Genomic DNA, 57671 nt, shown 5'->3' with positions numbered 1-57671 from the left:
TCACACCCAACCCTTGAAGACCTATCATACCCAATCCTTCGTCTGTCACGTGGAGTGCCACATAACCGACATATTCGTCGAACACGGTCGTGGTACGCGTTTCGGTATTGAAAAAGGCCGGATAATTGACCTGCGTCACCGTATTGCTCTCCGCATTGAACTCTTCCGTGCGGTAGGTACCTGCTATCCACGTACCGTCGGGGCTTATCTGCGTCTGGTTCGCCCAGCATATCATCCCGTCTACGAGATTGTAATCCACCGGATTTCCGAGCGCATCTTCCCGCTGAACGGTGGTCACCTTGCGCAGGTCGCTGCCTACCCAGTCCACATTGCCGTCGCGGTCCCACCAGACCATGCCGTAATCGTAATTCTCCCACGAACTGCCATACGCCACCGAACCGTCGGCCGACATGCCGCGTACCATCACGCCGGCCCACCACTCCTCATCGCGAAAACTCTTTTCAGGCAGTGGAAGCGCCGTTCCCACACCATCCACATACTTGACAGGAGCATACATACATCCCGTAACGGGGTCGCCCTCAGCATAACCGACGAAAACGGAACCGTCGGCGGAAACGCTCTGCATGACCGTCGGACCGTATCCGCCCGGAACGGCTTCCGGCCGGTAATAGGTACCGTCCAATTCAAAGGCCACGCACCCTCCGTTCACGTAATCGCTTATATAAAGGGTCCCCTGGTCGGTCATCACCTCGGCCTCTTCCAGTCCCATCAGCGATTCCGGATATGGGCCTATCTCTACCCGCTCGTCGCTCTCAAGGTCGATAATGACAGCAGTAAACGTAAAATCGTTCTCTCCTTCCAGACCGGTTATGAAACCGCCCACATAGTTGCCGCTGGGCGACATGACCGCATGATTAAGGTCTTCCAGATAGCGGTATCGGGCATTCATCCGGTCGAAACCGAGCTGATAGACCCGGATGGATGCGGTCGCCTCGCCTGCCTGCAGCGTGATTTCCGCACTGCGCTCCCCGTCGGTATTGGGGTCTGCGGAGACCACCAGCGTGCTTCCTTCGCCTTCGGAGACCTTCAGCCACGATGCACCGCTCTCGAAACTCCATTCCGGATTGGCCCTGACGTCAATAACCTGCGTCTCCCCGCCGTCCTCGGTAAAAGTGCACACCGCATCGCTCAGCTTGATGTAATGCTCCTCGGTTCCTTCCGGCCCGGTCGTACAGCCGGCAAACAGAGCCGACCCCACCAGCAAGGCGAGGACTCCAAATAAATCTTTTCTCATAACGATTAGTTCCTTTTAACTTGTTAGCACAACACTCACTCGCCGTCCGTCCGACCGGTTCTGCGAAGTGAGAACATGCAATAATAAGAAACTTCAAATAATAATACAACAACATATATTATTGTATTATTTTCAATTCCCTTTATGACAGGAACAGAGATTGTGACGCGCTGCGGGACTTTGTCCGGGCATACGGAAAAAGAACGGCGGCAAACCGGAATGAGAAACGGGGAAACGATGACGACGAAAGACCGAGCAGCGAATCCGAACCCCCGGAGAAGGCTCTGCGCCCGAGAACAGGACGCGCAGACAAAACCGGGCGAGGGAGTCCGGACCGGAAAACACCCGGCAACTGCCGGAGAACGGTCACACAGCACCCGACACCGCGCAGGGAGGAGGGAAACGTCACTCCTCGGTGATTTCGATGAGCTGCTGGCGATAGGCTTCGAGAATGCTCGACTTGGAGACGAAACCGAGGTACCGGTTGTTCTTGTCCACCACGGGCAGGTTCCACGCCCTGGACTCTTCGAACTTCTCCACCACTTCGGATATCATCTCGTTCTTGAAGATGATGTCCGGGGGCTGTACGACATACTTGGAGACGGGGGTCCGGTACTTGGCCTGGTCGAACATGTCCGTGCGTATATCATCGAGCAGGATGATGCCGGCGAACTCGCCGCCCTCCTTTATCACCGGGAAGACGTTGCGTTTGGAGGAGGAGATGATGTGTACGAGGTCGCCGAGGGTAGCCTCCTTGCTGACGGGCGAAAAGTTCGTCTCTATCAGCTTGTCGAGGTCGAGGAAGACCATCACCGCCCGGTCCTTGTTGTGCGTGACGAGTTCGCCCTTGGCCCGCAGCTTCTTGGTGTATATCGAATCGGGTTCGAGGTAGTAGGATATGGCGAAAGAGAGCGACGCCACGAGCATCAGCGGAACGAAGAGCCCGTAACCGTTGGAGAGCTCCGCGATAAGGAACACCGACGTCAGGGGCGCCTTCATGACACCCGTCATGACACCCGCCATGCCCACGAGCGAGAAATTGACCACCGACATCTCCATACCGAAAAAGGTATTGCAGATGTAGGCGAGCGTCCCGCCGACGAAGGCTCCGGTGAAGAGCGACGGCGCGAACGAACCGCCCACCCCTCCGGCGGCGTTCGTCACGGCCATGGCGACCACCTTGAGGAAAAGCGTCCCCAGCAGGAAGAGCACCACCACCCACGGAATGTCCCGGTACTGATAGAAAAGCGAGTTATTGAAAAGCGGCTCCACCTGTCCGTGCATGAGGTCGATGAAGGATTCGTACCCCTCGCCGTAAAGGGGCGGGAAGAGGAAGATGAGCAGCCCTATCGCCACCCCGCCGACAATCCAGCGGGTGGACTGCTTGCGCATGTTTCCGAAAAATTTCTGCACCTTGCCGTTCACGGTCAGGAAGTAGAACGACACGAGCCCGCACAGCACGGCGAGCACGACGTACATATGGAGGTGCTGGAGGTTGAAGGTTCCCCCCACGCTTACGTTCAGCATGGGGTCGAATCCCTTGAGAAAGAGCACGAGCGTGGTCGATACGACCGAGGAGATGAGCAGCGGTACGATGGCCCGCATGGAGATGTCGAGCATCAGCACCTCCAGCACGAAGATGAGCCCCGTAACGGGAGCCTTGAAGATGGCCGCCAGGGCGCCCGCGGCACCGCACCCCAGCAGCAGCGTCGTATCACGGTAATTGAGCCGGAAGACCTGCGCGATATTGGAGCCGATGGCCGACCCCGTCAGTACGATGGGAGCCTCGGGCCCCACCGAGCCGCCGAATCCGATGGTCACGGCTCCGCCCACCATCGAGGTATAGCAGTTGTGTCCCCGGATACGCGACCCCGTCTTGCTGATGGCGTACAGCACGCGGGTGACACCCTCCGAGATATTGTCCTTCACGATATGCTTCACGAACAGCGAAGCGAGGATGATGCCCACAGCCGGATAGACGAGAAAGAGATAACCGGCCGTATCGGCGGGTATCCAGCTCACGAGGGAGTGGCGGATAAGATGCAGGAGCCATTCGAACGCATAGGCGGCGAAACCGGACACAAGACCGACGACGATGGCCAGGACTATCATCAGTTGCTGTCCCGACAGGCGCCGCGTTATCTTCATCAACAGGACGTAAGCCCTGTTAAGTATCTTTTTCGAGCTCTCCATATCACCCCGTAAGCGCTGCCCGGAGCAGCGTCGCTAAGGCATGCAAGGTATCAGAACGGGCGGATACCCATGATTTCACGCACGTCGGCAACGGTCTGCGAAGCACTCGCCCGCGCCTTCTCAGCCCCTTCCGACACCACCCTGCGCAGGTACGCCTCATCGCCCTTGATGGCCTCTATCCGCTCCCGTATGGGGGCTATGGCCTTGATAATGTCCTCGGCGAGCTGCTTCTTCAGGTCGCCGTAACGTATCTCGCACCGGGCGTACTGCTCCCTGAAAAAGGCCACGGTATCGGGCGCGGACACCGCCTGCATGATGGTGAAGATGTTGGCGACACCCTCGCTCAGGGGAGAATCCGGCTCCGTGGGACCGGAGTCGGTCACGGCCCGCATCACCTTTTTGCGTATCGCCTCGTCGGAATCGGCCAGGAAGATGCCGTTGTTTTCGCTCTTGCCCATCTTGCCCGTACCGTCCAGCCCCGGTATCTTCACCAAATCAGCCCCGAAATTGTAGGGCTGGCTCTCCGGAAAATACTCCACGCCGTACATGTTGTTGAAACGGCGGGCGAATACGCGCGTCAGTTCGAGGTGCTGCTCCTGGTCCTTGCCCACGGGCACATGCGTGGCGCGGTGGAGGAGAATGTCCGCCGCCATCAGCACGGGATAGGTGAGCAGGCCGGCATTGACGTTCGAGGGATTCTTGCGCACCTTGTCCTTGAAAGAGGCCGTACGCTCCAGCTCGCCCACATAGGCGTGCATGCCGAGCAGCAGCGACAGTTCGGTCACCTGCGGCACGTCGCTCTGCACGTAGACGGTAGCCACGTCGGGGTCGATGCCCGCGGCGAGGTACTCGGCAAGCACCGTCCGGACGTTCTCGTGCAGGCGCGTCGGGTCGTCATGCGTAGTCAGCGCATGGTAATCCGCGATGAAAAAGTAGCATTTCGCATCGTGCTGCATTCTGACGAAATTGCGCAGCGCCCCGAAATAGTTTCCCAAATGGAGCTGTCCGGTGGGTCTGATGCCACTGAGTACTATATCCATGTCTTCTCCGTTACTGTCTTGGCGACGTTCTACAACCGAACAAAAGTAAGGTAAAAAAACCATATATTAGCCATTTTTACCTACTTTTGCTCCGTTCAGGAGATTAAGGAAGAGATGAAGACATACTGGAGACTGCTCGGCTTCGCGAAACCGATAGAGAAATACGCCATACCCTATTTTTTCTGCACGCTGCTGTACGCATTCTTCAATGTCTGTACCTTCACGCTGATAATGCCCATCGTCAATTCGCTGTTCTCCCCCGACGGAGCGCTGCAGGCCGTTACCGAGATGCCCGTTTTCAGCATACGTCATCTGACCGACTACATCAGCGCCCTGCTCTCCTATCTCCTCTACCGCCTGTTCGGCAGCGACTACGACATCATGGACGTGCTGATAATGCTCGCCTGCGTGGTCGTCACCGCCTCGCTGCTGAGTAACCTTTTCCGCTACCTCGCCCAACGAATTATCGAGAACATGCGCGTGCGGACGCTCTGTCGCCTGCGCGACCGGGTATACGAACACGTCCTGAGCATGAACCTCGGTTTTTTCAGCAACGAACGCAAGGGCGACATCATGGCCCGCATCACCTCCGACGTACAGGTCGTGCAGTTCTGCATCACCAACACGCTGCAGGTGGTCTTCCGCGACCCCTTCCTCATTCTGTTCTACGTGGTCGCCATGCTGGCCATCTCCGTCCAGCTCTCCCTCTTCTCGGTCATCTACCTGCCCGTCGTGGCGCTGCTGATTGGGACGATAGTGAAACGCCTGCGCCGTTCGGCCAAGGAGGTACAGGAGTCGTTCGGCGAACTGACTTCGGTACTCGACGAATCGCTCTCGGGAATGAAAGTGATAAAGGGATACAATGCGGAAACCTTTTTCGGCCGCCGCTTCAACGACATCAACCGCAAATTCTCCGACATCTCGCGGCGCATCGCCTACCGTCAGCAACTGGCCTCGCCCATGAGCGAATTCCTCGGCATCGCGGCGGCAGCCGGACTGCTCATCTTCGGCGGCATCCTCGTCACGGGCGGCAAGCTCGATGCGGGCGGTTTCCTTACCTACCTCGCCATATTCACCCAGATAACCCGCCCCATGCGCTCCTTCACGGATGCCTTCGCCACCATCAATCAGGGCATCGCCGCCGGCGACCGCGTCCTGCGTCTGCTCGACACGGAGACCTCCGTCCGGAACGCGCCCGACGCCGTACAGCTCGACCACTTCCGCGAACGTATCGAATTCCGCGACGTCCGTTTCGCCTACGAGGAGCGGGAAGTCATTTGCGGCATCAGCTTCACGGTAGAGAAAGGACAGACCGTCGCGCTCGTCGGCCCTTCGGGAGGCGGCAAATCGACGATTTCAGACCTCATTCCGCGCTTTTACGACGTGACGGCAGGCGAAATCCGCATCGACGGCCGCGACATCCGACAGTACGACCTGCACTCCCTGCGCGAGCGGATGGGCATCGTGGCGCAGGATACCGTACTCTTTAACGACACCATCGAGAATAACATCCGCCTGGGCAACTCCGAAGCCACGCGCGAAGAGGTCATGGATGCGGCACGCATCGCCAACGCCGAACAGTTCATCGCAGAGACTCCCTACGGCCTGGAGACGAACATCGGCGACCGCGGCGCGAAACTCTCCGGCGGGCAGCGTCAGCGCCTCAGCATCGCCCGCGCCGTTCTCAAAAACCCCGAAATCCTCATCCTCGACGAGGCGACATCCGCCCTCGACACCGAGAGCGAAAAACTCGTACAGGAGGCCCTCAACACACTGCTCGAAGGGCGCACATCCATCGTCATCGCCCACCGTCTGAGCACGATACGCAACGCGGATAAAATCATCGTCATCGAACAGGGCCGCATCACCGAGGAAGGAACGCACACAGAACTCATCAGCCGCAAGGGCACCTACGCCAAACTCATCGAAATGCAGCAACTTTCCTGACAACCGCCATGCGGCGTTCCGAAAGCAACAGTCCTGCGCCGATGGAGGGACTACCGGGAACTCCTCATCGGAACAGGCGCCGCGGGAACACAATCCCACCACCATTCCACCTCTTCCGACCGACAAGCAAGCGTTTCCCGTCCCGAAAACCCCGGTCAGCCCGAATGTCCTGCATGAAATACCGCCCCATAACCCGCATTCTTTCCTTGGCCGCCGCACTCTTCATCCTGACGGCATGCACTCCGCACAACCTGCCGGACGGCTGGTACACGACCTCCGGCGAAGGCCCGGATACACGCATCGGCCCCTCCATCGTTACATGCAGCGACTTCGCCGCACTGCATCTCGACTCGCTACCCTCCGGCGAGGGTACGTTCATCTATCAGATAACGGGTACCGTCAAACCGGAAAAGCAGAAGCGATGGACAGCCGCCACCCGCAAGGCCGTCGGACGGCACATCGTCTTCCTTTACGAAGGCAACGTGCTGGCAGTACCCCGCATCAACATGCCGATAGACAGGGGAACCTTCGCCATCTCCGCCCCCGCCATCTCCGGCGACGCCGACCGGATGCGGGAAATCTTCCATAGCCTCGAGGCACAGATGCGGTGACCGGACGAGCATCGACACATGTTTGCGCAGCGGTACCGTCTTCCCCGCCATGGAACGAACCGACACCAAAAGCGGCGGGCAGGAGTTACTCCTGCCCGCCGGCCAGTATTTCACAAGCCGCCCGGAACCTTGCTTTTCCGAACGGACCGAATACACTACGCTATTCGACCTCCCACGTTTCCCCGCTGTTCAGCAGGTCGTCCACGTTCTTAATCTTCGCCGTAGCCTGAACCTCGGCAATCTGCCGGGCCACTTCGCGTTCGTAAGTGGGTTCCGCCACGTCACGGATGATACCCAGCGCGACAGGAAAATCGGGATACTTCATGCTGGCCAGCATCACGTGCACCATCGTATCCTTCTCGTGGGCGTCATGCACGAGGATGTCGTCGAGCGTCACGCCGTTTTCGCCGACGGTCACCACCTTCAGCTTCATGTTGTCGAGCATCAGCCCCTTGTCCATGTTCTTGCCGAAGAGCATCTTTTCGCCCTGACGGAGGGTGATGGTGTGTTCCGCCCGCACCTCCTTGTCGCCGGCGAACGCCTTGTGGGTACCGTTATTGAATATCATGCAGTTCACCAGCACCTCGATGACCGACAGGCCGTCGTGCTTCGAAGCGGCCACCATGCACTCCGTGGTCAGGTTCACCTCGGCGTCTATCGAACGGGCGAAGAAAGTGCCGTGGGCACCTATCACCAGTTCGCCGGGATTGAACGGACGCTCCACCGTACCGTAGGGCGACGTCTTGGTAATCTTGCCGAGCTTCGACGTCGGCGAGTACTGTCCTTTGGTGAGACCGTAAATCTCGTTATTGAACAGCACCACGTTCAGGTCGATGTTACGGCGGATGGAGTGGATGAAATGGTTGCCGCCGATGGCGAGCGAGTCGCCGTCGCCCGTCATCACAAAGACGCTCAGGTCGGGGTTGGCCGTCTTGAGACCCGTAGCGATGGCGTTGGCACGGCCGTGTATGCCGTGGAAACCGTATGTGCTCACGTAATAGGGGAAACGCGACGAACAGCCGATACCGGAGACCACCGCAAAACGCGAATGGTCCACATCGGCATTGGCGGCTATCTGCGGCATGGCCTTCTGAATGGCGCTCAGCACGGCATAGTCGCCACAGCCGGGACACCACTTAACTTCCTGGTCGCTCTTGAAGTCCGCAACCGTATATTTGAGTTCGCTCATGACTACTTTTCCAATAATTCGTTAAACTTATCGACCAGCTCCTCCTTGGTGAACGGAAGCCCCTGAACCTTGTTGAACTGTTCATACCCAAACTGCGGGAACGACATGCGCATGTAGTTGGCGAACTGTCCTTCATTCAGCTCGCATACCACGATTTTCCTGAATCCGGAGAAGATTTCGTACACGCCGTGCGGCAGCGGGTTGATGTAGTTGAAGTGGCAGAGGGAAACCTTCTTCCCTGCCGCCCGCATCTCCTTCACGGCCGATTCGAGATGGCCGCGGGTACCGCCCCAGCCGACGACGAGCAGGTCGCCTTCCCGGTCGCCCAGCACCTCCTGTTCGGGAATGAAGTCCGCCACGCGGGCCACTTTTTCGGCACGCAGCTCCACCATCCGCTGGTGATTCTGCGGGTTGTGCGACGGAGACCCCTTCAAGATATCCTTCTCCAGACCGCCGATGCGGTGCTCCAAACCGGGCGTACCGGGGAATGCCCAACGGCGAGCCAGCCGCAGTCCGTCGCGCTTGTAGGGCAGGAAAGTCTTTTCGTCCTCCGGCAGCTCCCTGATTACCGGCGGATGTATTTCGGGATAATCCTTCATGGAGGGTATCTTCCAAGGCTGGCTGCCGTTGGCGATGAATCCGTCGGAAAGCAGCACGACCGGCGTCATGTGTTCCATGGCGAGCTTGCCGGCCATGAAAGCGTAATGGAAACAGTCGGACGGAGTACTTGCCGCAATGACTATCATCGGACACTCTCCGTTACGGCCCCAGAGCGCCTGCAGCAGGTCACCCTGTTCGGTCTTGGTCGGAAGGCCGGTGGAAGGCCCGCCGCGCTGTACGTCCACGACGACAATCGGAAGCTCAGTCATTACCGCCAGACCCATGGCCTCGGACTTCAGCGAAAGGCCGGGACCGGAGGTGGTGGTCACGGCGAAGTGGCCCGCATACGAAGCCCCGATGGTCGTACAAATGCCGGCGATTTCATCCTCGCACTGTACGGTCTTCACGCCGAGGTCCTTGCGCTTGGCGAGTTCTTCGAGAATGACGGTCGCGGGGGTGATGGGATACGAACCGCAGTAGAGCGGCCGGCCGCTCTTTTCGGAAGCGGCGATGAATCCCCATGCCGTCGCCTGGTTGCCGTTGATGCTGCGGTAACGACCCTTGGGCAGGTCGGCAGGCTGCACGTCGTACGTATTGGCGAACGCATGCGTATTGTGGGCATAGTTATGACCGGCCTTGAGCGCGAGGACATTCGCCTCGGCAACGACCGGATTGCGTTTGCCGAACTTGTTGTTGATATATTCCACGGCATGCTCAAGCGGCTTGTTGAACATGAAGAGGCACATGCCCAGCGCAAACATGTTCTTGCACTTCACGACGCTCTTCACATCCAGGTCGAGCCCCGCGAGGGCCTCTTTAGTCATGGTCGTGATGTCGGCGACGATGATGTTGTAATCCTCTATTCCCAGCTCGGCGAACGGGTCACCCGTCGTGAATCCCGCACGGGCCACGCTCTTCTCGTCGAGCGTATCGCCGTCGATGATTACCGTGGCGCCTTTCCTCAGCCAGCAGGCGTTAGCCCTCAGGGCGGCCGGATTCATGGTCACCAGCACGTCGCAATAGTCACCCGGTGTCTGTACCGGATGGTCGCCGAAATGTACCTGAAATCCCGATACACCGGCCACAGTTCCCTGCGGTGCGCGAATTTCGGCAGGATAATCCGGGAAAGTCGAAATGCCGTTGCCCTGCAGGGCCGCGGTGTCGGAGAACAGAGTGCCCGTCAGCTGCATTCCGTCCCCGGAGTCCCCGGAGAACCGGATAACCACGTCATCCCTCTCCGTAATGCTTGTGTTTTCCATAATGCCTTCAAAGCAACGGGAACCTTCAGCGTACGCCCACGTACCTTAAGTTCCCTGGTTTTTTAAATATTAGTAGTTGATTTATATATCAAATTCACTTAACTTGCGTCATACGTGACAATACGCGGAACACGGCTTCAAGCACCATGTCCCGGCATCCGGTAAATAAGCCCAATATTCATCCGCAAATGTAATGAATTCTAATGTAGGAGCAACCCATAAGGAAAAAAATATTTATCTTTGGCTGACGAAGTTTACAAATCGTAACAAAAAGCCGGAAAAAACCTTCTGCGGCACAGAAAGCCGCAGCCTCCGCACCCCTTCGACCGATACAACAAAACATATTGCAACCATGAACCATCCCATCAGATTCACGACACCCGAAGAGGCGGTGAAAGTCATCAAATCCGGTGACCACGTCCACCTGAGCAGCGTCGCCAGCGTACCGCAGATACTCGTCCGTGCGATGACGGCACGGGGCGAGGCCGGGGAGTTGCAGCACGTCCATATCCATCACCTCCACACCGAGGGCGAGGCCCTCTACGCCGTCCCCGAAATGGAAGGGATTTTCCAGCTCGACTCGTTCTTCGTGGGAGGGAATGTCCGGAACATCACCCAACAGGGTTTCGCCGACTACATACCGGTCTTCCTGAGCGAGACGCAGCGCCTCTATCGGGACGGCATCCTGCCGTGCAACGTGGCCATGATACAGGTCTCGACTCCCGACAGACACGGCTACGTCTCCCTCGGCACCTCGGTAGACGCCACGCTGGCGGCCGTGGAGTGCGCCGACACGGTCATCGCGGTCGTGAACCGGCATGTCCCGCGGTCGTTCGGCGATTCGTTCATCCACACCTCGCAGATAGACCTCTTCGTCGAGGACGACACGCCGCTCATCGAGGAGCACTTCGCCGAACCGAACGACCTGGAGTGCGCCATAGGCCGCAACTGCGCAGCGCTCATCGAAGACGGAGCGTGCCTCCAGATGGGCATCGGGGCCATCCCCAATGCGGTGCTGTCGCAGCTGGGCAGCCACAAGAACCTCGGCGTACACACCGAAATGTTCGCCGACGGCGTACTGCCCCTCGTGGAATCGGGCGTGATAAACGGTGCCAACAAGAAGATAGACAAAGGGAAGATGGTCTCCACCTTCCTGATGGGCTCGCACCGCGTTTATGACTTCATTGACAACAATCCCGGCGTACTGATGAAAGACGTCGGATACACCAACGACCCCTTCATCATCGCCCAGAATCCCAAGGTGACGGCCATCAACTCGGCACTGCAAATCGACCTTACGGGACAGATATGCGCCGATTCGCTCGGTACGCGTTTCTACTCCGGCGTCGGCGGACAGGTGGATTTCATCTACGGCGCCTCCCGTTCGGAAGGCGGCAAAGCCATCGTGGCCATGCCGTCGGTCACGAACAAGGGCATCAGCAAGATTGTTCCCGTTCTGGCCGAAGGGGCGGGCGTGGTGACCACCCGTGCGCACGTACACTGGATAGTGACTGAACACGGAGCGGTAAACCTCTACGGCAAGAGCCTCCAGGAACGCGCCCGTCTGCTGATAAGCATCGCCGACCCGGCGAGCCGCGAAGAACTCGACCGTGCCGCTTTCGAACGTTTCGGCCCGCACCACCACTATATCAAGTCGCGCTGCGGCATCTGACACAACGGCCGGCATACTCCCCCACGATGAAAGGCCGTACCGAATTGCATGAATGCAATTCGGTACGGCCTTCAACATACGCGAACCGGCCCAGACACCGAAGTGCGGGACAAAGAAGCAGCCTCCCGACCGATTCGCATCTCCTGTTCCGGTCCCTCCATCTCGCCAAAATACAGGTTCCGCCGCCGCATACCGGCCAGCCGACCGACCCGTACCATGCTTTTCAGCGAATATATTACTATATTTGCGGATGCCGTAGGCGGCCTTACTCAGAAAACGAAACATACCATGCGCTGCAAACCATCCACGAACACGAAGCTCACCCTGTTCATCGTCCTGCTGCTCGTCATAGACCAGGCGGTCAAATTCACCGTCAAACTGAACATGGAACTCTATCAGAGCATTCCGGTCTTCGGCAACTGGTTCATCATCCACTTCATCGAAAATCCCGGGGCGGCATTCGGCATGCAGCTCGGCGGAACCTGGGGTAAGCTGCTGTTGAGCCTCATACGCATCGCGGCCATCGTGCTCATCGCATGGTATCTGCACCGGCTCGTCAAAAAGGCGGCTCCCACGGGAGTACTCGTCGGCGGGGCCCTGATACTCGCCGGGGCGATAGGCAACATGATAGACAGTGCTTTTTACGGCCTTATCTTCTCCGAATCAACACCTTATGCGGCCGCCACACTTTTTCCGGAAGGAGGGGGATACGCACCGTTCCTGCACGGCAAAGTAGTGGATATGCTCTATTTCCCCATCATCAACTCCACCTGGCCCGACTGGATGCCGCTGATAGGCGGCAGGGAGTTCACCTTTTTCAGTCCCGTATTCAACATAGCCGACAGCTACATCACGGTAGCGGTATTCTATATCATTCTCTTTCAACGCAAATTTTTCCTTAAATAAGGACAGGAGCCCGCTCCGGAGCTTCTCTTCGCAGAAACACGTCACAATACAGCCATGAACAGGTTCATCACAATGCTTCTGCTCGCTACGGCAGTATGCACCACAACCGGAAGCGTTTCGGCACAGGAGGCCGACAGAATTCTCGGTATCTACAAAGTGGAGGGAGAGACCACGCACGAACTCTCCAAGGTACGGATATACAAGACGGGCGACACCTACGAGGCACGCATCATCTGGCTCGAACATCCCAACGACGAAGCGGGGAATCCCCGGCTCGACCTGCTCAATCCCGACCCGGCATTGCGGAGCGGCCGTGCCGACGCCATTGTACTCGTGCGCGGTCTGCGTTACGATGCGAAAAAGGAGCGATGGACGGGCGGTACGATATACAACCCCGTCGATGGCAAAGTGTACGACGTACAGGCGGAATTCGATGGTCCGCAGGAGCTCCGGGTCAGGGGGTATATCGGAAAGCCCATGTTCGGCAGAGACCTCGTCTGGGAAAAGCTGGAGTAACGCATACCGGCCGACGAACGGAAAGAGAAGGGGCACCGCACGCGGTACCCCTTCTCTTATTTTCCCTGCCGAGTCCACCGCATCATCACCGGGACACGACACCCTTACGGCACACGCCCACGCCGCATGGGAGCAGCAACGGACGGAATGTGCCGAACCGAACGCCAAGGAGACGGCAACAAAAAGCACCGTGCATTCCGGGCCCTCCCTACTGCACCGGCAATACCGTCCGGACCCGCGGCAGGCACATCCATTCCGTCCGACTCCAGCCTGAGACACGTACCCGACCCGGCATACGGCTCCGTTCCCGCCATTTCGCTCCGGTGGGCCGGAGCAATCCCACCCGACCGCATCCGGAACCCGCAAGCCGGCCATTGCAAATACGGCCCCCGAAACGACTGCGGCGGCCCCGAAAAGGGCCGCCGCACACTTACCGATACCGAAAGATTACTTCAGATAGGCTTCGGTCGTACCTATCATGTAACCGTCCATATAGACCTCAACCCGATAAGTGCCGCTGGTAATTCCGGCACCGTTATAATAGAGGCCTACTTCAAGGTCTTTGTTCTGGTAATCTATCTCGCGTACCGCCGAATAGGTCAGTTTGTCGCCTTCGTAGTCGAAGAGCGAGGAGATGTCGCTCGCAAGGACATAGCCGTCCGGGCCGGTGATGCGCACATAGACATTCCGTTCGCCCGGTGTAGCCAGGTCATTAGCGGTCAGGATGAAATCCACCCGGAGCCGTTCGGCGCGGGAAGCACGCGGTACGACCCGGTCATTGGAGTTCAGCGCGGTCAGGACGATATCCCTCGCCCGAACGATGGCTCCTACCTTCACCCGGTTGGAGAGTTCCGAAGCACGTTCTTCGGCCGCCTGCGCACGGATGCGCTCGTCGTTCACCTGCTGACGGAACGCCACGTTCTCCTGCGTCAGGCTCCGGTTAAGCTGGTTGAGCGAATCTATCTGCTTGACGTAATGGCGCATGATGTCGCGCATCGTACCGAGCTCCTTCTCGTACTTGCGGATGGTAGCGCGGTTGATGTTGCGTTCGTTCTGGAGACGCTCCATCAACGAATCAGCCCGCTGCCGTTCTACACCGAGATTATAGCTTATCGAATCGTTATCGACCTTGAGATTGTCCAGGTCCACGATGAGGTCATTGATATTCTCCTCAAGTATCGCCTTCTCGGCCTTCGCTTCGGCCTTCAGGCTCTTCACCTGTCGGAAATAGATGAATGCCAATACACCCAACACTACCACAAGGAGGATAATCACTATCTGGTATCCCCTGATGGACTTGGAGGTACGCTCGGGCGCATTGTCTCCCTGACTGTTATATTCTTCTGCCATAAGATAAAATATTTAAGATTAATATTCGCAGTTCCAGGTTTTCCGGGCGCCGCGCTTCCGCACAAATATAACGATTATTCGATTGGAAAAGCCCAACCCGCAGCGGCAAAGCCGATTTTCCGAAACAAAAATAAATATATTCGCCGAAAACCAAAAGCGGTTGCGGGACGGTAACCCGGCCCACAGTTCCGGCGCGCCTCAGCGGCGCCAACCAAAAACATCAAAGCGCCCCCGAATCGTACATCAGTCCCCCGTATTCTACCAGACGGGCCCGGACACTTCCCACCCTCAGCGGCGATTCGAGGAAAACCGGAACCTTGTTGCCGTCGTCCGATATCCATACGAAGAACTCGCTGCCCTCCTCGAAACTGTCGGCCACATCGTTCACAAGCTGGCAGGAGAATTTCAGCGTATTGACCCTGCCGAGCCCCCGTACTTCCCTGACCTCCCGGCCATGATAGGTATATTTGATGAATCGTACGGTATCTTTCAGCAGCAGGGCGAGCGTTTTCGACTGCCCCGGTTCGTACGCCGCTATATCGTGCATCCGGAGCGTATAAAAGAGCGATATGCCGTCCATCGCCTCGCCCGCGAGCTCCACGGCGACCTCTGTAGCCTCCGGGTTCCGGTGGTCGCGGAAAGCATTGTAGGAGACACCTTCGTCCCAATCATAGACGAAAGCGCTCGAAAAGCGGTAATCCCCCTCCAACAGTTCAGCCTCGGCCTTCACCGGCCGCATATCCGAACTGCGCAGCCAACTGTGGTAACGGTCGTCGAGCTTATAGAACCAACTGAACATGCCCTTGACGGTGGCTCGGGCACTTATCCGCAAAGCGGGTACACCGTCCGCCTCATCCTCGTCCACGGTCAATACGACGGTACCCATATCCGTATTCGGCCACATGGCGGCCCGGTAACTCACCGTATAGACCAACCGCTCCCCGCCGCCGAAGGCGGGAGTCGTCCGGTCATCCTGCGCCCGGCCGGTCATCCAGCAGAAGACGACCGCCGCAAACATCGCTATTTTCCCTATCATTCCGGTAATCATAAATCAATCTGCCGTTTACGCAGGAAAGGTTCCGCCGGACAAACCGCCGCGGCCATCCGCCCTCTCGCGCAACAGGCTTCAATCGAAACACAAGATAGCGTTTTCCCGCATATATCCGTACCGTCGGAAGCGACAAATCACGAAATCATCCCGAAATCCGTCTCTCCCCGGTTCACGTACCGCCCCTTCAGCCTGGCCAGCAGGGCATTCTCCGGCAGGGTCAGCGAAGGGTCGGCAGCCAATATCTCTTCCGCCGCACGCCGCGCATACTCCACCACCGCCGCATCTTTGGCCAGCGATGCGATTTTGAGTTCAAAAGCCGTGCCGCTCTGCTGGGTCCCCCCTATGTCACCCGCACCGCGGAGTTTGAGGTCAAGCTCGGACAGACGAAAACCGTCGTTCGTCTCCACCATGGCGTCGAGCCGTGCCCGCGCCTCGCGCGAGAGCCGGTCATCGCTCATCAGGATGCAATAGGACTGCTCTCCGCCGCGCCCGACACGACCGCGAAGCTGGTGCAACTGGGAGAGTCCGAAACGCTCGGCACTCTCTATCACCATCACCGTGGCGTTCGGCACATCCACGCCGACCTCAATGACCGACGTGGCGACCATTATCTGCGTCGTCCCTTCGCGAAACGCCCTCATGCCCTCCTCCTTCTCCTCGGCCGGCAGTTTGCCGTGAACGACCGACAGCCGGTACTGCGGCAGGGGAAACTCCCGCGACATCGTCTCGAACCCGTCGTACAAATCCTTGTAATCCATCTTCTCGGACTCCTTAATGAGCGGATAGACCACATAGACCTGCCGACCGCGGGCTATCTCACTGCGCAAGAAACCGAAAAGCTTCATGCGCTGGGAATCGTACAGGTGCCGGGTAAGGATGGGCTTACGGCCGGGCGGAAGCTCGTCTATCACCGAAACGTCGAGGTCGCCATAGAGTGTCATCGCCAGCGTGCGCGGAATGGGTGTTGCCGTCATCACGAGTACGTGGGGCGGTCGGCTGTTCTTCGTCCACATCCGTGCCCGCTGCTCCACGCCGAAACGGTGCTGTTCGTCTATGACCACCAACCCGAGGTTGTCGAACTTCACGCGCTCCTCGATAAGCGCATGGGTACCGATAAGAATGTGGAGTCCTCCGGAAGCGAGCTCTTCGAGTATCCCGTCGCGCTCCCGTTTCTTCGTCGAACCGGTCAGCACCGCCACCCGCACGCCCACCCCCTCGACCATCTTCGTTATCGAGGCGAAATGCTGGCGGGCCAGTATCTCCGTGGGTACCATCATGCAGGCCTGAAAACCGTTGTCGGCAGCCAACAGCATGGCCATAAGCGCCACCAGCGTCTTGCCGCTCCCCACGTCGCCCTGCAGGAGACGGTTCATCTGGTGCCCCGTGACCGTATCGGCCCGTATCTCCTTTACCACCCGTTTCTGGGCTCCGGTCAGCTCGAAGGGGAGCTTCGTCCGGTAAAACCCATTAAAAAACTCCCCCACGCGGGGAAAAAAGAAGCCATCGGCTGCAGTGGTACGGGTGACGCGCCGCGACAAAATAGCGAGCTGGATACCCAGCAGCTCCTCGAACTTGAGGCGGTACTCCGCCTGCCGGAGCAGCTCCTGCGACTGCGGAAAATGGATATTGCGGAGCGCCTCCCCCAGCGGCAGCAGACCGTGGGCGGCGACTACCGACGGCGGCAGCGTCTCGGTAATATGCCCCTGCACCTGTTCCCACAGATTGCAGACGAGCTTGTAAATCCCCTTGGAACCGAGCTGGACACCGGAGAGCTTCTCGGTAGTGCTGTACACTCCCTGCAGCCCGCCGCCCGGCCGGTTCACCAATGCTTCGACGAGGTCGATTTCCGGATGGACGAAGGAGAGTTCGCCGCGGAACAGTGCTGGCCGCCCGAAAACGATGTATTCGCGCCCCGCCTCGATGCGTTTCTCTATCCACTTCGTACCGCTGAACCACACCAAATCGGCCGTGCCCGAACCGTCCGAAACGAAGACGCGCAACCGCCGTTTGCGCCCCTCCCCTTCGTAAGCCATCCCGGTCACACGGGCCCGCACCTGAATATAGGCGGGCGCATCGGGCCCGATATCGCCTATGCGGAAAAGTTTCGTGCGGTCGACGTACCGGAACGGGAAATAGTAGAGCAGGTCGCCGAACGTACGGATACCCAGCTCGCGTGCGAGCACCCCCGCGCGCTTCTCCCCCACGCCGGGCAGGAATTTTATATCGTAATCGAGTACGGTAGCCATCTGCCTGCAACCTGTTTCCGATACCAAAAGTAGTAAGAATTTCCGGCAAAACGCACCCCCGTTCCGCCGGGAGGCCGGCAGCGGCGGAACGCACCGGCCAATCCGCCCTCCTGCGACCGCCGGCACCGGGGCATGAGAGCGCCGTCCCAGTCTCCTGTCCGCCCGTTATGTCGCGAAAAAGAGAGCACATCTGCGGCTTTTACACTATTTTTGCAGGTGCGGGCCGCAGGCCCCGATACTATCGAGAAAAATGGACGACGAAAAGAAAGAGAGGCTTAGGCGGGCCTGGGCGGAAGCGACAGCAGGAAACAGGCGCCGGAGCCGGGAGGTAAAGATAGGCAGCGTCGCCATCGGCGCCGGCCATCCGGTGGCCGTACAGTCGATGACCGACCGCAATACGAACGATACCGAAGCCTGCATCGCGCAGACCGGACGTATCCGGCAGGCCGGAGGCCGTATCGTGCGGCTCACCACGCAGGGGCTCCGGGAAGCGGAGAGCATGCGTATCATTGCAGCCGAGGTACGCCGCCGGTGGCCCGATACCGCACTGGTGGCCGACGTGCACTTCGTTCCCCAGGTGGCCGACGCCGTAGCAGCGTTCGCGGACAAAGTGCGGATAAATCCCGGCAACTACAACGACCGCGGCGGCAGCTTCGAGGCGCTGTTGGAGAAGTGCCGCCGAAGCGGTGCCGCCCTGCGCATCGGCGTGAACCACGGTTCGCTCTCGCCCAAGATGGTAGGACTCTACGGCGATACGCCGGAAGGCATGGTGGAGTCGGCCATGGAGTACCTGCGCATATGCCGGCGGGAGGGGTTCGACCGGGGGGTCATCTCCATGAAGTCGAGCAACACCCGCGTCATGGTACACGCCTACCGGATGCTCGTGGCCGCAATGCACCTCGAAGGGATGGACTATCCCCTCCACCTCGGGGTGACGGAAGCGGGCAGCGGACTGGAAGGACGCATCAAATCGGCCGTCGGCATCGGGGCGCTGCTGGCCGACGGCGTGGGCGACACGATACGCGTTTCGCTGACCGAACCGCCTGAAAACGAGATTCCCGCCGCACAGGCCATTACGGCCCACTTCGCGGCCGCAACGGCTTCCGAAGGCACGTTCCGCAGGGGACAGGAGGCCCTGCGGGAACCGTTCGCCTATTCGCGCCGCCTTACCGCATCCGTCGGCCGGATAGGCGGGGACAATCCCCCCCTGCTCCGGTCGGAACTGCTGGCCGACGAAGCCGACGCCCTGCACGACGGACGCATTGCCGTCATCGAGGCCGTGGGACCGCATCCCGTCGAGGAGTGGCGCGAGGCGATAGTCCGCATGGACGCCGCCGGCGACCGCCGTCCGGTCATCCTCAAGCGTACCTATCCGTCCTGCGACCGGACGGAACTCGCCATGCAGGCCGCAGCGGACTTCGGCGTTATGTTCATCGACGGACTGGCCGACGGCATCTGGATAGAAAGCGCGGCAGGAACGCCGCAGGCCGACACCGACAGCATAGCCCTCGACATTCTCCAGGCTTCGCGGGCCCGGATGAGCAAAACGGAATTTATCTCGTGCCCCGGGTGCGGCCGGACGCTCTATGCCCTGCAGGATACGCTCGCCGTCGTCAAAGAGCGCCTTTCGCATCTGAAGGGGCTGAAAATCGCCGTCATGGGCTGCATCGTGAACGGTCCCGGCGAGATGGCCGACGCGGATTACGGTTACGTGGGAGCCGCACCGGGCCGGATAACCCTCTACCGCGGCAAGGAGCCCGTCCGGCGCAACATTCCGCAGGAGGATGCGCTCGACGCGCTCATCGCGCTGCTCCGGTCGGACGGCCGCTGGACGGAACCGGAATAGGAGCGCAGACGCGGGCCGCAGCCGAGACCGCCGCCCGGCTCCCTTCTCGAAGGGACGATACGGCCCGTCCCGGACGAAACACATGCAACCGACAAGCCCATGCAGGAATGAAGACGATATTGCCGCTGACATACCTCGGCAGCACGGAATACTTCCGCTGCCTCTACGACGGAACGTGCGTGATAGACCTCTACGAGCACTACGTGAAACAGAGTTACCGCAACCGCTGCGACATCCTGACGGCCGGGGGCCCCGCGTCGCTCACCGTCCACGTCGTCAAGGGAGGCAGCATCCGCAAGCGGCCCGTGTGCGACATGCGCATCGACTACTCCAAACGCTGGCAGCACCAGCACTGGATGTCCATTCTCTCCGCCTACAGGAATTCCCCCTACTTCGACCATTACCGCGACCGTTTCGAACCCTTTTACAACCGGGAGTTCACTTTCCTGGCCGACTGGAACATCGCCCTGCTGGAGACCGTCACCGGAATACTCGGCACTCCGCCGGCGCTCCGCTTCAGCGACTCCTACATCGAGGCCGACACGGACGACCGCGACCTGCGCCCCGCCTTCGAACCGCTCCGGGCCAACGGGCGCACCACGGCAGGCGGCGTATACGAACAGGTCTTCGCCGACCGCTTCCCCTTCGTTCCGAACCTCTCCGTCATCGACCTGCTCTTCTGCGAAGGCCCTGCGGCGAAAGCGTTCCTCACGCAGCCCTGAACGACGTCTGTCCCCCCCCCAAAAAAATCCGGCACCCGTCTGCGGATGCCGGACCGTTGTTTCCGTCTGTTCGCCTATTTACCGATGGGCGGCGCGATATACCAGCTGACATACGTGACGCCTCCGGCCGATGCCATGGGGAAAGAACCGATAACGGACTTCCCGTCGGGTGTCACATAACTGATAAAACCGCTGTCAGGAATGATGATGCCGTACGTATCGTAAACCCAGTCCGCCATGCTGCCGAGGTCGGTGCCCGTATTCAGGTCGTAGACCATACATGCGGTGACGCCCAACGAACCGAGTCCGATGAAGGCGATGCCGTCGTCGGTCACGTGCGTACCGGAACCGCTTCCGTAATCGTTCACGATGACGGTCGTTTCGGTCTCGGTATTGTAGAAAGCGGGGGTTTCGGAGGTGTACATGGAGATACCGTCGTCGGATACCGAATCCTCACAGTATTTGGTGGCTATCCATTTGCCGTTGGGACTCACTTTCGTATTTTCGGCAGTACATTTACAACCTTTGACGAGATGCGTTTCGTATTCGGTGCCGTCGCCCATCTTCATGGTGACGGGAACCACCTCCCGCACATCGTGGCCTACCCATTTCGGTGCCGCAGTGTTCTCTCCGTTATTGACCCAATAGAGCATGCCGAAGTCCCAGTTTTCCCAAGAGGTCCCGTAGATGATTTCGCCGTTGGCGGAGATGCCGCGGGCCATGCCGCCGTACCAGGTGGCTTCATCGCGGTAGTTGAGCTCCGGCCACGGCAGTTCGTGCGGCACGCCGTCTATCCACAGCAGGGCTTTGGAAGGAGCGTTGTCTTCGCCTACCCTGCCTTTTACCGCATAGCCTACCCAATACCTGCCGTCTGCCGAAACACTCGATATGATGGGGGCGCCGCGGTAGCCTTCGTATGCATCGAGCTTGGTGACATTACCTTCTGTATCGACGATAATCATTCCGCCGTTGCTGCCGTCATGGATGAACAGCACGCCCTGGTCGGAAATGCACATGTTGTCGGTCATGTAGTAAACCGCCTCCGGATAGGGGCCGAATTCGTAAACATCTCCCGTCTCCATGTCGATGATGGTCGGGGAATACTGCCACGAATCGTCCGGGGCGATGGAGGGCACGAATCCGCCCACATATTTGCCGTTCGGAGAGATGGCAGCCCCGGACTGGAAGGTTTCCAGCCGACGGTAACGGGCAAACTCATTATCCTTCGCCAACTGGTTTACCGTAATCTGCTGCACGGCCTGTCCGGCCTCGACGGTAACGGTCGTACTCCGTTCGGCACCGGTTTCGTTGTCTTCGACGGTCAGGGTAAGCGTTTTCCCGTCTTCGCTCTTTTCCGCTTTCAGCCACGAAGCACCGGGAGCGACCTCATAATCCGCAGGCGAAGCCTTGACGGTGATTTCGAGCGGCTGATTCTCTTCGCCGAGAAAAGTACACAATACCTGGCTGAGATTCACATAATGGAACGTCTCTCCCCCCGTAGATTTGCAGCCTGTGCATGCCGCCAGGGCCAGTACGACGGCAAGGCCTTTGGATAAAATTCTTTTCATAGCTGGATAGGTTATCGGTTAATGTAAAGTTCGGTAAGGTCGGAGTACGGAGACCGCCAACCTTACTTATACAAAGATACGGAATAAATTATACATAAATACATTATGTTAAAATAGTAACGTATTTACACTGGACCGCATATCTACCCGAAAATAACAAAATATATACGCAGAACAGAGGCTATCCCCCTCCGAAGCACATAATCATGCAGTCCGACGCAGCGAACAAACTTCAGACAGTCACCGCCGGCCGCCTCCTGCAATTCGAGTAAAAGGGAGGCGGTACTCCATTTCTTGGCACGAATCCCGGCACAATGAATACGGCCGCCCGCCCATACCCTCTGTGCCCGGAGGGCAGCACAGGAACATACCCGGCGCCGAAAGAGAGGAAAGCCCCTCCCGGCAGGCTCTGTCGGGAAAACGGCCGTCGGACACACTCCCCGCCCGACACTGCCAAAAGGGACGGCCGGAAGATTGTCATCTTCCGGCCGTCCCGTCAATATAAGGTTTGCTGCAATCGTATGTCTGCCGCTATTTCGCCAACGACGGAGCGAGGTACCAGTTCGGCGCAGAAGCTACGATACCCTCCGTCTCGAACGTAGCGCCCCACCAAATCTCCTTGTCAGGCGTCAGGTATACGAGGTATCCCGAAGGCATATAAATACCGTACAGGTCGAGAATATACTGCTGGAGCGTACCGAGGCTCTCGCCGGTCTCTATCTTCACTACCTGGCAGCTCGACGTGTACAGACTCGGCGTACCGATGAAACCGATGCCGTCGTCCGTTACTACCATACCCGAACCGTCGCCATACTCGCTCATGATGTAGGTCTTGTTGTTCTCTACATCATAGAATGCAGGAGAAAAAGTCTGTTCAATACTGTTGCCGTCATCCACAGCGGTTTCGGTACGGAACGTACCTGCAATCCACCTGCCGTTGGGGCTTATCTGATACTGGCCTGCCCAGCTAATCATACCGTCCACGATATTATAGTCGTAAGTTCCTCCGTAACCGTCGGGGCGCTGGATGGTGGTCACTTTGCGGACATCCTCACCCACGAAATGTACGTTCCGGTCGGCATCCCAATAAATCATACCGAAATCTTTGTTATCCCACGTGGTACCGTAAATGATGGAGTGGTCTTCGGAAAAACCGCGGGCCATGAGGTCGAAATCATCGCCGTCGTAGGGAACGTCCCTGAAATCCTTCTCGGGCAGGGGAAGCATGGTCGCTGTTCCGTTCTCACAAACGTAGGGCCTGTAATGGCTGTTCACCATCGCCCAGCCTACCCAGAAAGTGCCGTCTGCCGACACGTTGCCGAGACCGAGCGTAGCGGCATCTACTCCGGGAACCTCTACCTCATAATAATTCTGTTCATTCACGTCGAATGCCTTCATGCCGCCATTCGCATCCACAGCATACAAAATGCCCGTATCGGTTATACATTCAACCGAGGTAGGAAACATGAGCGACTCCGGATACGGGCCGAGTTCTATTCTTTCGTCGGTTTCGAGGTCAATGAATATGAAGCGATGCAATGCCGCATCACCCTCTTCGGCGTAGGAATAGTAACCGCCGACCCACTTGCCGTTCGGGGAGATTACCGCCGAATGAAATTCCGCCAATTTACGGAACCGCATGGGGAGGCTATCGTCGCTGAGCTGAATCACCGTAATGGTCTGCTCCGCCTGCCCTGCCGTTATGGATATCGTAGTAGTTCTCTCCATACCGTCCGCATTGTCCGCTACGGTAAGCACGAGGTCATTTCCCGATTTCTCGGCGGTTACCCACGAGGCACCGGGCGTAACCGTCCACTCCGCCGGAGAGGTTTCTACCGTAATAGTAAAAGGTTCGTTGCCAGCGCTCTGGAAAGTACATGCTGCATCGCTCAGATATACGTACTGTTTTTCGGAAGTTCCGTTCTCCGTACATCCTGCCATGACCATGGCCGTAATGCCAAGCGCCAAAACTGTTTTCGATAAGATGTTTTTCATAGTCTGATATTAGTGTAATGGAATTGCTGCTCTAACCTGATGCCTCTTCACGGAGAGGAACGGCGCAAATGTAATAAGAAAAAATAATATTTAAAAACACTTATGCCCGAATAAGAATATTTTTAGCGAAGTATTGCACGGTTTTTACATGAATAGATATTTATAACACACCCACCAATATTATATATTTATCCGAATGCGGTTTGTATAAATAAAACGGTGTGACCGCTCCGAATAGTATGCAAGGAAGGATAAAGTGTCGGGCACGGCGGCAACCATAGCATACGAAAAAACGGGGCCGCTGACAGCGGCCCCGTGATTCATGCAATACCTGTTCGGATTATTCCGGGAGATAGAACGGTTCGCTCAGAGCAACTTCCTCTGCCCAACCGCCCTCTATCGGGCCGTTCTCGTTCATGGCCAGCACACCGATGTAGAACTTGGCACCCGCTACGAAATCGGGAATCGACGGGTCGATTACATAGTTGTTCTCAATCGATTTCCTATTATAGCACCATCCGAGGCTCAGATAGTTCGTAATCATCTCGTTCTTCAGGGCAGCCATATCATGCTCTATCTGGTTGTCCCAATAGTCGCCGCTGATGATATCGTAGAAGTAAGCCCTCGTGTTATCCGAAGTGTAGTTGATAGCGATGTTAAAGCCTTCCATCGTCACGTCGGTCACCGTGATGGTGAAGTCGCTTGCATCGGGCAGCGCTGCATTCGCGTTGAATGCCGGCGTGGAGTTGGCGTACTTCTTCACGAGGAACGGCTTGTACATTTCGTCGTAAGCTATTACATAAACATCCAGCGGATTCTCGAGTTCGAGGTCGGTAGTAGTGGCTGCTGCCTCCAGCACCTCATTGGTAGCGGACGTGATATACGTCCCGGCCACTACGGCACCGATGTTGATGTCCTTCCAAGCATCGAACATGTCGAGCGTCAGACCCTTCCAGTTGTTCACGCCGAACATCGTTCCGTCCGCAGCGCCTTCGGTCTGCTGATAAAGAACGAGCTGCTTGCAGAGCGCGTTGGGAGTTACGGTATAGTTCTGCATGTAGAAGTCCTTGGCACCCTCCGTACATACGAAGTTCGGTATCTCGTCGCTGCCCTCTGCATAGGTGGTGAACGGAATTTCGAAGAGCTGGGTATCGCGGCCGCTGCGGTCCTGACCGACGCAGTAGAATACATACTCGGTAGCGGGCTCAAGGTCGAAATAGTTCTCGGCCCAGTCGAATACCTCCGACTGCGTCTTGATGCTTGCCAGTTCGTCGTTCAGGAAAGCCTCCTTGTCGGCTGCTGTACCGAGCGCATACTTGTAGGTGTAGTAGTCGTTCGTATTGGTGATACGGAACGCTGCGCTGTTATCGCCTATATAGTAGGTTTCCACAACGAAATCGGAAGAAGCCGTCTTGAAACCGTGAGCGCTCACGGGACCGGCTGCGCCGTCTTCGTCATAAGCCATCGCATATACGACATAATATTCGCCGGCCTCCAGGTCTTTCCAGGTGTGAGTAATCTCCTGGTTGCTCGTTTCGGTCTGCATACCTACGATGTCACCGTTCTCGAAGTTCTCGCGGTCCTGCTCCGAGCCGATAGCGTAGTTGAACTTGGCAGTCTCTTCGGTAGGCACGAACTTAACGGTTACGTCGGAAACGCCCGGAGTACCTACGAATTCGATAGACACGGTCGGTTCGCCGATAACTGTTACGCCTCCTGCTTTCTCGTCACCGCCACACGCGGTAAGCAGCAGACCCAGGGAAGCGACCATCAAAACACACGGTTGAATCAATAGTTTTTTCATCTGTCTTTGAATATTTAGTTGTTTTAGGAAAAACACTTCATGTATTTCCGTTTATAAAAGGGTTAATTCAATTCACTTGTTCCGCAACACGGAGAACCCCGACGCTGTCCGGCTCCTCCTTCACATTACAAATATATTTACATTTTTTTAAAATCCCAATTTTGTCGGTGCAAATCATTCGCTGCACCGCATTAATTTCCGGCGGCTGCGAATCCCCGTTCCCGCCGTTCCTCCCGCTTTTTTTCTTTAAAACACAGTCCGGCAAGACCTTAAACGGTACGGCGGCCTTCACAATACTAACGCGGCCGAAAGCCGGTTTAGTATGACGCAGGCCGCAGAATAGCTTCCTGCGCCGCTTCCGTACGGATGCAGACGACCGTTACTGCCTGCAAATATATAATTTTTTGGCTATACGCTATCATCCGATACGACGAATCCCACAAAATATCGTTCCAGCCGATACGGTAACCGGTACGGATTCCACCGGCAAGGCCGCCGGAACGGGTGTCTGCCGGGAACCGCAACGCACCGCGGCCCGCCCCTTCCGGGACAAACCGCCGCAATCGGACAGGACCGGCGGCCGCAGAAAAATCAGGGGAAAAGCTCGCAGAGCCTCTCCCCTGAAAATCCGGCGTTCCTTTCCGGCCGGGTACGCACGACGCGCACCGCGGCGGGCAAAGAGCGGAGCGGCGCTATACCACACCGCCGTCATCCTCACCGCCGCCTCCCAGAGGAGGTTCGGGCGGATTATAGGTAACGGTCATATTGAACGTTGCGGTGCAGGTACCCGTGATGGCGTTTCCGGCATCATCCGTGAAGTCGAAAGTCAGCGTGTACACCTCACCGTTCCGCTGTACCGTCATCTTGCCGCCTGCCAGCGGAGCCTGTGCGACCGCCGCATCGTTCTGCGTATCGAAATACCAGCTTCCCATCGGGAAAATCGGGTCTACGACACCGAGATTGTCCTGACCGTACGTAATGGTATTCGGCTGGTTGTCGCTGTTCCTTACAACCGTATATTCGCCGTCGGGCAGATAATATTCGTTATCGTCGTTGTGCGGTATCTTCGTCGAGTAAACGGAGAGCTTGAGTCTGTTGCCGCTTCCCCGGTACACATAGGGCCATCCCGAAGTGTCGTATTCGAGTCCCGTCCCCCAGATATACATATCCCACGTCGCGGAAAGACGGGTATCTCCGCCGTCTGCCTCGGGAGTATTCGGGAAGAAATCCACGTTGCAAATCACATTCGTCATATCCGTAATCTCGACCGGCCCGGTCAGCGTCGAGAGGGTCGGACCGCCCTGTTTCACCGTGATGGTAATCGGTTCGAGTTCCTCGGCCGTCGGCGTGATGACCACATACCCCGTACGCTCCGGGGCACCCGGTTCGTCGTTCGCATCTACCCCGATGCCGATATAAGCCTCGTCGTCGTTATTGACTACGGTGAGGTTAATCCACGGCACCAGATTGCCGGCTCCGTCCGACGTTCCGGCCGTCCAGTCGGTCAGTACGGCCTCTACGTTGCACCGGTACACGCTGATATCGTTATAGCGGAACGAACACTCCAGCGGGTCCATCGTAACGCTCAGCGAAGGCTTGATTTCCTTGCCGTTCTGGGTTACGGTCACACTCTTGGCGGCCACCGATTCGTCGCTCGGCGTCACCACGATGCGGGTAGCACGCGGCGAAGTGGAGGGGTTGTCGTCCACCGTCACGGTAAACTTGCCGTCGCCGGCCTCCACATGAGCCCAGGTACCGTCCGCCTCGGGTGCTGCCTTCCAGGTCATTCCTTCGCCGTCCAGAACGACGGTCACCTCCTGTGCGGGAGCGCTCTCACCCACGAATTCCAGTTTGTCGGGCGTCAGGGTGAACTCCACTGCCACGGCCTCGCCGGCCTTCTGCGTCACGGTTATCTCCTTCGCCTTGACCTTCGCCGAAACGGCCTCGACGGTTATCTTGCCCACACGCTGCTCGGGGCCGTTGTCTGTCACGGAGACGGTGATGCCGTCGCCCGAATCCGTCTTCACGGCCGTAAGCCATGCCGCCGCCGATTCCGCCACGGTACATTTCCACTCGACATTGGAGGTCACCCCAACGTTCTGTGCGGGACTGCCGACCGCTTCGAACGTCAGGGATGTCGAACCGACCGTCAGTGTCGGTTCGCTCTCTGTCGGTTTGTCGCACGCCACGAACGCCAATGCGCACGCCGCGGCAACCAATGAAACGATTTTTTTCATAAGGTTTGCAATTAAGGGTTTAAAATACGTCACTATATAACGTATATCTTCGATACAAAAATATATTATTTTACAAACTCTTGCAATCGGCAGCCCCATTTTCTTACAGAACCAGGCGTCCGACGGGCCGAAAAGAGCACGGACTGCGTAGATTTCACACATCGGCCGGAAAGCGTCTGAAAAAAGCGTTCCGCCCCCAATCCACCGGCCGCCGCCGAAAAGAGGCCGCCGGCCGGATTTCCGGCAGTCACGATACCCGGCACAGCCGACAGCCATCCCGGCGGCGCGTCCGAAACGGCCGCGAACGAATCCGGCAATACCCGAAAGCATGTCCGGCACCGAACGGCGAACGACCGGACATGAACCGGGCATACGCCCGGAGGCCGCTCCGTTCCGACATAAAAACAGGCATCCCGCAAGGGGATGCCCGACGATACGCACCGCTGCTGTCTCACGCCCCGGACGCAACAACCGCCGGCCGGGCCGCAGGGTAAAATTACTGTCCGAAACCGGGGTCCGGGTCTTCCGGGTCTTCCGGTTCCTCGGGTTCTTCAGGTTCCGGAGCCGGATTCTCCCAGAAATTGATCTTCGATTCGGTGACCTTGGACACGACAGTTCCGGTGATATCCCATCCCGCATCGTCCTTGAAGTTCATCTCTATCGTATAGGTGTCGTCCGCGCCGAGGGCAACATTCATGGTACCCTCCCAAATCGGGGCCGACTCGGTAATCTCCCCGTCTTCGATATGTACGTACCACGAATGCGAGATACGGATGGTCAGGTTATTCGTCTCTCTTCCCTGTACGACGGTGAAAGGCACCCACTGCTCCTTGCTGGGAAAGTAGTCGTACCACTGCACATCATACACGCCGTCCGGAATATAAAAGAGTTCGTCGTCGTTGTAATTGATGCGGGAGGTATAAAAAGCGAGTTTGAGTACGTCGCCCGTTCCGGAATAGACGTACGTGCCGCCGTCCAACGTACGCGTGAGCCCGGCACCCCACAGCTCGCATTGCCAACTGGATGCCTGAGTGGAGGTGTCCCATTTCTGAGCCGGCGAGAGATAATAGTAGAAACCGCCGGCCGGATTCATATCCTCCAGCGTCACGTGGTCGGTCAGGCTGGAGAGGAACTCTTTGCCGGGGCCCTGGGTTACGGCTATCGTAATGGGCTCGATGCCCTCCGTATTGGTACGGATGACCACCTCGCCCGAACGCGCCTCCAGACTGGAGTTGGGCTGTACCCTCACAACGACGTTACCCGAAAGCTCCTCGGGCAGCCTGGAGACGCTCAGTTCTATCCATTCGGCCGGATTGCCCTCAGCATCTTTCGCCTCGGCAACCCAGGTACATGCCACCGCTGTCACCCGCAGCACCCTGCTGGCGGTCTCGTTGTAGGCGAACTCCATGGCATCGGTAGGAGAGACCGTCAGCGAAGGCACCTCTTCGGCAGGCTGCTGGGTCACCCTTACGCTCTTGGCCGCAACACCCTCCCGGTCGGGAGTGACGATAATGTTCGCGGCACGCTGGAGTTCCGTATCCTCGTAGGCATCCACCGTCACGGAGATTTTATCGCCCGATGCCTCGACATGAAGCCACGAGGCCCCCTGCTCGGCGGCGGCCGTCCACGTCAGCCCCTCACCCACGGCAGTCACCGTAACCTCCTGCGGTTCGGTGCTGTCGGCCTCGAATTCGAGCGATACGGGATTCACCGAAATCGAATACTCCGTCACCTCGCCGGCCTCCTGCGAAACCGTGACGCCTATCGGCTTCATTTCCGGATGGTCTGTAGCCGAAACGGTGACGGTACCGCTCCTCTTTTCGGCAGTCTCGTTGTCGCTCACGGTCACGGTAAGCGTTTCCGCATCGGTCTTGGAAACGGTCAGCCACTCCTTCGCAGCGCCGGACACCTCGTGCGTCCACTCCACGGCGACGGCTTCCACGGTGAGAGTTTGACTCGCATTGCCGCTCGCGGCAAATTCCAGAGCCAAAGGATTTACTTTTAAGGAAGGCTGTTCCTGCGGTGTTTCCGTTCCTTTACATGCAACGAGGAACATGGCAGCGAATGCTGCAAAAAATAAGAATTTTCTCATAATAGAATTTAGTTAAAGGTTGTGTGTTGTCGGTGCATACCGTTTGGTAAATATACACATTCCGAATGTTTATCGCAACTTGCAGGCGATATTTTTTTCTCCCGGATACCGCAGGGCGAAAAAGCGCCTCCGGAAAAACGGAGACAGCCCTGCGACTGCATGTCGCAAGGCTGTCCGTTTCCGGCCGTCCGGCGGATGGTCCGGCAACCGTTACTGCCCGAAACCGGGGTCGGGGTCAGGGTCGGGGTCAGGGTCGGGCTCCACGTCCTCTCCCGGCTCTTCCGGGAAGAAGTTACAGCTCGCCTTGGTTACGGTACCTTTGGCTGTACCGGTTATCGCATTGCCTCGGTCGTCCACAAAATCGAACGTGAATGTATAGGTATCGGGACCGTCCACCGCCACGGTCATGCTGCCTCCCGTCAGCGGGCCGGCCTCCGCAAATCCGCCGTCATCCACTTTCATGTACCAACTGCCGGTCGGATAGGTCAAATTTTTCGTTTTCCTTCCGGCTTCGACGGTATAGGGCACTATGTCCGCCTTATTGATGATGACATCATACTGTTTCACACGATACTCGCCGGCAGGCAGGGTAAACTCCTGGTCGTCATTGAAAGGAATATTCTCCGAAAAGAGCTTCAGATAGATGCGCGTACCGCTGCCGAGGAACGATTTGTTGCCAAACAGATCGCTCTCCTGAGAAACGCCGCTGCTCCACATGTCCATTATCCAATAGGTACCGGGATTCGTGGTATCCCACGTCTGACTCGGAGAGATATGGTACTGAAGCGCCCCCAGCGATTCCATATCGGATATCGCCACCGGGCCGGTCAGCGTAGAGAAGAACTCCTTGCCCGCCTCCTGGCTGACAGGAATGACGATATCCGGAATATTCTCCACTCCCAGGGCATAGACGGTCACCGAAGCCGAACGCGCTTCGAGCGTCTCGTTCCTGCCGACCGATATGCTGAGGGCCGAATGAGCCTCTGTCTTTATCGTCTGCGCCTTTACCCAACCGCCCGCATCGCCTTCGGTATAATCCACGCGAACGGCCCAATCGCAGTTCACGGCCGTTACCGTGATAATCCGTTCGACACTGCCGTCATACGCAAAAACAGGGACCTCCTTCGGGTCGGCATCGAGCGAGGGAGGCAGTATCTTCCCCTCCTGCACCACACGCACGGCCCGCGGTCTTACATCGTCCAGACCGGGGGTAATGATGATGTTCCCCGAACGCTGGTCGGTTTCCGGATTATCGCTCACCGATACGGAAATTCCGTCGCCGTCGGCAGTCACCGTAATCCACTCCTTGGCGGCATCTTCCGGAGCTGCCGTCCATGTCAGTTCCGGATTGCTGACCGTAACGGCGACACGCTGCGCCTCCGCACCCTCTCCCGCAAAGGTGAGGGATTCGGGACTGACCGTGATGGAACCGCCCGGCTGCACTCCTTCACCGGCCTCCTGCTGCACGGTGATGCCGATGGGTTTGATTTCGATATGGTCCACCGCCTTGACGGATACCGTACCGGAACGTTTCTCGGCCGTCGGGTTATCGGTCACGGAGATGAGCAGCGATTTCCCGTCCTCGCCCAGCGAGGCGGAGAGCCACTCCTGCGCCGCCCCCGACACTTCGTGCGTCCACTCGGTATTCGTTGCCGTGACGGCGACGCTTTGGCTGCCATTGCCCGTTGCGGCGAACTCCAACAACGTGGGCTGCACCGAAAGCGATGCAGCCGTATCCACAGGCTCCTTTCCGCAGGAGACCGCTGCAACGGCAAGCGGAAGGAGCATCATCCACAGAGAATAAATTTTTTTCATTTGCTACAATAGTTAAAGGTTCTCGGTTACGCTTATTACAACATTGACAAATATAGTATTTTTTAAAACAGCAACCAATAATATATATCCGATGTCAGAAATACCGATAAAAATTCCCCATCTCTCCACAAAATTTCCATAAACGCAGACAGGAACATCCCGTCGGAAAAGAGGGCACACCGACCGGCTTTCCGGAAAAAAGCACCCCCGCACAGATATGGTGCGGGGGTGCTGCCGATATAAATAGAGCTGTCTATCCCATACGGGCCGTCACTCGGTAGGCGGGCCGAAAGGCGGCAGTTCTCCGCCCTCGTCCGGGTCTTCCGGTTCTTCCGGTTCGCTCGGGTCGGGACGCTCCCAGAAATTCACGCTCATGTTATCGAGTTTGGTCACGCAAGTTCCCGTAATGGAGAAGCCGGCGTCGTCCTTGAAGTCCATCGTCAGGGTGTACTCCTCACCGCTGCGGGCCACGTGCAGGGTCCCGGACGATATGGGAGCCATGCCGCCGTACACATCCTCCTCGCCGAGAACCTCCAAATACCAACTGCCGGCCACTATCGACATGTTGCCGTTGGTCTCCTCGCCGGGCTTTACGGTAAACGGCACGAGAACAGGCCGGTCATTCTCATCCATCTCATCGGCCGCCACCGTGTAATCGCCTTCGGGCAGATAGTACTCCCCATCGTCGTTGTACACGATTCTCTCCGAATAAATCTCAATAAACAACCTCGTGCCAATACCGTTGTAGTGCCAAAATCCCTGCCAATCCTTGCTACGCTCGACGCCCGGTGCCAACAGCGTAAGAGACCACGTGGCCACCGGCCTGTCCTGCCATTTCTGGTTCGGAGAGAAAAAGACGTCGTTCACCACGCCCGTCCCCATATCGGTTATCTCCACGGGAGCCGTCAGGTTGGTCAGGAACTCCTTGCCTCCGGCCTGTACCACCTCGATGGTTACATTGGGTACCTCCGGATTGTCGGACGTAACCACTACGTACGCGCTACGCGCCTCGGTCGTGGTATTCGTTTCGGGACGGACACTGAAATAGGGGGTATCGACATTCTCTTTGGTGATGCTGGAGACCTTCAGCCACTCCACCGGATTCCCCACGACATCGGGGGTATCGGAAACCTTGGCATCCCAGTTCACATCCACGGCGGTCACATAGACCGTCGTACCTACGACAACGGAGTAGTCGAATTCAAGTTTGCCGGACTCCACGCTGGTACTGAGCGACGGAGGAAGCACCTTGCCCTTCTGCGTCACCCGAACCGCTTTCGGGTTCACGCTCTTCGTATCGGGAGTAACTATCACGTTCCCCGACCGTTCCGTCGTATCGGGATTGTCGGCCACCGAAACGGAAATCTTGTCACCGGAGGCAGTCACCGTAATCCAATCCTTGGCGGCCTCTTCCGGAGCCGCCGTCCATGTCAGCTTCGCATCGCTCACGGCAACGACGACCTCCTGCGCAGGAGCACCCTCCCCGTCGAACGTAAGAGCAGTGGGGTCAAGCGAGAAGGAGAGGTCACCCACTTCGGCACCTTCCTGCGAAACAGTGACACGCTTCGGGTCTACCTTAACATTGTCGGGCGTGAGGGTAAACGAACCGTTGCGGGCCGTCTCGGCCTCATTGTCCGAAACGGAGACCGTCAGCGTCTTGCCGTCGGAATTTTCCGTCACGGTAATCCACGCCTTGGATTCGTCGGACATGGTAATCTCCCACCCGACATTTTCGGCGGTTACGGTAACGGTTTTGCTGGAATTGCCGGAAGCTGCGAATGCAAGTTCCGAGGGAGAAACGGTCAGCGTCGGTTTCACCTGAGGCTCCTCCGGCCTATCGCACGACACGCCCAGCACGGCGGCCGCAAGGGCCAATACAGTCAAAATTTTTTTCATAGAATAAATATGCGTTAGAAATTAATGGCAGTCTTGTTAAGAACAAATATAGCATAATAAAATAACATATGCAACAATATTTGTTGAAGAAAAATACACACAGACCCGTCGTTTTGACTATATATCCACTTCTCCGACACCGGTAGCTCCTGTCAGCGCAACGCTGGCGGGGAGTGCTTCGTCGTCACCGTCCCGAAAGACTGCCGGCCTCCACACAAAAAAAGAACGGCCGCATCCTCCCGGATAAGCCGTTCTTCCACAACTTTTAACCAATCTTCTATTATATAAACCAATTACTACTGTTTGCCCTGTAAGCCGGGCTGCTTTAAGCTCTTATCACTTTATCCTGATTCTCCTGTCTTTCCGTTTTTCCACTCTCCGGCACCTCCGGTCGGTAACTCGCCTACCGTCTATCCGGACTTCCGAGCATACAGTCGCGGCCGCCTTTCCGACAATCCTGCCGCACCGTTTGCTCCATCATACAAACGGTATTCCCGCTAAAAAACGTATAATACCTCTGATGCAAATATAAAACAGAATTCGCAAAAATAAAAATATTTCTTTATCTCTATCTCGAAATATTGTGCGTTATTTTTTTAACTATTTAAAACGCCGCAATCTTTTCATTCCGTTTTACTACTTGCAAATATAATTATATATTGCCATCCATCCTATTTTTTACTCGATTTTTTTCGTGAAAAAAGCCAATCACTCTTCATACGGAGAAACGGATGGCTTAACAGATACTTCAAAGCGCATTCCACAAGGGAACGCCGATTGTTTCCACCTCTTTTCACACATTCCCAACGACAACCTGCACCCCGGCCGCACGGACGAAACAGTGCGTGGAACGCAGCCCAAAATTCTTCAATTCACACTCCGGACACTGTCGCTGCCGGAACTACGCCTCCCGCGCCACGTCTCCGATGCGAAGCGTATAGACTTATCTTCTCGGTTCGGAATCGAACCTTCGAGAGCTGCATCGGCAATCAAACCTCCGAACCAACACCAATTCCCTAAAGAAAAGTGCGCTCCTGTCAGGGGGGCATTCCGAATGGCCGACCGAGAAAAGAAAAGTCCTACGGCAGAGAAAGAATAGACACAAAAAAGCGCCGTTGAAACCGCTATCCGCTACCAAAGGGCAAAACACAAAAAAAGCGCCGATTGTGAATCGGCGCTTGAAGAGGCGGCTACCTACTCTCCCACAACTAAATGCAGTACCATCGGCGTGAATGGGCTTAACTTCTCTGTTCGGAATGGGAAGAGGTGGGACCCCACTGCTATTACCACCTAAATCTCGTATGTACCTTCATCCTACTGTCGTTCCGAACCGAACCTGCGACAAACTACGGTACATCGTCTTTGGAATCCATTGACTTAAAGGATGAGAAAAAGTCTTGTGCAGAAAGTCGTTCGGGTAATTAGTACCGCTCGGCTTTGACATTGCTGCCTTTACACCTGCGGCCTATCAACGTAGTAGTCTCCTACGACCCTCTAGGGAAATCTTATCTTGGGGTAGGCTTCGCGCTTAGATGCTTTCAGCGCTTATCCTGTCCGAACGTGGTTACCCGGCGGTACACCTGGCGGCATAACCGGTACACCAGAGGTTCGTCCAACTCGGTCCTCTCGTACTAAAGTCAGGACCCCTCAAATTTCCTGCGCCCACAACAGATAGAGACCGAACTGTCTCACGACGTTCTGAACCCAGCTCGCGTGCCACTTTAATCGGCGAACAGCCGAACCCTTGGGACCTTCTCCAGCCCCAGGATGTGACGAGCCGACATCGAGGTGCCAAACCGCCGCGTCGATATGAGCTCTTGGCGGCGATCAGCCTGTTATCCCCGGAGTACCTTTTATCCTTTGAGCGATGGCCAGTCCACACAGAACCACCGGATCACTATGCCCTGCTTTCGCACCTGGTCGACTTGTTGGTCTCACAGTCAAGCACCCTTGTGCCATTGCACTCTACGCACGGTTACCATTCGTGCTGAGGGTACCTTGGGAAGCCTCCGTTACGCTTTTGGAGGCGACCACCCCAGTCAAACTACCCACCAAACGGTGTCCCCTTCGCAGGGTTAGAACTCAAATACACAAAGGGCAGTATTTCAACGTTGACTCCACGAATACTGGCGTACCCGCTTCATTGTCTCCTGCCTATCCTACACATCGTATACCCAAATTCAGCGTTAAGCTGCAGTAAAGGTTCACGGGGTCTTTTCGTCCCGTTGCGGGTACCCGGCATCTTCACCGGGACTACAATTTCACCGAGCTCACGGTTGAGACAGTGTCCAGATCGTTACACCATTCGTGCAGGTCGGAACTTACCCGACAAGGAATTTCGCTACCTTAGGACCGTTATAGTTACGGCCGCCGTTTACTGGGGCTTCGATTCAATGCTTCTCTTGCGATGACATCCCCTCTTAACCTTCCAGCACCGGGCAGGTGTCAGGCCCTATACGTCTTCTTTCGAATTTGCAGAGCCCTGTGTTTTTGCTAAACAGTCGCCTGGACCTCTTCGCTGCGCCCATCTTGCGATGGGACCCCTTATTCCGAAGTTACGGGGTTAATTTGCCTAGTTCCTTAACCGTGAATCACTCGAGCACCTTAGGATACTCTCCTCGACCACCTGTGTCGGTTTACGGTACGGGTGATATGAACCTGAAGCTTAGAAGTTTTTCTCGGAAGTCCGCTTGGGCCAACTATCCGCTCACCCGTAGGCTTGCGGTACTGTCGGATTTCAGCATCAGAAAGCTCTTAACCTCCCGATTTACCTACATCCTTTAACCAACTATTCCGTCAGTTGGCGTGGCTTACGCCCCTTCGTCTCTCCGTCGCAGTCCATATCAGTATCGGAATATTAACCGATTGTCCATCGAAATCACCTTTCGGCTTATCCTTAGGTCCCGACTAACCCTGATCCGATTAACGTTGATCAGGAAACCTTGGTCTTGCGGTGGGCGGGTTTCTCGCCCGCCTTATCGTTACTTATGCCTACATTTGCTTTTCCATACGCTCCACCATAGCTCACGCTACAACTTCGACGCGAATGGAATGCTCCCCTACCGATCCGTAGATCCCAGAGCTTCGGCGGTATACTTGATGCCCGTTTATTATCCACGCACAACCGCTCGACTAGTGAGCTGTTACGCACTCTTTAAATGAATAGCTGCTTCCAAGCTAACATCCTAGCTGTCGCTGCAGTCGCACATCGTTAGTTCAACTTAGTATACTCTTCGGGGCCTTAGCTGCTGGTCTGAGTTGTTCCTCTCTCGTGGCCGGACATTAGCACCCAGCCGCTCACTGCTCTAAATCATTCTACTGGCATTCGGAGTTTGTCAGGATTTGGTAGGCGGTGAAGCCCCCGCATCCAATCAGTAGCTCTACCTCCAGTAGACTATTAAAACGCTGCTCCTAAAAGCATTTCGGGGAGTACGAGCTATTTCCCAGCTTGATTAGCCTTTCACCCCTACCCTCAGCTCATCCGGAAGCTTTTCAACGCTTATCGGTGCAGACCTCCATTCGGTGTTACCCGAACTTCATCTTGGCCAAGGGTAGATCGCAAGGTTTCGCGTCTACGACCACTAACTATACGCCCTATTCAGACTCGCTTTCGCTTCGGCTCCGTGACTCCTGCCACTTAACCTCGCTAGTGATCAGTAACTCGTAGGCTCATTATGCAAAAGGCACGACGTCACCACACGAAGTGGCTCCGACCGATTGTAGGCGAACGGTTTCAGGTTCTATTTCACTCCCCTGTTCGGGGTACTTTTCACCTTTCCTTCACAGTACTGGTTCACTATCGGTCTCTTGGTAGTATTTAGCCTTACCGGGTGGTCCCGGCAGATTCAGACAGGATTCCTCGTGTCCCGCCCTACTCAGGATACTGCCTTCTTTACCTCGATTACCCGTACGCAGCTTTCATGCTCTTCGGCCGGCTTTTCCAAAACCGTTCCGGTTCTCTCAGTATCGAATCCCGCAGTCCTACAACCCCGACATTGCCGTAACAACGTCGGTTTAGGCTTCTTCCCTTTCGCTCGCCGCTACTCAGGAAATCGATGTTTCTTTCTTCTCCTCCTCCTACTTAGATGTTTCAGTTCAGAGGGTTAGCCCACCTTACGGTGTGACTGGCCTCCTGCCAGCCGGGTTGTCCCATTCGGATATCTGCGGATCAAGTCTCGTTTGCAAATCCCCGCAGCTTTTCGCAGCTTACCACGTCCTTCTTCGCCTCCAAGAGCCTAGGCATCCCCCATTCGCCCTTAATTACTTTCTTCCAGTATGCACCGCCTTTTGCTCGGTACATACCCTCTTTCTCATCCCTTAATCATGTCAATGAACTCTGTTCCTTTGCCTTTTAAAAAGGCGCCGGAGTGTGGAGAATAAGGGAGTCGAACCCTTGACCCCCTGCTTGCAAAGCAGGTGCTCTAGCCAACTGAGCTAATTCCCCGGCAAATTTCGTTCTTCAAATCCCCGAAACCTATCCGGTAATCCTGTGAACTTTCTTTTTAAGAACTTCCAAGTAGACCCGAGCGGATTTGAACCGCTGACCCCTACATTATCAGTGTAGTGCTCTAACCAACTGAGCTACGGGTCTGTAAGGAACCATATTTGTTATGGCTTCCTGCGGCCGTCCGGCAAACGGATCAACCTTTCTATAAAAATAATTGGTATGTCGAGAGAAAAAGAGCAGTGCAAAGTTCTTCAGTAGAAGCACTCTCCAGAAAGGAGGTGTTCCAGCCGCACCTTCCGGTACGGCTACCTTGTTACGACTTAGCCCCAGTCATCAGTTTTGCCCTAGGACGCTCCTCGCGGTAACGTACTTCAGGCACCCCCGACTCCCATGGCTTGACGGGCGGTGTGTACAAGGCCCGGGAACGTATTCACCGCGCCATGGCTGATGCGCGATTACTAGCGAATCCAACTTCATGGAGGCGAGTTTCAGCCTCCAATCCGAACTGAGACCGGCTTTCGAGATTCGCATCCTGTCACCAGGTAGCTGCCCTCTGTACCGACCATTGTAACACGTGTGTCGCCCCGGACGTAAGGGCCGTGCTGATTTGACGTCATCCCCACCCTCCTCTCGGCTTACACCGGCAGTCTCGTTAGAGTCCCCACCTTCACGTGCTGGTAACTAACGATAGGGGTTGCGCTCGTTATGGGACTTAACCCGACACCTCACGGCACGAGCTGACGACAACCATGCAGCACCTAGTTTCGTGCCCCGAAGGGAAGACACCTTTCGGCATCCGTCACTAACTTTCAAGCCCGGGTAAGGTTCCTCGCGTATCATCGAATTAAACCACATGTTCCTCCGCTTGTGCGGGCCCCCGTCAATTCCTTTGAGTTTCATTCTTGCGAACGTACTCCCCAGGTGGATAACTTATCGCTTTCGCTTGGTCACCGACTGTATATCGCCGACAACGAGTTATCATCGTTTACTGCGTGGACTACCAGGGTATCTAATCCTGTTTGCTCCCCACGCTTTCGTGCCTCAGCGTCCGATATAGATTTGTAAGCTGCCTTCGCAATCGGTGTTCTGTGTGATCTCTATGCATTTCACCGCTACACCACACATTCCGCCTACAGCATCTACTCGCTAGCAAACCAGTATCAGAGGCAGTGCCAAGGTTGAGCCTCGGAATTTCACCTCTAACTTAATCTGCCGCCTACGCACCCTTTAAACCCAATAAATCCGGATAACGCTTGGATCCTCCGTATTACCGCGGCTGCTGGCACGGAGTTAGCCGATCCTTATTCGTACTATACTTTCAATACGGTACACGTACCGCAAATTACCCTAGTACAAAAGCAGTTTACAACTCATAGAGCCGTCTTCCTGCACGCGGCATGGCTGGTTCAGGCTTCCGCCCATTGACCAATATTCCTCACTGCTGCCTCCCGTAGGAGTCTGGTCCGTGTCTCAGTACCAGTGTGGGGGGTTAACCTCTCAGTCCCCCTATGTATCGTCGCCTTGGTGAGCCGTTACCTCACCAACTAGCTAATACAACGCATGCCCATCTGACACCACCAAAGCTTTCAACCAACATAGATGCCTATATCGGTATTATGGGGTATTAGACCAAATTTCTTCGGATTATCCCCCTGTGTCAGGCAGGTTGCATACGCGTTACGCACCCGTCCGCCGGTCGCCACCATAAAGAGTAAACTCTTTAACGTGCTGCCCCTCGACTTGCATGTGTTAGGCCTGCCGCTAGCGTTCATCCTGAGCCAGGATCAAACTCTCCATTGTAATGAATTATAAATTGTTTAGAGTCCTGACTACTGAATCCTTTTAAAGGAATTGAACTTTGCTTTTCTGCATTCTTTTTCTCTCAATCAAACCAATAAATCAAAGAACCGTTCCGTTGCACACCCTTCAGCGAGGGCGCTAAAAAAATCGCCTTTCAAAAAACTTCATCAGGCGAATCGGAGCACAAAGATAAGAGGTATTTTCTTAACTTCCAAATTTATTTTTGAGAACCTTAAGATTTTTCGCCGCACCGGCGTCTTATCTCGTTTGCGGGTGCAAATGTACGCACTTTTTCCTTGCCTCCAAATTTTCAGAGAACTTTTTTTCGATTTTCCCGTTTTTTTCTCCCTGCCACTAAAATTAAGCCACAATACCCATTTATAATAGTCAAACTCCTGTTGTCTGCCGGTGAATCATCACCTGTAAAACCAACGCAAAGAAAAGCGACTGGATGCCTCCCGTCCCTATTATGGACTTAAATTACACCCTCGTTATCAACGGTCCCTGCCGGCCATGTTTCGCCGTACCATCATCCTTCCGCTGTCATTGCGGATAGCAGCAAACCATCTTTTATCCGTCAAGCCACTTCGAGGTTGTGGCGGGAGACGGCAAGGACGGCGATACTGATGCGAACGTCTGGTACGGCGGCCAGGATAGCTTCGGCACAAGAGGTTACCGTCGCTCCCGTAGTCAGCACGTCGTCCACGAGGAGGATATGTTTGCCGCACAGACGCCCGGGCCGGCGCACGGAAAAGATACCCCGTACATTCTCCCACCGCTGCCGATGCTCTTTGAGCGCCTGGCTCGGATTGTGCCGGTGGCGGCGCACGCTGTGGACATCCACCGGCACGCCGAGACTCTCCGCAATGCCGCGGGCGATGTATTCAGCCTGATTGTAACCGCGGCGGAGGCGCTTGCGCAGGTGCAGGGGGACGGGAACGACGACATCCACTCCGGCATAGAGCCCTCCGGCAGCAAGTTCGCCGCCGTACCACGCTCCCATTTCAAGGGCCTGCCGCCAGCGTCCGTAATATTTAAAACCGTGAATGAGGTCTCGGTAACCGTTGCCGCGCACGAAAAAGAGAAAGGCCGACGCATTCACTACCGGAACGAGTCCCCAGAACTTCCGTACCACGGGATTGTCCACCTGCGTCCAGAATCCGGTCAACGGTGCATCCATGCGGCAGGCGGTACATACCGTCCGCGCCCCGTCGGGCATCCTCTCTCCGCAGACGGGACACAGCGGCGGCCAAAAAAGGTCGCGCAGGTCTTTCCAAATCGAGCTCATCTCATCAAAAACGCTTTACCTCAGGCGGGAACAGGCGTTCCCGTCCCTTTGCATATCTCTCTTTCCGCATGCGCGGATATACCGTTCCGGACGAAATGCCTCCGCAAGGTCCGTCCCAAACCGGACACGGACACCGCCGACACTCCGGAGGGCAGCTATTGGGGGTCCACATCGCAGAAGATGAAAACGCGCCTGTACTCCCCGTGACCGGCCGCCTCCTTCAGAATCTCCGCCAGCAACTCCTTGGCACGCGCCGGAGAACGGCCGTTCTCTATCTTCAACAATATTTCGAGATAATTCTCGCCGCCTATCTTATCCACCACGGGCGGATGGGGCCCGTAAACCCGCTCCCCGAAGAGGGTCCGCATCCGTGCGGCAACCCACGCCGCAGCCGCTCCGAGCAGCCGTTCGTCGCGGTGACGCAGATTCACCACCACCAGTTTTCCGTAAGGAGGATACCCGAACGCACTCCGCTCGACCAACTGCGACCGAACCATGCCTTCATAGTCGAACGACTGCACCTGCCGTACCACCGGATGGTCGGGCTGCATGGTCTGTATCACCACTTCGCCGCCGGCATCGGTGCGCCCCGCCCGCCCGGCCACCTGCGTCATCGTCTGGTAGGCCCGCTCCGAAGCTCGGAAATCGGGATAGTTCAGCAGGTTATCGGCATGGAGAATACCGACCAAACCGAGCTTCGGGAAATCGAATCCCTTCGTCACCATCTGCGTTCCCACGAGCACATCAGCCTCTCCCCGTTCAAAATCGGCGACTATCCTTTCGTAACGCGCAGGCGATGCGGCCGTATCCCGGTCGAGACGCAGGATGCGGGCCGTCGGAAAGAGCGACGCGACCTCCTCCTCCACCTTCTCCGTACCGAATCCCATCAATCCGGGTGCCAGCGTCCCGCACCGGGGACATGCGGCGGGCAGTGCGGAGGAGTAACCGCACAAATGACACTTCATCCGGTCGCCCAGCTTATGATAGGTGAGCGTCACGCTGCAGCGCGGGCAATGCGCCACCCAGCCGCACTGCGTACACTCCACCCACGGAGCAAATCCGCGCCGGTTCTGGAAAAGCATGACCTGTCGGCCGCTGCCGAGAGTCGCAGCCATCCGGTCGAGCAGCGCCTTATCGAAATGGAGCCTACGTTCGCCCCGCTTGAAGGCCCGCAGCGAATCGGACACTGCGATACGAGGCAGGCGTCCGTCTCCGTAACGTTCCGCAAGCGTCACAAAACCGTATTTTCCTCCTGTCGCATTCACGTAGCTCTCTATGGAGGGGGTGGCACTTGCCAGCAGACACTTCGCCCCCGACCGCCGGGCCATCCACACGGCACAGTCTCGGGCATTGTAACGCGGTGCCGGTTCGGCCTGTTTATAGCTCTGGTCGTGCTCCTCGTCCACGATAACCAGCCCGAACGACGGCAGAGGCAGGAAAAGAGCCGAACGGACCCCCAGCACGAGCTCCCCTCCCCCGGAGGCCAGCAGCCTCCGGTAAATCTCCGCACGGCGGCGTTCGCCGAGCCGGGAGTGGTACAGCGTCACCCGGCTGCCGAATACGGAGCGGACACGGGCCACGAGTTGGGAGGTCATGGCGATTTCGGGCATCATATAGAGAACGCTCTTCCCCCGCGCGAGTGCATCGGCCATCAGGTGCATGTAAAGTTCCGTCTTCCCGCTGCCCGTAACGCCGTACAGCAGAACGCAATCCTGTGAAACGAATTCGCGCCGCACCTCCTCCAATGCATCCGTCTGAGCCGGAGAAAGGGGAGCCAAAGGCACCTGCGCCCGATCGAAAGGCATCTCGGCGCCCACGGCTGCTTCCCGGTCGAAAAAAGAAAAGATACCCTTTTCCTCCAATTTGTTCAGGACGACGGACGGCGCCGAGAGAGCCGAACGGGGCAGTTCCCCGCCTCCTACGCCGCCGTCGGGAAACGCTGCACAGAAGGCGAGTAGCGCGGCCTGCTGTGCCTTGGCACGATGCAATCCTTCCAGAGCGACATGCAGCGCCTGTGCATCCGCCACCGAAGGCCCCAGCTTCACATACCGAACCGTGGCAGGACGGTATTCGACGCGCCGGAACTCCTCCTCGGTCAGCCCTGCAGGCTTCAGGGCGGCGGGCATGGCGAACCGCATCACATCACCGAGCGTACACATATAATACTCCGCCATCCACTTCCACAGCTCCATCTGTGCCGGAGTAAGCAGCGGCGCATCGCCCATCAACCGCCCGGCCGTCTTCGTGGCAAACCCCGGAGGCCGGTCGTACAGACGCCATACGATACCCATATAGCGCTTCCGGGCACCGAGCCTCACTTCGATGCCCATACCCGGACATATCCCGGCGGCCCCCTCCCCTATCCGGAAAGTAAAGGGCCCCCGCGCCACCGGAACCACTATGTCGGCATACATATCCACGGAACGAAGACTTAATTTATTCAGACAAAGATACGAAGCCGGTTTAAAAAAACGGACGGAAACCCGTTTTTTGGATAAGCTATCGGAATTTATATTAGTTTTGCGTCGAAAAAGGTTTAAGAAAAGAGGCAACAGTTTATGACAAAAAAACTTAACATCAGCAAAGGTTCCGTCCGGCAAACGGTAAAAGAGTGGACCATCATCACGCTCGGCGTGCTCCTCTACTCGTTCGCATGGGTGAGCATCATCCTGCCTGCCGACGGTATGGGCGGCGGCGCGACCGGTATCGCCATGCTCGTGTACTACGCTACCGGAGGCATCGACGGAGGGGTACCCATCGGCATCAGCTATTTCGTTGTGAATGCGATACTCATCACGGCCGCAGTCTTCATCATCGGGGCCAAATTCGGGATAAAGACCATCTACTCCATCATCCTCATGTCGATAGCCATGAGCGTCATGCAGGCGGTCATCCCGAACAACATCCTCGGTCTGGCAAACGACAAACTCCTCTCGGCACTCCTCGGCGGCGGCGTGGCCGGCCTCGGCATCAGTCTCGTGCTCATGCAGGGCGGCAGTACCGGCGGTTCGGATATCATCGCCATGATAATCAACAAATACCGCAACATCAGCTACGGAAGGGTCGTGCTGGTCACCGACTGCATCATCATCGGTGCCTCCTACTTCATCGAACACAACCTCGCACAGGTGATATACGGTTACGTACTGACGGCCACATTCAGCGTAACCGCCGACGTGATGCTCGCGGGCAACAAACAGTCGGCGCAGATATTCGTCATGTCGGAACACTACAAGGAAATCGCCGACCTCATCACGAACGACTTCCATCGCGGCGTCACGCTGCTGGACGGTACCGGCTGGTACACGAAAAAGCCTACCAAGGTCATCATGGTGATGGTAAGGAAAAACGAATCCACCTACATGCTCTCCAAAATCAAGGCGCTCGACTCGAAGGCATTCATCACGATGGGCAGCGTCATGGGCGTATACGGCGAAGGTTTCGACACGTTCAGGAAATGATGCGGAGGCGTCTGCACTCCGGGCGCCCTGCCGCAACGGATTTGCCGGATACCGTACCGTCGGTTCCGGCAAATCATATATGACGGGAATGCGGTACTCCGCCCGAATTCCGCCGCAGACCCATAAAAACTTGCACTTCGTAAGAATTAATCAAAAATAAACGATAACTTTGTAGCAATACAATGTCTCAGGAAGGCAAAATGAAAGAATACAAGCGCTATTTGGTCACATCGGCCCTGCCCTATGCGAACGGCCCCGTACACATCGGACACCTCGCAGGGGTTTATGTGCCGTCGGACATTTACGTCCGCTACCTCCGCAAAAGGGGGCGCGACGTGATATGGGTGTGCGGTTCCGACGAACACGGCGTTCCCATCACCATCAAGGCCCGCCGCGAAGGCATCTCCCCACAGGACGTAGTGGACAAATACCATAAGATAATCAAGGAGTCGTTCGAGGGTCTCGGCATCTCGTTCGACATCTATTCGCGCACCACCTCGCCCGTACACGCCAAAACGGCATCGGATTTCTTCCTCGACCTCTACAACAAGGGCGAATTCACGGAAGAGACCACCATGCAGTATTACGACGAGGAGGCCGGCATCTTCCTCGCCGACCGCTACATCACGGGAACCTGTCCCAAGTGCGGCAGCGAAGGAGCCTATGGCGACCAGTGCGAAAAGTGCGGCAGCACGCTCAACGCCACCGACCTCATCAACCCCCGCAGTGCCATTTCGGGTTCCCAGCCGGTACTGCGCGAGACCAAACACTGGTACCTGCCGCTCGACCGACACGAGGCGTTTCTGCGCCACTGGATACTCGACGGACACAAGGAGTGGAAGACCAACGTCTACGGCCAGTGCAAGAGCTGGCTCGACGGGGGACTCCAGCCCCGCGCCGTGAGCCGCGACCTCAACTGGGGTATTCCCGTACCGGTCGAAGGGGCCGAGGGAAAGGTTCTCTACGTATGGTTCGACGCACCGATAGGCTATATCTCTGCGACCAAGGAGCTCACGCCGGAGTGGGAAAAATATTGGAAAGACGAGGAGACCAAGATGGTACACTTCATCGGAAAGGACAACATCGTCTTCCATTGCATCGTCTTCCCGGCCATGCTCAAGGCCCACGGCGGTTACATCCTTCCGGATAACGTCCCGGCCAACGAGTTCCTGAACCTCGAAGGCGAAAAAATATCCACCTCGCGCAACTGGGCGGTCTGGCTCAACGAATACCTCGAAGAGATGCCCGGCAAGCAGGATGTACTGCGTTACGTCCTGACGGCCAATGCGCCCGAAACGAAAGACAACGACTTCACCTGGAAAGAGTTCCAGGCCCGCAACAACAACGAGCTCGTCGCCGTGCTGGGGAACTTCGTGAACCGCGCCCTCGTGCTCACGGGGAAATATTTCGACGGCACCGTACCCGCCTCAGGCGAACTGACTGCCTACGACCGCGAAACGCTGGACGAACTGCCCCGCATCCGGGAGTCGCTCGAAAACAATATCGAACACTACCGTTTCCGCGAGGCGCTGAAAGATGCGATGAACTTCGCTCGTCTCGGCAACAAATACCTCGCCGACACCGAACCGTGGAAAGTCGTCAAGAGCGACCCGGCACGGGTGGCCACCATACTCCATACGGCCCTCCAGATAACGGCCAACACGGCCATCGCCATCGAACCCTTCATGCCTTTCACAGCGGAAAAGATGTGGCGGATGCTGGCCACGGAACCGCTCGGATGGGATGCTTTGGGCAGAAGCGACCTCATTCCCGCAGGCCACCGTACAGGCACGCCCGAACTGCTCTTTGAGAAAATCGAGGATGAAGTCATCGAACGGCAGCTCCGCAAGCTCGAAGAGGCCAAGGCGGCCAATGCGGCGGCAGCAGCCGTGACGGAACCGCAGAAGGAGACGATAACGTTCGACGACTTCCAGAAGATGGATATCCGCGTCGCACGGATAGTCACCGCCGAGAAGGTCGCCAAGACGAAAAAACTCCTCAAACTGACGGTGGATACCGGCATCGACACGCGCGTCATCGTATCGGGCATCGCGGAGCACTATACGCCCGAGGAGCTTGTCGGACGGCAGGTACTCGTGCTGGTGAATCTCGCTCCGCGCGAACTGAAGGGCATCGAATCGAAAGGAATGATACTCATGGGGACCGACCCGACGGGAAAACTGGTACTGCTCCAGCCCGCCGCCGAGACGGCCTGCGGAACGACGGTAGGCTGACGCCTGCCGGACGAGCCGACAAACGAAGCAAGAGAACGAAGAGAAGTTGTAAACCTCAAATACATTTAAACCGAAATGAAAAACATTAATTGGTCAGAGCTTGGATTCGGTTATTTCAAAACCGATTACAACGTAAGGTGCGAATACAAAGACGGCAAGTGGGGCGAACTCTACGCCACCGAAGACGTCAATATGAACATCCACATGGCATCGACCTGCCTCCACTACGGACAGGAAGTGTTCGAGGGCCTCAAGGCATTCCGCGGCGCGGACGGCAAGGTCAGGCTGTTCCGCGTGGAGGAGAATGCGAAGCGCATGATAAATTCGGGCGAATACCTCAAGATGGCGGTACCCTCCGTGGAACTCTTCACCAAAGCATGCATCGAAGCCGTGAAGCTCAACGCCGACTACATTCCGCCCTACGGTTCGGGCGCATCGCTCTACCTCCGTCCGATGCTCATCGGCGTAGGTCCTCAGGTAGGCGTGAAACCTTCGGCCGACTATCTGTTCGCCGTATTCGTAACGCCGGTAGGCCCTTATTACAAGGACGGGTTCAACTGCATCAAGGTCATCATCGACTATGACCACGACCGTGCGGCCCCCAAGGGGACGGGGCACGTCAAGGTGGGCGGTAACTATGCAGCCAGCCTCGATTCGGGCGAGATAGCGCACCAGAAAGGCTTCGCCAGCGTGATATTCCTTGACCCGGCCACCAAACAGTACATCGACGAGTGCAGCGCCGCGAACTTCTTCGGCATCCGCGACGGCAAATACATCACGCCGGATTCGCATTCGGTACTCCCGTCCATCACCAACAAGAGCCTCCGCCAGATAGCCGAAGACCTCGGCCTGAAAGTGGAACAGCGCAAGGTGGGCGTCGAAGAACTCCCGACTTTCAGCGAAGCGGGATGCTGCGGTACCGCGGCCGTCATCTCCCCCATCGGAAGCGTGTACGACCCGAAGACCGACAAGACCATCGTCTACGGCGATGGCAAGACCGCCGGTCCCTGGAGCCAGAAACTCTACAAGACCCTCCAGGGTATCCAGTACGGCGAGATAGAGGACAAGCACAACTGGAACACCATCGTGGACGTAAAATAACCGCACCGGTTTCCGGAATCCATCCGACGGGGACGCTTTCGAAGCGTCCCCGTTTTTTATTCTTCCCATTATACTGCCGAGCGGCAGGAAACCGTTTTTTCGTTAGTTTTGTGCGGTCGGAACCTCCCGCCCCGAACGAGGTTCCGCGTCACGACGCTACGCATGAAAGACTTTGCAGCCATAGACTTCGAGACGGCCAACGGGAAGCGGACGAGCGTATGCAGTGTCGGCCTGGTGGTCGTGCGCGGCGGAGAGATATGCGACAAGACATATCGGTTGATACGTCCGCGCCCCAACTACTACTCCGAATTCTGCACCCGCGTCCACGGCCTCTGCTATCACAATACCGTAGAGGCCCCGCACTTCCCGGAAGTATGGAGGGAAATAGCGCCCCTTATCCAGGGTCTGCCGCTGGTAGCGCACAACAGCCCTTTCGACGAAGGGTGCCTGAAAGCCGCTTTCGACCTGTACGGACTGCCCTATCCCGGTTATACGTTCTACTGTACCTGCCGCGCCTCGCGCCGCACCTTCGGCCGGTCGCTCCCCGACCACCGACTGCCCACGGTCGCAGCAGCATGCGGCTATGACCTGCAGCAGCATCACCATGCCCTCGCCGACGCCGAAGCCTGCGCCGCAATCGCCCTGAAAATCCTCTGAGGACGGCTGCGACGCGAACCGTTTCCGTCGCACACACTGCCGACCGATTCCCTGTCACCCAATCGGTACAAAACACAAAAAGCAATTTCCGCAGGCTTACGGAAACGACCTTTCAGGCCCCCTATCGTGCATCTCCAGCTCCTGCCGACACCCGGTCGCGGCGACGCAGCCACCGTTCCGCAAAGAATGCCCCCAGCATGCCGAGTCCGCCGCAAATACACAGGAGTGCAAAGACGACCATTTCGGCATGTTCCCCATACGCATCCTCATTTTCCGGCATTATCAGCCAGGACACCAGAAAGCCTATTCCCAGCCCGACAATGAACCCGCACGGCCGCAGCACACCGTACACGTCCCGCAATATCTCCATTCTGAACGAGCCGCCCCGCTCCCGGCACAGTTCCGGATTCCGGGCGAATGCCTCCACCATCATCAGCCGCTCCCTGCGGCGGGCCAATACCTCTATGGTTTTGTAAATGAAAAAAAACACGACCGAGACAATCAATACATCCTCCAACATAAGCATTTCTTTTAATTAAATAACACGGTTCCAGGCACGACGTCTCCTTTTGCGCCTTTGTTTTTATGACGCCCGACAGCCAACGAAGTTACACACGAGACTCCGTTTTTCCGCAACAATCCTTTCCGGCCGCACACGCCCGCCGGCAGAGCCGAGCCGGGACACCCGCCTGTACGCCGCAAAAACAACAGGCCCGGCTTCCGAACCGGCGATGCTTTCCGGTTATCTTTGCCACATGTAACCTTTCTGCACACGAGGCGTCAAAACTGAGAAATGGAGGAGGACAAAGAATTCAATACGGTACAACGGGCATCGGAAGGCGACCCGGAAGCCTTCCGTGAACTCGTGGAACGGTATGGCGACCGTATCTTCTCCCTGCTGACAGGCATTACGGGCAACCGGCTGGATGCGGAAGAACTGACATCCGACGTATTCCTGAAAGCGTTCACCCATTTGGACAGGTTCCGCGGGGAGTGCCGTTTCTCCACCTGGCTCTACCGGATAGCCTACAACACGGCGATTTCGCATACCCGCCGCAGGCGCCCCCGCACGGTAGAGATAAATGACCGGCAATACGAACTTCCCGACGACCAAGAGGAAATTCTGTTCCGGGAGACGCAGATGGAGTACCTCGAACAGGCCCTGCAGCGGCTTGCGCCCGATGAAAAAGCCCTGGTGGAACTCTTTTACCTGCAGAAAATCCCCGTACACGAATTGGCGGCAGTAACGGGACACACCGAAGGAAGCATCAAGGTGAAACTTTTCCGGATAAGGAAGAAACTCGCCGCCCTTATATCGAACCGAACATGAAACAGGAAACAATCCCGGAAAGGGCAGAAGAGGCATTGTCCCGCAGACTCGCGGAACTGCCGGTACAGCAGATGCCCGAATCCCTGAAACAGGACATCGTCCGGCGGACGGAACGTACAGTCCGCCGCCGCAAACGGACCGGCAAGGTATGGAGAGCAACGGCCGTTGCCGTCGGGGGAGCGGCCCTCTGCCTGCTCGGAGGCCGAACGCTCGTTGTGCTCGGTCCCGACCTGCGCACCCTCCTGCAAAGCATCGCCGGAACATGCATTGCAGCGGTGCAGCCGATATGCCTGCGGTATCTCCACCTATACACCGTCCTGGCGGGTACCGCCGCACTCGCTGCCTTCTACTTTGCAGTAAACGCCGTTCTGGAACGGAAGCGGCGGGATGTATGAATATCCGGCTCCGGCTATTTCAGTATCGCCTTCACGGAGTCGATTTGGCGGTAGTTGGTCATATCCACCTGCACGGGCACGACAGATATGTAACCGTTGGCCAGCGCCCACTCGTCCGTATCGGTCGCGTCCGGCTCCTGATTGTAGAAATCACCCGTCAGCCAGAAATAATCTTTCCCTCTGGGGTCTTTCCGACAGTAGAACTCCTCCTTCCAATACCCCCGATTCTGCCGGCAGACACGGTAACCGCGTATCTGGTCGGGTCTTCCCACCGGAATGTTCACGTTGAGGCAAACCGGCTCGTTGATATTCGCGGTAAGCATGTCGCTGATGATTTTCTCGGCGAAGAGGGCCGAAGCCTCGAAATCGGCGTCCGGACTGTGGTCGGTCAGCGAAAGGCCCACGGATGGGGCCCCGTAGAAACTCGCTTCGATGGCCGCTCCCATCGTCCCGGAGTAGAGAATGCTGACCGCCGAGTTGGAACCGTGGTTGATGCCGGAGATATTGAGGGCCGGCCGTTCGCCCGCGAAGATATGGTCATACCCCATCTTCACGCAGTCCACCGGCGTACCCGAACAGGCATATACGGTCAGGTCACCGCGCTTCTCCACGGTCCGCAGGTAGAGCGGACTGTACATCGTCACGGCGTGGGCCATACCCGATTGCGTGGTCTCCGGCGCTATCACCACCACGCGCCCGAAGCGCAGGGCCACCTCCGTGACGGCCTTCAGTCCGCGTGCATTCACGCCATCGTCGTTCGTTATGAATATGAACGGTTTTTTCATCTCTTTCCCCTCCATTTTTAGGATGCAAAGATAAGCATAAACCGCCGTAAAACACAGCGCCCGGCGGGTACCGCCGTTTTTCGGTATCCGTCGGGCATTGTTCCGGATGATGCGTCCGCCTCAGAAACGATAAACCACTCCGAAGTGCAGCGCCGAGAAACTGAAAATGTTGTCGGCATCGAAACCGAAATTGAAAGTGCTGGAGCGTACCGTTCCGTCAGCATCCTTCACGCCGGTATAATTCAAGGCAAAGAGCTGCATGTAGGCCTCCGCCCACCAATGCTCGGTCAGTCCGAAACTGACCACCGGAGCTACACCGAGTCCTACCGACTGCGTCTGCAGCGCACTCTGTTTCGTCTTGCCGAACATGACCGACAGCGTAGCTTCGAGTCCGAACGTGAACCGCCCGGCCGTGGCTACATTATACCGGAAATAGGGCGCTATGCCTCCCATGTTGAGCGTGGTTTCGGAAGTGAGGTCGATGACATCCGAAATCGTCGTCTTCTCGCAACTGTTTGCATAGGCGACCTGCAAGCCGGCCAACATCCTGTCGTTGAATACATATCCGACGCGCGGAGTAAACGAAAACTCCGAAGTCCGTACATCATTGCCGGTGGTGGTGTGTTTTGTGCCGTACGAAATGGCGCCGCCGACATACCATTGTGCACTGCATACGCCCGCCGCCATCAGGGCGAGGAGCACCGTTGCCATCAATTTTTTCATCGTTCAAAACGAATTTAGGTTTAAAGAATAGGGTTAAGTTTATCCGGAACGGTACTCTCACGATACGGGCCGCTCCGGCATGCGTTCCCGAGAGCAAACCCGGCGAGATGTACCCGACCGTTTTATCAAAGTTACGAAACTTTCGTCAGAAACCATCGCTCCGGCTCCGCAAATCCGCGGGAAAGTTATGTTCCCGCCATCCGTTTACGGGATTTTTTGCAATTCGGAAAATAAACAGTATCTTTGCACTCCGGCGCAGGAATCTCTTATGAGAACACAGGAGTCCGTAATATTCCGCGTTTAATTACAAAGTATCGAGCTACTCATGGACAATCTTATCAAAATCGCGCAAGACGCGATGTGGACCAAGAAAGAGGTACCCTCTTTCAAGAGCGGCGATACCATCACCGTATCCTACAGAATCGTGGAAGGAAACAAGGAGCGTATCCAGAGTTTCCGCGGTGTGGTCATCCAGATAAAGGGCCGCGGCATCACGAAAATGTTTACCATCCGCAAAGTATCCAACGGCGTAGGCGTGGAGCGTATCTTCCCGCTCTACTCCCCGCACATCGACAGCATCGAAGTGAACAAGGTGGGCGTCGTTCGCCGTTCGAGGATTTACTATCTGCGCGACCTGACGGGCAAGAAGGCCCGCATCAAGGAGAAACGCTACGTAGGCGCAGGAAAGAAAGAAGAATAACGACCGACCGACGGTACGGCGGCGGGACTTGTATACCGACCGACCGACGGTACGGCGGCGGGACTTGTATACAAGTCCCGCCGTTTTGTTTCCGGCAGGCAGCACAGCGCAGGGCAAGAGCCTGCCGTCCACTCCGCCCCCCCGGCACCGCACGCGCCACCGGTTTCCTCGCCGCGTACCGGGCCGCCTTCCTCTCCTCAGGAGCTGCCGCCCGACGCCAGCTTGCGGTTTTCGTTGGGCCCCAGTTGACTCAACCGAATCGCGCTGCGAACGCAGGCCGGGCTGCCGCCCGACGCCAGCTTGCGGTTTTCGTCGAATATATTTCTATATTTGCATAACCAGAGAACCAAATCCGCAAATGTTATGATACTGCAAGTCCTCATCATCATATCCATTGCATTGCAGCTTGTCGCCGCCGTTGTCGCCATCCGGCTCACCCGCGTCACGAAGTACAACATTTCATGGCTGCTCTTCACACTGGGGCTCGTGCTGATGTGCATGATACGGCTGAGCGAATACATCTACGTGGTGGGCGGACGGGAGTGGCATCTTCCTCCGCACTTCATGGCATGGGTCGGAGTGGTAACGTCGCTCTGTTTCGCGGTCGGCATGTTCTATGTCGGCAAAATCATCCACTCTACGCGCCGGCTCAACTACCAGCGGAAACTGACCGAGCGCCGGATACTCACCACCGTGCTCCGTACCGAAGAGACGGAACGGCTCAACTTCTCCAAAGAGCTGCACGACGGCCTCGGCCCGCTGCTCTCGTCGGCCCGCATGTCGCTGGGAGAGCTCGCCAAAAACTGCTCCTCGAAGGAGGATGCCGAACTGATTGCCAACACCACATACGTCATCGACGAGGCGATACGCAGCATCCGGGAGATATCCAACAAGCTCAGCCCGCACACGCTCAATTCATTCGGCCTATCGCGCGCAGTCAGCAACTTCGTGAACAAGACCATCTCCATCAACCCGAACCGGAATGTGGAGATACGGTTCGACACCAACCTGAAAACGGAGCGTTTCGACCCCAACGTGGAGGTCATTCTCTACCGTGTCATCGGCGAACTCATCAACAACAGCATGAAGCACTCGGGCGCCACGCTGCTGACGCTCGGCCTGACCTATGCGGACGATACCGTCACGATAGACTACTCCGACAACGGCAAAGGGTTCGACACGGCTGCCGTCCTGGATACCGGCATGGGCCTCTCCAACATCACCTCCCGCATCCAGTCGCTCAAAGGCACGGTAGAGATAACGAGCGAACGCGGCAAAGGCATGTCGGCCCACATAAGCGTAAACGTAGGACATTCGGATGAACGCAGACAGAAGTTATAGGATTATCCTGGCCGACGACCACGCCCTCTTTTTGTCGGGCCTTCAGGGACTGCTCTCCCGACGGGCCGAGTGCGAGGTCGTCGGAACGGCCGCCAACGGCGAGGAGTGTCTCGCCCTCATGCAGGAGTCGGAACACGATGTGGTGCTGATGGACATAGACATGCCCGTACTGGACGGCATACGGGCTACCGAACGGGCCCTCGCCCTCAATCCGGAGGAGAAGATAATCACCCTCTCGATGCACGGCGACGACGAATTCTATTTCCGCATGGTCGAAGCAGGCGCGAAGGGATTCATCCTGAAAAGTGCCGATATCGACGAAGTGGTGACGGCCATCCGGACAGTGTGCGACGGCGGTACCTATTTTTCCCAAGAGCTGCTGCGCAACCTCGTGGGAAGCCTCAAGTCCACCCGGGGCGAACGTCCGGGCGATGTGCTTTCGGACAGGGAGAAAGAGATACTGCTGCTGATATGCAGGGGAATGTCCAACCAGGAAATCGCCGACAAGCTCTTCATATCGAAACGGACGGTGGACAAGCACCGGGCCAACATTCTGGAGAAGACCGGCTGCCGCAACACGGCCAACCTGGTGGTCTGGGCCATCAAGAACGGCATAGCGGAGATATGACCGGTATGCTCCGTTCTCCGCAGGCCGAAACCGCCGAAGGCCTCCCCGCAGAGACAAAGCCGATACCGGCCCGAACCCTATTTCCCCGACCTCTCCGGCCATGAGCAAATCCATCCATACGATTGACAGCAGGGAAAACCTGGAACTGCTGACCGTCGCCGCCTTTTTCGGCATACAGTCCGACGCGATGCACTCCCTGATAAGCGACTGGCACGACCTGCTGGAAGCCGAACTGCAGAGCGAAGGCATCGACTACCGGGAGCTGAAAGCGGCCCTCGTCCCTGCCAAGAAGAAAAGGGAAGCGGCGCTCATCTTCGACACGGCGGCCATTCCGGACGCGTGGTATCCCCTGCCGGTCTTCGAGAAACTCCTCCAATACCTCGACCGAAAATCCGTCAACTCCGTCCTGATGGGAGACTTCATCGAACGGTCTTCCCCGGGGTGCCTTCAGCGCTGTCTGGAAGAGACAGGCAGCCGGATTGACACGGACGGGACACACGACCATTTCATCGTTTATCTCAACAACCTCTCGAAAAGCGACCCGGCGAATCTCGACCGGCATTTCAGGGAGTTCGCCGGTTACCGGGGTATTGCGGACCTGTCGTACGGTTCCGTATTCAAGACGCTGCTCAGCACGATGCTGATACCCGGCTTCATCAAAGTTCGGGATACCGTCATCATGGAAGCCGAATACGACTACGCGGAGTGGATACTCGACAAAAAGAAGGAGTCGCTCGGGGGTCCCGCAAATCCGCTGGGATTTCCCTTCGCCGAGAACGGATTCCGGACAACGGCCATAAGCCAGGACCTTTATGGAATCTTCCTCTCATACAAGATTGAACGGGAGTGCGACGGAATGGACGAAGCGGACCAGCTCATGGGACTCAATTTCCTCGACCGGCTTTTCGGCCCGCTCAGGACCGCCGCCGTCGAGGTGGCGCCCCGCAAGCTGGCATACATCAAACAGGAAAAGGGCGACACGCTGCGGCGCGTCGGACTGGAAGAGATAACGGCCGGAGAGCTCGAAGAGCTGATTCATGACAAAATCACCTCCAATTACCTTTACAACCTGGAGATAAACGAACAGTACGGCGTCACGAAGTTCAACATCATGATTGAGCTGCCGGGAGACAAACCCTATAAACTGGTCTTAGCCCTCAAATACCATCCAGAACATCACCGGATATCGCTCATCACCTGTTTCTGAGCGGCCGTATCCATACGGTTCCCGGCCGCAGTGTCACGGGAAACGGACACCGCCATCTCCTTCCCGGTACCGAACGGTCGTGCGAAAACGGCGCATCGGCCGCGACATCCGACGAGGCATTTCGGCACCGCGGCCCCTGACCGCAACCGCTCGGACGAACCGGACGGATGTCCGACCCGGCCGACCATCCGCCTGCGGGAAGCTGCCGCATGCAAAAAGCCCGGCGGAATCCGCCGGGCTTTAATCACTGCGCGTTCACACTTTAATTGTAGTTATCCGTAGGCAAATCCATCTGTCGGATATCATCAAATAATACCGTAAACACACCGGTAATCTTAAAATCGAAATCATCCGCAAGCTCCACTACGAAAGTGTAGTTATCCCCGTCACGCGTAACTGTCACAGTACCGGCAGCCACGGGGCCTCCCTTCACGAATTCGCCCTCCTCGATGCACATCACCCAGCTGCTCATACGCTGACCCGGCCAATAACCGGCATATCCGCTCCCGACCGTCATCTGCTGTTCCGGAATCTCGCCAGTCTCTGCTTCTCTTTTCACAACCGTATAAATACCGTCCGCCATCCAATACTCCTGGTCGTCATTGAACGGCATATGCTCGGAACCCATACTTAAACACAGTGCCACTCCGCTGCCCGAATACACCGTCCCCATCGGACCGGTCGTCGTCAAATTTTCCGTCGTCACAGTAATATTCCATCCGGATGCCTTATCCTCCGGATGCCAGGACTGGTTGGGATAAACCCCTACATACGCATGCGTCATGCCGCTGACGTCCACGTCTTCCGTAAGCGTACTGAGGTGTTCGGACGCAGCATCCTGCGTAACGGACACCCGAATCTCCGGCACCCCTTCCACGGTAGCCGTAATCAATACGTAACCCACACGTTCCTCATAAGTCTCGTTCTTCGTGACATCCACACCGATGCTCTGTATCTTATTCTCCTTATTGGTTTTGACCGAGAACCAGGTCACCGCATTGCCTTCGGCATCTACCGCACGGGCATTCCAGTCCGTATTCACCGCCGTCACCCGAATATTATTCGGACCGGTATATTTCGCACCGCTGGCCGAATATTTAAATCCGTCTGCCAGCTCCTCTTCGTTGACACTCAGCGACGGAGGAAGCACCTTGCCGGCCTGCGTCACGCGGATGGCTTTCTGACCTACGGACTCAGCACTCGGCGTAACCACGATGTTCCCCGAACGCTCCGCCGTCTCCGGATTGTCGGAAACCTTCACCTCAAGCGTCCCTTCGCCGGGAGTGACCGTTATCCACGAGGCCGCATCCCCCTCGACCTCGGCCTCCCACGTCAGACCTCCTTCGGCCGTAATCGTGACCGTCTGGGCTGCCGCTCCTTCCGCTTCGAACGTCAGGGATGCAGGTTCGACCGAAAACTTATACTCCACGTCGCTCCCCGTCTGAACGACCGTAACACTCTTGGCCTTCACATCCTCGTTGTTCGTCGGAACGACGGTAAAGGAACCGGTACGCTGCTCCGGGGTACCGTTGTCGGTTACCGAAACCGTCACGGTCGTACCGTCCGTCTTCTCCGCCTTCAGCCAGGCCGAAGCCGTATCCGATACACGCACTTCCCACTCAACGTTCACGGCCGTAACCGTCACGCTCTGCGACGGAGCCGAAACAGCCGCGAAATCCAGCGACGAGGGCTCCACCTTCAGCGACGGTACACCGCCCCCGTCAGGCCCCTTGTCCCCTCCGCACGATGCAAACAGCAGGCACA

The 57671-nt window shown here is 56.9% G+C and carries 38 protein-coding genes, 2 tRNA genes and 3 rRNA genes (1 of these 43 running past the window's edge); 17 read left to right on the top strand and 26 right to left on the bottom strand.

The window, feature by feature from the left end:
- From BQ5361_RS10110 to trpS, 3 genes are all read right to left on the bottom strand, one after another.
- On the bottom strand, positions 1–1255 hold the 5' portion of the coding sequence (locus tag BQ5361_RS10110; RefSeq protein WP_081976845.1) for a BACON domain-containing protein. It extends 209 nt beyond the left edge of the window; only the first 1255 of its 1464 coding nucleotides appear in the window; its start codon is at positions 1253–1255; the stop codon falls past the left edge of the window.
- A 405-nt stretch (positions 1256–1660) separates the two neighbouring features.
- Positions 1661–3448, bottom strand: coding sequence for a chloride channel protein (locus BQ5361_RS10105; RefSeq protein ID WP_022064490.1), 1788 nt, complete (start codon positions 3446–3448; stop codon positions 1661–1663).
- Positions 3449–3498: 50 nt separating this feature from the next.
- Positions 3499–4488 (bottom strand): tryptophan--tRNA ligase, encoded by a 990-nt coding sequence (gene trpS, locus BQ5361_RS10100; protein ID WP_022064491.1) that lies wholly within the window; start codon positions 4486–4488, stop codon positions 3499–3501.
- A 114-nt stretch (positions 4489–4602) separates the two neighbouring features.
- Here trpS and BQ5361_RS10095 point away from each other — a divergent pair, with 114 nt between their 5' ends.
- A complete protein-coding gene (locus BQ5361_RS10095) occupies positions 4603–6435 on the top strand; it encodes an ABC transporter ATP-binding protein (RefSeq protein WP_035473596.1) in 1833 nt (610 codons plus the stop codon).
- Positions 6436–6599: 164 nt separating this feature from the next.
- Positions 6600–7046 (top strand): hypothetical protein, encoded by a 447-nt coding sequence (locus tag BQ5361_RS10090; protein WP_143047559.1) that lies wholly within the window; start codon positions 6600–6602, stop codon positions 7044–7046.
- Positions 7047–7206: 160 nt separating this feature from the next.
- Here the strand turns inward: BQ5361_RS10090 and BQ5361_RS10085 are convergent, their stop codons facing one another.
- Both BQ5361_RS10085 and BQ5361_RS10080 read right to left on the bottom strand, forming a co-directional pair.
- On the bottom strand, positions 7207–8235 hold the full coding sequence (locus BQ5361_RS10085; RefSeq protein ID WP_035473594.1) for a 2-oxoacid:ferredoxin oxidoreductase subunit beta: 1029 nt from the start codon (positions 8233–8235) through the stop codon (positions 7207–7209).
- 2 nt (positions 8236–8237) lie between these two features.
- A complete protein-coding gene (locus BQ5361_RS10080; protein WP_035473592.1) occupies positions 8238–10094 on the bottom strand; it encodes a 2-oxoacid:acceptor oxidoreductase subunit alpha in 1857 nt (618 codons plus the stop codon).
- Between the two features lie 352 nt (positions 10095–10446).
- Between BQ5361_RS10080 and BQ5361_RS10075 the strand changes: the two genes are divergently transcribed.
- The 3 genes from BQ5361_RS10075 (at position 10447) to BQ5361_RS10065 (ending at position 13188) form a co-directional block, all read left to right on the top strand.
- Entirely contained in the window at positions 10447–11766 is a 1320-nt protein-coding gene (locus tag BQ5361_RS10075; RefSeq protein ID WP_035473590.1) for an acetyl-CoA hydrolase/transferase family protein, read from the top strand.
- 288 nt (positions 11767–12054) lie between these two features.
- Entirely contained in the window at positions 12055–12672 is a 618-nt protein-coding gene (locus tag BQ5361_RS10070) for a lipoprotein signal peptidase (RefSeq protein WP_035473739.1), read from the top strand.
- A gap of 54 nt (positions 12673–12726) precedes the next feature.
- Positions 12727–13188, top strand: coding sequence for a DUF2147 domain-containing protein (locus tag BQ5361_RS10065; RefSeq protein WP_035473588.1), 462 nt, complete (start codon positions 12727–12729; stop codon positions 13186–13188).
- Between the two features lie 447 nt (positions 13189–13635).
- Here BQ5361_RS10065 and BQ5361_RS10060 read toward each other — a convergent pair whose 3' ends face one another.
- From BQ5361_RS10060 to recG, 3 genes are all read right to left on the bottom strand, one after another.
- Positions 13636–14538: a hypothetical protein gene (locus tag BQ5361_RS10060; protein ID WP_035473583.1), complete on the bottom strand. Its 903-nt coding sequence runs from the start codon at positions 14536–14538 to the stop codon at positions 13636–13638.
- A 220-nt stretch (positions 14539–14758) separates the two neighbouring features.
- A complete protein-coding gene (locus BQ5361_RS10055; protein WP_052131070.1) occupies positions 14759–15586 on the bottom strand; it encodes a DUF3108 domain-containing protein in 828 nt (275 codons plus the stop codon).
- Between the two features lie 137 nt (positions 15587–15723).
- Positions 15724–17835, bottom strand: a complete 2112-nt coding sequence (gene recG, locus BQ5361_RS10050) for an ATP-dependent DNA helicase RecG (protein ID WP_035473580.1) — start codon at positions 17833–17835, stop codon at positions 15724–15726.
- A gap of 250 nt (positions 17836–18085) precedes the next feature.
- Between recG and ispG the strand changes: the two genes are divergently transcribed.
- Both ispG and BQ5361_RS10040 read left to right on the top strand, forming a co-directional pair.
- Positions 18086–19681 carry a (E)-4-hydroxy-3-methylbut-2-enyl-diphosphate synthase gene (gene ispG / locus BQ5361_RS10045; RefSeq protein ID WP_071425038.1) on the top strand — a complete coding sequence of 532 codons (1596 nt, stop codon included), beginning with the start codon at positions 18086–18088 and terminating at the stop codon, positions 19679–19681.
- 107 nt (positions 19682–19788) lie between these two features.
- Positions 19789–20403: a WbqC family protein gene (locus tag BQ5361_RS10040; protein WP_052131069.1), complete on the top strand. Its 615-nt coding sequence runs from the start codon at positions 19789–19791 to the stop codon at positions 20401–20403.
- A gap of 74 nt (positions 20404–20477) precedes the next feature.
- Here BQ5361_RS10040 and BQ5361_RS10035 read toward each other — a convergent pair whose 3' ends face one another.
- The 14 genes from BQ5361_RS10035 to priA form a co-directional block, all read right to left on the bottom strand.
- Positions 20478–21971, bottom strand: a complete 1494-nt coding sequence (locus BQ5361_RS10035; RefSeq protein ID WP_035473578.1) for a BACON domain-containing protein — start codon at positions 21969–21971, stop codon at positions 20478–20480.
- Positions 21972–22502: 531 nt separating this feature from the next.
- Entirely contained in the window at positions 22503–23966 is a 1464-nt protein-coding gene (locus BQ5361_RS10030) for a BACON domain-containing protein (RefSeq protein ID WP_081976844.1), read from the bottom strand.
- Between the two features lie 340 nt (positions 23967–24306).
- Positions 24307–25770 carry a hypothetical protein gene (locus tag BQ5361_RS10025; protein ID WP_143047558.1) on the bottom strand — a complete coding sequence of 488 codons (1464 nt, stop codon included), beginning with the start codon at positions 25768–25770 and terminating at the stop codon, positions 24307–24309.
- Positions 25771–26462: 692 nt separating this feature from the next.
- Entirely contained in the window at positions 26463–28007 is a 1545-nt protein-coding gene (locus BQ5361_RS10010; protein WP_022064508.1) for a BACON domain-containing protein, read from the bottom strand.
- A gap of 496 nt (positions 28008–28503) precedes the next feature.
- Entirely contained in the window at positions 28504–30063 is a 1560-nt protein-coding gene (locus BQ5361_RS10005; protein WP_257587969.1) for a BACON domain-containing protein, read from the bottom strand.
- Between the two features lie 246 nt (positions 30064–30309).
- The gene (locus tag BQ5361_RS10000; protein ID WP_071425032.1) at positions 30310–31914 is read right to left on the bottom strand and encodes a BACON domain-containing protein; all 1605 of its coding nucleotides are present in this window, start codon (positions 31912–31914) and stop codon (positions 30310–30312) included.
- Positions 31915–32184: 270 nt separating this feature from the next.
- Complete coding sequence (locus tag BQ5361_RS09995) at positions 32185–33810, bottom strand: BACON domain-containing protein (protein WP_035473566.1); 1626 nt, start codon at positions 33808–33810, stop codon at positions 32185–32187.
- A 1181-nt stretch (positions 33811–34991) separates the two neighbouring features.
- Positions 34992–35104: ribosomal RNA gene (gene rrf / locus BQ5361_RS09990) — 5S ribosomal RNA — on the bottom strand.
- A gap of 106 nt (positions 35105–35210) precedes the next feature.
- Positions 35211–38080, bottom strand: a 23S ribosomal RNA gene (locus BQ5361_RS09985).
- A 100-nt stretch (positions 38081–38180) separates the two neighbouring features.
- Positions 38181–38254, bottom strand: a tRNA-Ala gene (locus tag BQ5361_RS09980).
- A 73-nt stretch (positions 38255–38327) separates the two neighbouring features.
- Positions 38328–38401 (bottom strand) — tRNA-Ile (locus tag BQ5361_RS09975).
- Between the two features lie 127 nt (positions 38402–38528).
- Positions 38529–40057: ribosomal RNA gene (locus BQ5361_RS09970) — 16S ribosomal RNA — on the bottom strand.
- Together the 16S, 23S and 5S rRNA genes with 2 tRNA genes alongside form the textbook arrangement of a ribosomal RNA operon.
- Positions 40058–40634: 577 nt before the next feature.
- Entirely contained in the window at positions 40635–41345 is a 711-nt protein-coding gene (locus BQ5361_RS09965) for a ComF family protein (protein WP_035474265.1), read from the bottom strand.
- 155 nt (positions 41346–41500) lie between these two features.
- Positions 41501–43759 carry a replication restart helicase PriA gene (priA, locus tag BQ5361_RS09960; protein ID WP_035474266.1) on the bottom strand — a complete coding sequence of 753 codons (2259 nt, stop codon included), beginning with the start codon at positions 43757–43759 and terminating at the stop codon, positions 41501–41503.
- 144 nt (positions 43760–43903) lie between these two features.
- On the opposite strand from priA, the gene BQ5361_RS09955 reads away from it, so the two are divergent.
- The 4 genes from BQ5361_RS09955 to BQ5361_RS09940 all read left to right on the top strand — a co-directional run bounded on the left by BQ5361_RS09955 (position 43904) and on the right by BQ5361_RS09940 (position 48798).
- On the top strand, positions 43904–44806 hold the full coding sequence (locus BQ5361_RS09955; RefSeq protein WP_022064269.1) for a YitT family protein: 903 nt from the start codon (positions 43904–43906) through the stop codon (positions 44804–44806).
- Between the two features lie 200 nt (positions 44807–45006).
- Positions 45007–47040 (top strand): methionine--tRNA ligase, encoded by a 2034-nt coding sequence (gene metG / locus BQ5361_RS09950; protein WP_035474277.1) that lies wholly within the window; start codon positions 45007–45009, stop codon positions 47038–47040.
- A 75-nt stretch (positions 47041–47115) separates the two neighbouring features.
- Positions 47116–48141 (top strand): branched-chain amino acid aminotransferase, encoded by a 1026-nt coding sequence (locus tag BQ5361_RS09945; protein ID WP_022064271.1) that lies wholly within the window; start codon positions 47116–47118, stop codon positions 48139–48141.
- Between the two features lie 162 nt (positions 48142–48303).
- Entirely contained in the window at positions 48304–48798 is a 495-nt protein-coding gene (locus tag BQ5361_RS09940) for a 3'-5' exonuclease (RefSeq protein ID WP_022064272.1), read from the top strand.
- A 121-nt stretch (positions 48799–48919) separates the two neighbouring features.
- Here the strand turns inward: BQ5361_RS09940 and BQ5361_RS09935 are convergent, their stop codons facing one another.
- Positions 48920–49318 carry a hypothetical protein gene (locus BQ5361_RS09935; protein ID WP_143047557.1) on the bottom strand — a complete coding sequence of 133 codons (399 nt, stop codon included), beginning with the start codon at positions 49316–49318 and terminating at the stop codon, positions 48920–48922.
- A 273-nt stretch (positions 49319–49591) separates the two neighbouring features.
- Here BQ5361_RS09935 and BQ5361_RS09930 point away from each other — a divergent pair, with 273 nt between their 5' ends.
- Positions 49592–50128 carry an RNA polymerase sigma factor gene (locus BQ5361_RS09930; protein WP_035474269.1) on the top strand — a complete coding sequence of 179 codons (537 nt, stop codon included), beginning with the start codon at positions 49592–49594 and terminating at the stop codon, positions 50126–50128.
- Positions 50125–50523 carry a hypothetical protein gene (locus BQ5361_RS09925; RefSeq protein WP_035474270.1) on the top strand — a complete coding sequence of 133 codons (399 nt, stop codon included), beginning with the start codon at positions 50125–50127 and terminating at the stop codon, positions 50521–50523. Before BQ5361_RS09930 ends, BQ5361_RS09925 begins: the two co-directional genes overlap by 4 nt.
- 14 nt (positions 50524–50537) lie before the next feature.
- On the opposite strand, the gene surE is transcribed toward BQ5361_RS09925, so the two are convergent.
- On the bottom strand, positions 50538–51308 hold the full coding sequence (surE, locus tag BQ5361_RS09920; protein WP_035474279.1) for a 5'/3'-nucleotidase SurE: 771 nt from the start codon (positions 51306–51308) through the stop codon (positions 50538–50540).
- A gap of 120 nt (positions 51309–51428) precedes the next feature.
- Positions 51429–52031 (bottom strand): outer membrane beta-barrel protein, encoded by a 603-nt coding sequence (locus BQ5361_RS09915; protein WP_046445495.1) that lies wholly within the window; start codon positions 52029–52031, stop codon positions 51429–51431.
- Between the two features lie 325 nt (positions 52032–52356).
- Between BQ5361_RS09915 and rplS the strand changes: the two genes are divergently transcribed.
- The 4 genes from rplS (at position 52357) to BQ5361_RS09895 (ending at position 55907) form a co-directional block, all read left to right on the top strand.
- The gene (rplS, locus tag BQ5361_RS09910; protein ID WP_022064277.1) at positions 52357–52731 is read left to right on the top strand and encodes a 50S ribosomal protein L19; all 375 of its coding nucleotides are present in this window, start codon (positions 52357–52359) and stop codon (positions 52729–52731) included.
- Between the two features lie 363 nt (positions 52732–53094).
- Positions 53095–54072: a sensor histidine kinase gene (locus tag BQ5361_RS09905; protein WP_022062835.1), complete on the top strand. Its 978-nt coding sequence runs from the start codon at positions 53095–53097 to the stop codon at positions 54070–54072.
- On the top strand, positions 54050–54700 hold the full coding sequence (locus BQ5361_RS09900) for a response regulator transcription factor (protein ID WP_035474271.1): 651 nt from the start codon (positions 54050–54052) through the stop codon (positions 54698–54700). The genes BQ5361_RS09905 and BQ5361_RS09900 overlap by 23 nt, the downstream gene beginning before the upstream one ends.
- 100 nt (positions 54701–54800) lie before the next feature.
- Positions 54801–55907: a hypothetical protein gene (locus tag BQ5361_RS09895; RefSeq protein ID WP_035474273.1), complete on the top strand. Its 1107-nt coding sequence runs from the start codon at positions 54801–54803 to the stop codon at positions 55905–55907.
- A 262-nt stretch (positions 55908–56169) separates the two neighbouring features.
- Here BQ5361_RS09895 and BQ5361_RS09890 read toward each other — a convergent pair.
- Positions 56170–57671 (bottom strand): BACON domain-containing protein (locus BQ5361_RS09890; RefSeq protein WP_161940451.1); only part of this gene is annotated, 1502 nt, incomplete at its 5' end.

It is taken from the genome of Tidjanibacter massiliensis, from assembly GCF_900104605.1.
GTDB lineage: Bacteria > Bacteroidota > Bacteroidia > Bacteroidales > Rikenellaceae > Tidjanibacter > Tidjanibacter inops.
This window is presented reverse-complemented; position numbering and strand designations above follow the sequence as displayed.

Bases quoted from the DNA above. Each gene is read 5' to 3' on its own strand.
- BQ5361_RS10105 (WP_022064490.1), bottom strand. From the start codon at position 3,448: ATGGAGAGCTCGAAAAAGATACTTAACAGGGCTTACGTCCTGTTGATG.
- trpS (WP_022064491.1), bottom strand. From the start codon at position 4,488: ATGGATATAGTACTCAGTGGCATCAGACCCACCGGACAGCTCCATTTG.
- BQ5361_RS10095 (WP_035473596.1), top strand. From the start codon at position 4,603: ATGAAGACATACTGGAGACTGCTCGGCTTCGCGAAACCGATAGAGAAA.
- BQ5361_RS10090 (WP_143047559.1), top strand. From the start codon at position 6,600: ATGTCCTGCATGAAATACCGCCCCATAACCCGCATTCTTTCCTTGGCC.
- BQ5361_RS10085 (WP_035473594.1), bottom strand. From the start codon at position 8,235: ATGAGCGAACTCAAATATACGGTTGCGGACTTCAAGAGCGACCAGGAA.
- BQ5361_RS10080 (WP_035473592.1), bottom strand. From the start codon at position 10,094: ATGGAAAACACAAGCATTACGGAGAGGGATGACGTGGTTATCCGGTTC.
- BQ5361_RS10075 (WP_035473590.1), top strand. From the start codon at position 10,447: ATGAACCATCCCATCAGATTCACGACACCCGAAGAGGCGGTGAAAGTC.
- BQ5361_RS10070 (WP_035473739.1), top strand. From the start codon at position 12,055: ATGCGCTGCAAACCATCCACGAACACGAAGCTCACCCTGTTCATCGTC.
- BQ5361_RS10065 (WP_035473588.1), top strand. From the start codon at position 12,727: ATGAACAGGTTCATCACAATGCTTCTGCTCGCTACGGCAGTATGCACC.
- BQ5361_RS10060 (WP_035473583.1), bottom strand. From the start codon at position 14,538: ATGGCAGAAGAATATAACAGTCAGGGAGACAATGCGCCCGAGCGTACC.
- BQ5361_RS10055 (WP_052131070.1), bottom strand. From the start codon at position 15,586: ATGATTACCGGAATGATAGGGAAAATAGCGATGTTTGCGGCGGTCGTC.
- recG (WP_035473580.1), bottom strand. From the start codon at position 17,835: ATGGCTACCGTACTCGATTACGATATAAAATTCCTGCCCGGCGTGGGG.
- ispG (WP_071425038.1), top strand. From the start codon at position 18,086: ATGGACGACGAAAAGAAAGAGAGGCTTAGGCGGGCCTGGGCGGAAGCG.
- BQ5361_RS10040 (WP_052131069.1), top strand. From the start codon at position 19,789: ATGAAGACGATATTGCCGCTGACATACCTCGGCAGCACGGAATACTTC.
- BQ5361_RS10035 (WP_035473578.1), bottom strand. From the start codon at position 21,971: ATGAAAAGAATTTTATCCAAAGGCCTTGCCGTCGTACTGGCCCTGGCG.
- BQ5361_RS10030 (WP_081976844.1), bottom strand. From the start codon at position 23,966: ATGAAAAACATCTTATCGAAAACAGTTTTGGCGCTTGGCATTACGGCC.
- BQ5361_RS10025 (WP_143047558.1), bottom strand. From the start codon at position 25,770: ATGAAAAAACTATTGATTCAACCGTGTGTTTTGATGGTCGCTTCCCTG.
- BQ5361_RS10010 (WP_022064508.1), bottom strand. From the start codon at position 28,007: ATGAAAAAAATCGTTTCATTGGTTGCCGCGGCGTGCGCATTGGCGTTC.
- BQ5361_RS10005 (WP_257587969.1), bottom strand. From the start codon at position 30,063: ATGTTCCTCGTTGCATGTAAAGGAACGGAAACACCGCAGGAACAGCCT.
- BQ5361_RS10000 (WP_071425032.1), bottom strand. From the start codon at position 31,914: ATGAAAAAAATTTATTCTCTGTGGATGATGCTCCTTCCGCTTGCCGTT.
- BQ5361_RS09995 (WP_035473566.1), bottom strand. From the start codon at position 33,810: ATGAAAAAAATTTTGACTGTATTGGCCCTTGCGGCCGCCGTGCTGGGC.
- BQ5361_RS09965 (WP_035474265.1), bottom strand. From the start codon at position 41,345: ATGAGCTCGATTTGGAAAGACCTGCGCGACCTTTTTTGGCCGCCGCTG.
- priA (WP_035474266.1), bottom strand. From the start codon at position 43,759: ATGTATGCCGACATAGTGGTTCCGGTGGCGCGGGGGCCCTTTACTTTC.
- BQ5361_RS09955 (WP_022064269.1), top strand. From the start codon at position 43,904: ATGACAAAAAAACTTAACATCAGCAAAGGTTCCGTCCGGCAAACGGTA.
- metG (WP_035474277.1), top strand. From the start codon at position 45,007: ATGAAAGAATACAAGCGCTATTTGGTCACATCGGCCCTGCCCTATGCG.
- BQ5361_RS09945 (WP_022064271.1), top strand. From the start codon at position 47,116: ATGAAAAACATTAATTGGTCAGAGCTTGGATTCGGTTATTTCAAAACC.
- BQ5361_RS09940 (WP_022064272.1), top strand. From the start codon at position 48,304: ATGAAAGACTTTGCAGCCATAGACTTCGAGACGGCCAACGGGAAGCGG.
- BQ5361_RS09935 (WP_143047557.1), bottom strand. From the start codon at position 49,318: ATGTTGGAGGATGTATTGATTGTCTCGGTCGTGTTTTTTTTCATTTAC.
- BQ5361_RS09930 (WP_035474269.1), top strand. From the start codon at position 49,592: ATGGAGGAGGACAAAGAATTCAATACGGTACAACGGGCATCGGAAGGC.
- BQ5361_RS09925 (WP_035474270.1), top strand. From the start codon at position 50,125: ATGAAACAGGAAACAATCCCGGAAAGGGCAGAAGAGGCATTGTCCCGC.
- surE (WP_035474279.1), bottom strand. From the start codon at position 51,308: ATGAAAAAACCGTTCATATTCATAACGAACGACGATGGCGTGAATGCA.
- BQ5361_RS09915 (WP_046445495.1), bottom strand. From the start codon at position 52,031: ATGAAAAAATTGATGGCAACGGTGCTCCTCGCCCTGATGGCGGCGGGC.
- rplS (WP_022064277.1), top strand. From the start codon at position 52,357: ATGGACAATCTTATCAAAATCGCGCAAGACGCGATGTGGACCAAGAAA.
- BQ5361_RS09905 (WP_022062835.1), top strand. From the start codon at position 53,095: ATGATACTGCAAGTCCTCATCATCATATCCATTGCATTGCAGCTTGTC.
- BQ5361_RS09900 (WP_035474271.1), top strand. From the start codon at position 54,050: ATGAACGCAGACAGAAGTTATAGGATTATCCTGGCCGACGACCACGCC.
- BQ5361_RS09895 (WP_035474273.1), top strand. From the start codon at position 54,801: ATGAGCAAATCCATCCATACGATTGACAGCAGGGAAAACCTGGAACTG.